Source organism: Cyclobacterium xiamenense, assembly GCF_042140265.1.
GTDB classification, from domain to species: Bacteria; Bacteroidota; Bacteroidia; order Cytophagales; family Cyclobacteriaceae; genus Cyclobacterium; species Cyclobacterium xiamenense_A.
This window is the reverse complement of record NZ_CP159481.1, coordinates 2,862,914-2,920,584: the sequence shown is the minus strand read 5'-3', so window position 1 is coordinate 2,920,584 and position 57,671 is coordinate 2,862,914. Positions and strand designations below refer to the sequence as shown.

At 48.8% G+C, this 57,671-nt stretch carries 32 protein-coding genes (2 of these 32 running past the window's edge); 7 read left to right on the top strand and 25 right to left on the bottom strand.

Annotated elements, in window-relative coordinates; translation table 11 throughout:
• From ABWH99_RS12100 to ABWH99_RS12090, 3 genes are all read right to left on the bottom strand, one after another.
• Nucleotides 1-474 carry the 5' portion of a TRAP transporter small permease gene (locus tag ABWH99_RS12100; protein WP_375582110.1) on the bottom strand. It extends 12 nt beyond the left edge of the window, so the window shows 474 of its 486 coding nt (coding positions 1-474); its start codon is at nucleotides 472-474; its stop codon lies beyond the left edge, outside the window.
• Between the two features lie 4 nt (nucleotides 475-478).
• Nucleotides 479-1,474 (bottom strand): TRAP transporter substrate-binding protein, encoded by a 996-nt coding sequence (locus tag ABWH99_RS12095; RefSeq protein ID WP_375582109.1) that lies wholly within the window; start codon nucleotides 1,472-1,474, stop codon nucleotides 479-481.
• Nucleotides 1,475-1,538: 64 nt separating this feature from the next.
• Nucleotides 1,539-2,534 carry a PfkB family carbohydrate kinase gene (locus ABWH99_RS12090; protein WP_375582108.1) on the bottom strand — a complete coding sequence of 332 codons (996 nt, stop codon included), beginning with the start codon at nucleotides 2,532-2,534 and terminating at the stop codon, nucleotides 1,539-1,541.
• A gap of 133 nt (nucleotides 2,535-2,667) precedes the next feature.
• Here ABWH99_RS12090 and ABWH99_RS12085 point away from each other — a divergent pair, with 133 nt between their 5' ends.
• The 4 genes from ABWH99_RS12085 to ABWH99_RS12070 are packed head-to-tail and all read left to right on the top strand — an operon-like array spanning nucleotide 2,668 to nucleotide 7,757.
• The gene (locus tag ABWH99_RS12085) at nucleotides 2,668-4,314 is read left to right on the top strand and encodes a UxaA family hydrolase (RefSeq protein WP_375582107.1); all 1,647 of its coding nucleotides are present in this window, start codon (nucleotides 2,668-2,670) and stop codon (nucleotides 4,312-4,314) included.
• Nucleotides 4,315-4,344: 30 nt separating this feature from the next.
• Nucleotides 4,345-5,160, top strand: coding sequence for an SDR family oxidoreductase (locus ABWH99_RS12080; RefSeq protein ID WP_375582106.1), 816 nt, complete (start codon nucleotides 4,345-4,347; stop codon nucleotides 5,158-5,160).
• Between the two features lie 23 nt (nucleotides 5,161-5,183).
• Entirely contained in the window at nucleotides 5,184-6,350 is a 1,167-nt protein-coding gene (uxuA, locus tag ABWH99_RS12075) for a mannonate dehydratase (RefSeq protein WP_375582105.1), read from the top strand.
• A gap of 48 nt (nucleotides 6,351-6,398) precedes the next feature.
• A complete protein-coding gene (locus tag ABWH99_RS12070) occupies nucleotides 6,399-7,757 on the top strand; it encodes a Gfo/Idh/MocA family protein (RefSeq protein ID WP_375582104.1) in 1,359 nt (452 codons plus the stop codon).
• Nucleotides 7,758-7,990: 233 nt separating this feature from the next.
• Here ABWH99_RS12070 and ABWH99_RS12065 read toward each other — a convergent pair whose 3' ends face one another.
• The gene (locus ABWH99_RS12065; protein ID WP_375582103.1) at nucleotides 7,991-9,190 is read right to left on the bottom strand and encodes a hypothetical protein; all 1,200 of its coding nucleotides are present in this window, start codon (nucleotides 9,188-9,190) and stop codon (nucleotides 7,991-7,993) included.
• A 173-nt stretch (nucleotides 9,191-9,363) separates the two neighbouring features.
• Nucleotides 9,364-10,773: an NAD-dependent epimerase/dehydratase family protein gene (locus ABWH99_RS12060; protein WP_375582102.1), complete on the bottom strand. Its 1,410-nt coding sequence runs from the start codon at nucleotides 10,771-10,773 to the stop codon at nucleotides 9,364-9,366.
• Nucleotides 10,774-11,188: 415 nt separating this feature from the next.
• Between ABWH99_RS12060 and ABWH99_RS12055 the strand changes: the two genes are divergently transcribed.
• Nucleotides 11,189-14,473: an amidohydrolase family protein gene (locus tag ABWH99_RS12055; RefSeq protein ID WP_375582101.1), complete on the top strand. Its 3,285-nt coding sequence runs from the start codon at nucleotides 11,189-11,191 to the stop codon at nucleotides 14,471-14,473.
• On the opposite strand, the gene ABWH99_RS12050 is transcribed toward ABWH99_RS12055, so the two are convergent.
• From ABWH99_RS12050 to ABWH99_RS12040, 3 genes are all read right to left on the bottom strand, one after another.
• Nucleotides 14,470-15,225 carry an AAC(3) family N-acetyltransferase gene (locus ABWH99_RS12050; RefSeq protein WP_375582100.1) on the bottom strand — a complete coding sequence of 252 codons (756 nt, stop codon included), beginning with the start codon at nucleotides 15,223-15,225 and terminating at the stop codon, nucleotides 14,470-14,472. The two genes, ABWH99_RS12055 and ABWH99_RS12050, sit on opposite strands and share 4 nt — an antisense overlap.
• Before the next feature lie 19 nt (nucleotides 15,226-15,244).
• Complete coding sequence (locus ABWH99_RS12045; protein ID WP_375582099.1) at nucleotides 15,245-16,108, bottom strand: phosphoenolpyruvate hydrolase family protein; 864 nt, start codon at nucleotides 16,106-16,108, stop codon at nucleotides 15,245-15,247.
• A gap of 80 nt (nucleotides 16,109-16,188) precedes the next feature.
• Nucleotides 16,189-17,439 carry a Tm-1-like ATP-binding domain-containing protein gene (locus ABWH99_RS12040; RefSeq protein WP_375582098.1) on the bottom strand — a complete coding sequence of 417 codons (1,251 nt, stop codon included), beginning with the start codon at nucleotides 17,437-17,439 and terminating at the stop codon, nucleotides 16,189-16,191.
• A gap of 177 nt (nucleotides 17,440-17,616) precedes the next feature.
• Between ABWH99_RS12040 and ABWH99_RS12035 the strand changes: the two genes are divergently transcribed.
• Nucleotides 17,617-20,292: a phosphoenolpyruvate carboxylase gene (locus tag ABWH99_RS12035; RefSeq protein WP_375586520.1), complete on the top strand. Its 2,676-nt coding sequence runs from the start codon at nucleotides 17,617-17,619 to the stop codon at nucleotides 20,290-20,292.
• 54 nt (nucleotides 20,293-20,346) lie between these two features.
• Here ABWH99_RS12035 and ABWH99_RS12030 read toward each other — a convergent pair whose 3' ends face one another.
• The 16 genes from ABWH99_RS12030 to ABWH99_RS11955 all read right to left on the bottom strand — a co-directional run bounded on the left by ABWH99_RS12030 (nucleotide 20,347) and on the right by ABWH99_RS11955 (nucleotide 54,849).
• The gene (locus ABWH99_RS12030; RefSeq protein ID WP_375586519.1) at nucleotides 20,347-21,579 is read right to left on the bottom strand and encodes an alginate lyase family protein; all 1,233 of its coding nucleotides are present in this window, start codon (nucleotides 21,577-21,579) and stop codon (nucleotides 20,347-20,349) included.
• 419 nt (nucleotides 21,580-21,998) lie between these two features.
• Nucleotides 21,999-24,302 (bottom strand): discoidin domain-containing protein, encoded by a 2,304-nt coding sequence (locus tag ABWH99_RS12025; RefSeq protein ID WP_375586518.1) that lies wholly within the window; start codon nucleotides 24,300-24,302, stop codon nucleotides 21,999-22,001.
• An 11-nt stretch (nucleotides 24,303-24,313) separates the two neighbouring features.
• Complete coding sequence (locus ABWH99_RS12020; protein ID WP_375586517.1) at nucleotides 24,314-26,593, bottom strand: FAD-dependent oxidoreductase; 2,280 nt, start codon at nucleotides 26,591-26,593, stop codon at nucleotides 24,314-24,316.
• A gap of 4 nt (nucleotides 26,594-26,597) precedes the next feature.
• Complete coding sequence (locus ABWH99_RS12015; RefSeq protein ID WP_375586516.1) at nucleotides 26,598-28,289, bottom strand: sodium:solute symporter family protein; 1,692 nt, start codon at nucleotides 28,287-28,289, stop codon at nucleotides 26,598-26,600.
• A 4-nt stretch (nucleotides 28,290-28,293) separates the two neighbouring features.
• Nucleotides 28,294-30,117, bottom strand: coding sequence for an FAD-dependent oxidoreductase (locus tag ABWH99_RS12010; RefSeq protein WP_375586515.1), 1,824 nt, complete (start codon nucleotides 30,115-30,117; stop codon nucleotides 28,294-28,296).
• The gene (locus tag ABWH99_RS12005) at nucleotides 30,114-31,247 is read right to left on the bottom strand and encodes a hypothetical protein (protein WP_375586514.1); all 1,134 of its coding nucleotides are present in this window, start codon (nucleotides 31,245-31,247) and stop codon (nucleotides 30,114-30,116) included. The genes ABWH99_RS12010 and ABWH99_RS12005 overlap by 4 nt, the downstream gene beginning before the upstream one ends.
• Before the next feature lie 26 nt (nucleotides 31,248-31,273).
• Nucleotides 31,274-33,688, bottom strand: coding sequence for a hypothetical protein (locus tag ABWH99_RS12000; protein WP_375586513.1), 2,415 nt, complete (start codon nucleotides 33,686-33,688; stop codon nucleotides 31,274-31,276).
• Nucleotides 33,689-33,792: 104 nt separating this feature from the next.
• Nucleotides 33,793-36,612: a glycoside hydrolase family 2 TIM barrel-domain containing protein gene (locus tag ABWH99_RS11995; RefSeq protein WP_375586512.1), complete on the bottom strand. Its 2,820-nt coding sequence runs from the start codon at nucleotides 36,610-36,612 to the stop codon at nucleotides 33,793-33,795.
• A complete protein-coding gene (locus ABWH99_RS11990; protein WP_375586511.1) occupies nucleotides 36,613-37,422 on the bottom strand; it encodes a phytanoyl-CoA dioxygenase family protein in 810 nt (269 codons plus the stop codon).
• Between the two features lie 16 nt (nucleotides 37,423-37,438).
• Entirely contained in the window at nucleotides 37,439-40,318 is a 2,880-nt protein-coding gene (locus tag ABWH99_RS11985) for a hypothetical protein (protein ID WP_375586510.1), read from the bottom strand.
• Between the two features lie 50 nt (nucleotides 40,319-40,368).
• On the bottom strand, nucleotides 40,369-41,931 hold the full coding sequence (locus tag ABWH99_RS11980; RefSeq protein WP_375586509.1) for an arylsulfatase: 1,563 nt from the start codon (nucleotides 41,929-41,931) through the stop codon (nucleotides 40,369-40,371).
• A 144-nt stretch (nucleotides 41,932-42,075) separates the two neighbouring features.
• Nucleotides 42,076-43,800 (bottom strand): RagB/SusD family nutrient uptake outer membrane protein, encoded by a 1,725-nt coding sequence (locus tag ABWH99_RS11975; protein ID WP_375586508.1) that lies wholly within the window; start codon nucleotides 43,798-43,800, stop codon nucleotides 42,076-42,078.
• A 12-nt stretch (nucleotides 43,801-43,812) separates the two neighbouring features.
• Nucleotides 43,813-46,833, bottom strand: coding sequence for a SusC/RagA family TonB-linked outer membrane protein (locus ABWH99_RS11970; protein ID WP_375586507.1), 3,021 nt, complete (start codon nucleotides 46,831-46,833; stop codon nucleotides 43,813-43,815).
• 378 nt (nucleotides 46,834-47,211) lie between these two features.
• A complete protein-coding gene (locus tag ABWH99_RS11965) occupies nucleotides 47,212-49,857 on the bottom strand; it encodes a hypothetical protein (RefSeq protein ID WP_375586506.1) in 2,646 nt (881 codons plus the stop codon).
• A 287-nt stretch (nucleotides 49,858-50,144) separates the two neighbouring features.
• Nucleotides 50,145-51,593: a DUF1501 domain-containing protein gene (locus ABWH99_RS11960; protein ID WP_375586505.1), complete on the bottom strand. Its 1,449-nt coding sequence runs from the start codon at nucleotides 51,591-51,593 to the stop codon at nucleotides 50,145-50,147.
• Between the two features lie 4 nt (nucleotides 51,594-51,597).
• Nucleotides 51,598-54,849, bottom strand: a complete 3,252-nt coding sequence (locus ABWH99_RS11955; protein WP_375586504.1) for a DUF1553 domain-containing protein — start codon at nucleotides 54,847-54,849, stop codon at nucleotides 51,598-51,600.
• Between the two features lie 394 nt (nucleotides 54,850-55,243).
• Between ABWH99_RS11955 and ABWH99_RS11950 the strand changes: the two genes are divergently transcribed.
• Nucleotides 55,244-56,257 (top strand): LacI family DNA-binding transcriptional regulator, encoded by a 1,014-nt coding sequence (locus tag ABWH99_RS11950; RefSeq protein WP_375586503.1) that lies wholly within the window; start codon nucleotides 55,244-55,246, stop codon nucleotides 56,255-56,257.
• A 36-nt stretch (nucleotides 56,258-56,293) separates the two neighbouring features.
• On the opposite strand, the gene ABWH99_RS11945 is transcribed toward ABWH99_RS11950, so the two are convergent.
• A protein-coding gene (locus ABWH99_RS11945; protein WP_375586502.1) for an FAD-dependent oxidoreductase crosses the window boundary here: on the bottom strand, nucleotides 56,294-57,671 show its 3' portion. The gene runs 908 nt beyond the window's last position; 1,378 of the gene's 2,286 nt are visible here — the last part of the coding sequence; its start codon lies off the right edge, out of view; it ends in the stop codon at nucleotides 56,294-56,296.

Below are 57,671 nucleotides of genomic sequence, written 5' to 3'. Positions count from 1 at the left end.
TTCTTGTTTGGTCAGCAATGATTTTAGGTTGACGAATTGGTAAAAAAGCACCAGCAAACCACTAAACGGTATCATCAGGTACACATAAGCCAGGGGAAGCTGGAGCGTAGCCGATTTTTGCTCCAGGGTATAGGTAATGTATACCAGGTTAATCCCACCCATGATCATCACCGGTATAACAAACAGCACAATGACCACACTGATAAGGATCAACAATTTTCGTTTTGCCTCGCCTCGCAGCTTGGCGGGAAGAATATCGATGGCCAGGTGCTTGTCCTGTCCGGCAACATAGGCTGCCCCCAACATCCCCAACCATACCAAAAGGTAACGTGAAAGTTCGTCGGTAAAAGAGCTGGGCGATTGAATCACGTAGCGAGAAAAAACCTGCCAGCTAACATTCAGCACCATGATAGCCATGATGAGCATCAACATGACGCCGATTACTTTGTCCAATTTTACTTTTAATGCCTGCATTTCCCTAGTAGTTTCTGATTTCCTGAACCAGCGCATACATTTCCGGATCCGCTGTTTTCATCAATTCGTATACTTTTTCCGCTTCTTTACGAAAAGGTTCCTTGTCCGGGTAGGTTACCTGCACGCCGGCTTCGTCCAGGATGCGCATGGACTCCGCCACGGACTCTTCCCAGAGTTTGTACTGATACACGGCAGACTCGTCGGCTGCCTCTTGCAGCCAAACCCGCTCTTCATCGGAAAGGATGTCCCAAACCTTGGTACTTACAATCATCATATCCGGGATGGCGGTGTGCTCGTTCAGGGAATAGTACTTGCACACCTCGTAATGCCTGGACGTCACCAGACTGGGAGGATTGTTCTCTGCTCCGTCTACAATTCCCTGCTGCAAAGCGGTATAGAGTTCGCCAAAAGATACCGGGGTGGGCGAACCTCCAAAACTCTGAACCATGTTTACCGCAGTAGGACTTTCCATGACCCGAATTTTCAGACCTTGAATGTCTTCGGGTTTTTCCACCGGAGTATTTTTCGTGTAGAAACTCCGCTTGCCGGCATCGTAAAAACACAGGCCTTTCAGCCAGTACTTCTCCCCTGCCGCCAGCAGCTGCTCACCGATGGGGCCTTCCAGAACCCGGGCCTGATGCGCATCGTCCCGAAACAGATAGGGTTGGCCCAGGATTTTAATTTCCGGGGCAAAGCCTTCCATGGCTGCTGTGGAAACTTTGGTCATGGATAAGCTTCCAATTTGCAACAATTCCACTAATTCCCGCTCCGTACCCAATTGCTGGTTGGGATACACCTGAACAATCATTTTACCACCCAACTTTTCTTTGGCCTTCTTCGCGAGGAACAACATGGCCTCATGGACCGGATGGCTGGTATCCAGGCCATGGCCCAATTTCAGCACCCGCACCCCGCCGGGTGTCGAACAACTGATCAAGATGGCCGCTACCGACAGCAGGCCCAGGTAGTGTAAGGGTCTATTCCATTTCGCTTTCCACATACGTAGGTATTATTTTGGTTAAGTATTACGTGATATTTTCATGTCTTTTTAAAACCCTCCGGTTTTAACGTAGCAATCTGCCAATATTTTCTCCGGAAACCAACTGATTTACTTCTTCGACCAATACGTAATTGGCGTCTCCCGGCACCGAATGCTTGAGCACGGAAGCGGCTACCGCAAATTCCAGTGCCTCTCGATCGGTTTTGTGCAACAATCCATAGATCAAACCCGCCATGAACGCATCTCCTCCACCGATGCGGTCCACAATAGCCGGCATATCGTATACGTGCGAACGGAGCAGGGTGTCGCCGTTCCATAACATACCGCCAAGACGGTTGTGGGAAGCCGATACGGAATCCCGCTCGGTGGTGGCTACCACCTGAATGGACGGACACCGGGCTTTTGCCTTTTCGCAAGCCGCTACAAAATCGGCATCGTGAATGTCCAGGCAATTGGCAAAGTCTGTTAATCCGGCAATGACTACATGGCTGTGAGCAATCAATTCGGGAAGAATGTCCAGGGGAGACTTGCCGTAGCGCCACAGGTTGCGTCGGTAATTGATATCACCGCTGACCCGTACTCCGTGTTTCTTAGCCTCTTTCAGCACCCGAAGGCACAAATCCGCAGCCGGTGCCGACAGGGCCGGAGTAATGCCCGACCAATGAAACCAATCCACCTGGTGAAAGACCGCTGCCCAATCCAATTCCCGTCCCTCGTAAGCCGCAAAGGCGGAATCGAATCGATCGTAGATGATTTTAGACGGCCGCTGCATGGCTCCGTTTTCCAGGAAATAAAGGCCCATTCTCCCCGCTGTAGTCGCAATAAATGAAGTATCGATACCGCCGGTTTTCAGGTAACGCAAGGCAGCCTTTCCCAAATCGTTGGCAGGCAAGGCAGTCAAGAGGGCCACTTCCTGCTGCCAGAAGGCCAGCGAAATACCCACGTTCGCCTCCGATCCCCCGAAATCCGCATCGTAATTTCCGGCTTGTATAAACCGCTCGTATCCGGGGGTAGACAGGCGCATCATTACCTCGCCTAACGTGAGTATCCGTTTGTGCATGCGAATTTCTTAATTCCGTAAGTAACTTGCCAAAATTACGGGTCATTTAAAAAAAAAGAAGCCCGCTGGCTCTTTTCTTTCAATTTATTTCTAAATTGTGCAATCGATTGCTCAAGATAATCAAAAAGTTGACATGTTCCATAAAGTTTTACGAATTCATCCCGCTGATAATGTCCTGGTGGCCCTGAGTGACCTGAAAGCCGGAGAAAAGCTGGATTTTGAAGGAGAGGAAATCAGGGTAACCAATGCGGTACCTGCCAAGCATAAATTTACGCTAAAACCCTTGCAAGAAGGGGATACCATTCACATGTACGGCATTGTGGTGGGGAAAACTCTTAAACCCCTGGAAAAAGGCGCTGTCATCACCACAGAAAACATCGTCCATCAAACCGCACCTTATACTGGGAAACGTAAGCCATTCGTCTGGGTACCTCCGGTAGTTGACCGTTGGAAAAACCGAACTTTTGATGGTTTTCACCGAGCCGATGGGCAGGTGGGTACCTCCAACTACTGGCTGGTGGTACCACTCGTTTTTTGCGAAAACCGGAACGTAGACATCATGAAACAGGCCTTTGTGGAAGAGTTGGGTTTTGCCCGGCCAAACCCCTACAAATCGCTGGTCCGGGAAATGAAACAACGCTTCCTGGAAGGAGACAGCAAATCCCTGCAGCAGGTAGGGGTCGAAGTGCTGGAACAGGCCTCCGAAGAAAAAGTATTTAAAAACATAGATGGAATAAAATTTCTTACGCACAACGGCGGCTGCGGAGGCACCCGACAGGATTCCGAAGCCTTGTGTGCACTTATCGCCGGGTACATCAACAATCCCAATGTAGCCGGAGCAACGATCCTGAGCCTTGGATGCCAAAATGCACAACCGGCCATTTTGCGGGAAAAGCTGGCACAGCTGGATCCCGATTACAAAAAACCGGTAATTATTCTCGAACAACAGGTAGAGGGTACCGAAAACCAGCTATTGACCCGTGCCATTCAGGAAACTTTTCTGGCACTTACTGAAGCGGACCGGTTGCAACGCAAACCAGCACCGCTGAGCAAACTCACCATTGGTTTGGAATGCGGCGGGTCGGATGGGTTTTCAGGGATTTCCGCCAACCCCAGCCTGGGTCAGGTATCCGATACCATCGCTGCGCTGGGAGGCAAAACCATTCTTTCCGAATTCCCTGAACTATGTGGAGTGGAGCAGGAATTGATCAACCGCTGCACTACCGATGCCAATGCCGAAAAATTTGTGCGGCTGATGCGGGCCTATGCAGCATCCGCCGAAGCCGTTGGTTCAGGGTTTGACATGAATCCCAGTCCCGGCAATATCAAGGATGGGCTGATCACCGATGCGATCAAATCCGCGGGTGCGGCCAAAAAAGGAGGCACCTCCCCCATCGTGGATATCCTCGACTATACCGAAATCGCTACAAAACCCGGCCTGAGCCTGCTTTGTTCTCCGGGTAACGACGTGGAAAGTACCACCGCCATGGCGGGATCGGGCGCCAATATCATCCTGTTTACCACCGGTTTGGGTACCCCGACAGGCAATCCTGTAACGCCGGTAATCAAGGTGGCTTCCAATCACCGACTGGCGGAACGGATGCCCGATATCATCGATGTAGATACGGGTGGCATCATATCCGGGGAGAAATCCATCGAAGAAATGGGAGATGAATTGCTGGAATATATCCTGCAGGTGGCAAGTGGAAAAATCAAAGCCAAGGCGGACCTACTCAATCAGGATGATTTTATTCCATGGAAGCGGGGAGTTTCCCTTTAATTGACACCAAAAAAAAAACGGTTTTTATTTATGTCTCAATTATTTTCAGTTAAAAACAAAATTATCATCATCAGTGGTGGAACGGGAGTGTTGGGAAAAGCCATGGCCCGGCATCTGGCAAAAGAAGGCGCACAGATGATCATCCTCGGCCGGAATTCCCAGAAAGTGGAAGACCTGGTACAAGAGATCAAGGACGAGGGAGGATTTGCTTTTCCAGCAGTGGCAGATGTAACGAAGGAGGAGGAAATCATCGCCGTAAAGAAGGAATTGGAAAAATCATTCGAACAAATCGATGGGCTGATCAATGCGGCAGGTGGAAACATGCCCGGTGCGACGGTCATGCCGGACCAAATGGTCACCGATCTGTCCTCAGAGGCCGTCAAAACGATCATGGACCTGAACTACATGGGTACTTTTTTGCCCACGAAAGTTTTTCTGCCGCTCCTGACAACTAACAAAAAAGCCTCCATCATTAATATTTCCTCGATGGCCGCCAGCAGGCCCATGACCCGGGTGATGGGCTACGCATCCGCGAAAGCGGCCATTGACAATATGACCAAATGGCTTTCTGTGGAATTTGCCAGGAAATACGGAGAAGAAATCCGGGTAAATGCAGTCGCTCCGGGCTTTTTTCTTACGGCCCAGAACGAACGCCTGCTTACTAAGGAAGACGGCAGCTTGACGGAAAGAGGCAAGCTCATCGTAGACCACACGCCCATGGGAAGGTTTGGAACTCCCGAAGAGCTATTTGGCGCCGTGCAGTGGCTCTGCAGCGACGCATCAAAATTTGTTACAGGAACCATTATCGAAGTAGACGGAGGCTTCAGTGCATTTTCAGGCGTATGAGTACGAATAATAAAACCTTCTTTATGGAACAGACCATGCGTTGGTATGGTCCCAATGACCCGGTAAGCCTCACCGATATCCGGCAATCCGGTGCGACGGGTATCGTAACTGCCCTGCATCAGGTCCCCAACGGACACGTATGGTCACGGGAAGCAATACGGGAACGAAAAAATACGATTGAGCAGGCTGGACTAACCTGGTCGGTCGTGGAAAGTGTCCCCGTACACGAAAGCATCAAGACCCGCTCGGGAGAATTTCAGACCTATATCCGAAATTATCAGCAAAGTATTCGCAACCTGGCGGCAGAAGGCATCCACACCATATGTTACAATTTTATGCCCATTCTGGACTGGACCCGTACCAATTTGGGCTATACCCTTTCCAACGGTGCCAAAGCGCTTCGCTTTGAAATGAAAGCCATCGCGGCCTTTGACCTGTACCTGCTGAAGCGGCCAGGGGCGGAAAAAGACTATTCGAAAGAAATGATGCAATTGGCCAAAACCCACCTTGACGGCCTCTCCGATGAGGGAAAGGAACAATTGGTGAACACGATCATTGCCGGCTTACCCGGAGCGGAAGAGGGGTATACCGTTGCGGACTTTCAGCAGGCCCTGGATACGTATGCAGGAATCGATGCCGGGAAACTAGGAGAACACCTCAATTTGTTTTTGGATGCCGTCGTTCCGGTAGCGGAGGAAAACAAGGTATTTCTTTGCATCCATCCGGATGACCCACCCTTTCAAATATTTGGCCTGCCGCGGGTTGTTAGTACGGCGTCGGACTACGACCGTATTCTTAGGGGAAACAGCAGCCCCTTCAATGGTTTTACCTTTTGTACCGGTTCGCTGGGGGTGCGGGCAGACAATGATTTACCAGCCATGGCTGCTACCTACGGGGACCATATTCACTTCATCCACCTGCGCAGTACCCAGCGGGATGCGGATGGGAACTTCTACGAAGCCAACCACCTGGAAGGCGACGTCCCCATGGCTGACGTGGTAGAGGCACTGATGCGGGTACAGCAGCGACGCGGCAAATCCCTTCCCATGCGTCCGGACCACGGTCACCAAATGTTGGACGACCTGGGGAAAGTAACCAATCCCGGCTATTCTGCGATCGGCCGCCTAAAAGGCCTGGCAGAACTGAGGGGTTTGGAAATGGGTATTGCACGAAGTATTTTTGATAAGTAAGAAACGTAAAAAAAGTCACATACTGTATTAACTAAGCCGAGAATAATTATGAGTAACGAACAAGCAGGCAGAAGGGAATTTCTAAAAAAGTCCGCGCTAACCACTATGGGCATCTCCGCGTTGGGGGCAGTAGGGTTTTCTGCGAAGAGTTATGGGAAAATCCTGGGAGCAAACGATCGATTAAACATCGCCATCGCCGGATTGGGAAGAAGACTGGGTGCATTTTATAGTCCGATCGGATTAAAATCCAGCAATGTCAACCTGATGTACCTCTGCGATGTGATGCAATCTCAACGAGAACGAGCAGCTAAAAATTTTCAAAAACACATCGATTACCAACCCAAACTGGAAAACAGTATCCTGAAAGTATTGGAAGATTCGGAAGTGGATGCCTTGATCAATGCCACCCCGGACCACTGGCATGCACCGGGCACCTGGCTGGCCCTGGAAGCGGGTAAGCACGTGTACGTAGAAAAACCATGTAGCCACAATCCTTACGAAGGTGAGCTTCTGGTGGCCTACCAAAAACAATACGGGAAGGTCGTTCAAATGGGGAACCAGCAACGATCTGCTCCTGAAAGCATCGAAATCATCAAAGCCATCCATGACGGAGCCATCGGCCAGGTATACAAGGCCACTGCATTTTACAATTCCGCCCGGGGCGAAGTACCCAATCAGAAAAAAGCCGCTCCGCCGCAGGGCTTGGATTGGGAACTGTTCCAGGGTCCCGCACCCAGACGGGAATATACCGACGACACCTGGAATTACAACTGGCACTGGTACGGCTGGGACTACGGTACGGCCGAATCCGGCAACAACGCCACCCACGAAATAGATGTAGCCCGGTGGGCCTTGCAGGTTGATTTCCCGGAAAAGGTGATGGTCGATTCCGGAAAATACCATTGGCCAAACGATGGCTGGGAAATGTACGATACCATGGATGCCGTGTTTAAATTTTCGGGCAATCGCACCATTCAATGGGACGGAAAAAGCCGAAACGGACACAATACCTACGGTCCGGGCCGCGGTACAATCATCTACGGAACCGATGGCTCCGTTTATGTGGACCGCGGGGGCTACAAGCAATTTGACCGAAATGGGAAGGTGGTCAAAACCAACGAGTCCGGAGGTAGCGAAGCTGGCACGGCGCTAGGTGGCGGAGGCGACATGTCCACCCTGCATGTGGTCAATTTCTTTGAAGCTATTCGGGGAAAACAAACACTAAACAGTCCCATCGATGAAGGCGCAAAATCCGTTTTGCTTTGTCACCTGGCAAACATCGCCTCCCGAACCGGCGAAGTCCTGGAGTGTGATCCCTCGAACGGGCATATCAAAAATAGCAAACAAGCCAGTAAGCTCTGGAAACGAGAATACGAAAAAGGCTGGGAACCTAAACTCAAGGTCTAGACCCCACCTCTTCTTACCTAATAAAAACCACCAATCATCCCCGGCTTTGCCGGGGATTTTTTTTCGACCGTAACCGACGAAACCAAGTCTCCGTTTGCCGAGGAACGTTGAGTTTTTCCCAAACCTGCTACCGCACGCCCCAACTTACCTACGCAGCGATTCATTCATCCGAAAATCCCCTGGTAAAAAACAACCCGCAGGTCGCCAAACAGCAAGCCTGCGGGAATAAAAAATCAGAAACCAAGGCCAAAAGCCTTTGCCAAAGGGCGGCTTCCCGCAAGCTCTCCCAACGGATGCATGCGCTCCAGATCAAAAACCTGAACGGTTGATGCCTCCGATGGTAGGATGTAAAGCAATTCTTCGGAGGCAACCATGCCGAACGCTTCTGCTGAAATGGAAGCTTGCTCCACAAGTAATAGACCCGTAGGTGCGTCGTAAACAAGCAGTTTTCCGTCGGTTGTTTGAATCAGCAGAAATTTACCGCTAGGGTTAATGGCAAACTCCTGTATATCTGCACCTTCGTAGACGGCAACCATGGATTTCGCCTGTGGGTCAATGCGGTACACGCCTTTGTTTCGGGACCGCCCATAAAATACCTGCAGGCGATCGTTCCCTTTTATGGTGCCCAACCAGTTCCCGGATTCCGAATTGAGGGATGCATCGTTTGGTAGTAGCGAAATGCTACCCTGACTATCGGCCACCACCACGCCGTCGGTAGAGCCAAACAAGGCATAATCCCCATTGGATGCATCTCCATGGATACCACCCACTTGCAAGTCAGGATTTTCATGTACAATTTCTCCATCTTCATTCATTAGCTTGACCTGCTGTGGGAGCGGACCCGGCACCCCCGCTACCTTGAAGCTCACGGCCAGCAAATTGGACTTCAGCCAGGTGGCAGCACCGTGATGCGCGGTCATGTTTTCGGGCATGATCATCGTTGCGGCATTGGTCGGATTGGCCAGCGAGGCTTCCCGAATCCACAAAATGGAACCATCCCCGTCATTAAAAATAATGATTTGCCCGTTTGTGGAAGAAAAATGCGTAGGTAAAGGTGCTTCAAAGGTATGGTTCAGCCAACGGGCCGGATAGGCATGACCGTGATCTCCGTGGTCTTCCATTCCGGAATCCAGAATTCGAACCTTACCGTCTGCCCGTTCCACGGAAACCAGGTAGCGCATGGACGAACTGATGTAATTGTTGCTCTCAAGAAGCACGGGGGCCAAATCCAGCGCTTCTTTTTCTTCCTCGGATGGGGAGACCTCAAATACTTGCCCGGTATCGTCCCAGCCTATAACCCGAAAGTAGGGACTTTCACGTTCGGAAAAGGAAAGCTCCGGTTCGCTCACCTCCAGTGGATCGTTATCGCAGGAATAGAAGCAGACCGATGCAGAAAGAAAAATCAGTGTTTGAAGGGTTCTTACGTGTTGCATGGTTTTTTTTCTTGCAAAGTAAAAAACCATTCTTTTTATATGCAACATTATTGCATTTTATTTGCATCATTGTTGCATAAATACAACGAATCGGTGTAAAATCACGCAAGGGGGGCACCGCAACAAAATGGCCGGAAAATATCCAGGTTCCATGGATTTTACAACGCCAGCTTTTAACGTAAGGGTACAGAATGGGATCCGAGTGTTTGCAGGTAACGACCGTACCGGTTCATTACCCAAAGGTGCAGCCGGGCCTGCGTGATGACATACAGGTACCAGGGAATTCTGGGAACAAATTCATGAATGGCGGTGATGATGTATTTCCCTTCCAATACTTCCCGAAACTCCAGCCAGCCATAATCCGGGCGACCCACCAGCCAGCCCCCACTGATGAAGAACAATTGCCGCCTTTTATCGCTTCGGTCCCTCACCCAACTTAGTTGCAGCATAGGCCTGGGTAGCAGGAATAGGTAAAAACTTACCACTCCATCTCGATTTTCCCGAGCGTTGATAATCGATTTGAAAAACATGGGTAACCATACTTTGTAGCGATTGGCGGCCCAATAGGCACTTTTGCCAAAGCTATTGGAAAGCCGCTGTATGCTTCTAACGGTATTTTTTCGACGGCCCAAGGGCCTGAAGGTTGGCAAAAGCGGCTCCTGTGACGAGTGCAATGCGGTCTTCACCGACTCTTCGTATGACTGGTACGAGATGGGAAATTCGCGAAAGGCCAATTCGTTCGAAACGGTCATGGTATGCCTGAGGCTTTCGACCAGCGGGGACACCAACTGCGCCGGACTCTCACCAAAATAGCCTACCCAGAGTTTGGATAGACTCGGGGAAAAAAACGGTACCGAAAAAATATAGCGTTTTTTGCCCATTACTGCCGCGGTTTTCAGCATCATCTCCTGATAGGACATGATTTCCGGAGAACCAATTTCAATGGCTTTTCCAAATACATTGGGATTCCCCAGACAGCCATCAATGATGGTTAGTGTATCCTTGAGTGAGATGGGCTGGGTTTCGGATTCCGTCCACTTCGGACAAATCATCACCGGTAATTTTTTGACCAGATTTTTGATCATTTGAAAGGACGATCCCCCCGGCCCTACGATGATGCTCGCCCGCAAGGCCGTAAGGGCAGCAGTGCCGGAAGCCAGGGTTTTTTCCACCTCCAGCCGACTGCGAAGGTGCCTGGACCAGCTGCCTTCCATTTCATTTTTTGGCAAAATACCTCCCAAATACACCAACTGCCCGACTCGATTGGCAGAGGCCGCCCGGGCAAAATTATCGGCCAGCAACAGGTCCGTATCTTCGAAACTACCCTGATTTAAACGGGTCGACGCATTCATGGAATGAACCAGATACAGGGCATAATCGACCCCTTCCAGGGCTTTTTGTGTAGAACTGATCGAGTACAATTCCACCTGCCTCCATTCGATTTCCGGATGGGGATTGTGTTGCACTTCCCTCCTACTCAACCCGATGATGTGGTACTTGTCTTTAAACCGCTCCATAAACCAACGCCCGATGTACCCCGTTGCACCGGCAATGGCCAGCACTTTTTTTTCCCTGTTTTCCATGGACTACTTAACTGGCCTTCGTTCAAATTGTTGATGAAGAAATCAGGTATTGCGGTAAAAGGATTTTTACTGCTGCCGGAATTTATCTACCCTAAATTTAAGGGTGCCCCTCTGAAAACGTATCCGGTACTTAAAAAATACCTCCCGATTCAACTCGTTTGGTCAGGGCATTAAAAAAGATGAATAAAACCGTCTTTAAAAGATTCAGAAATGAATGAGCAATGAATGGGAAAAGAATAATTCCAGCCATAAACCGTCGGACGGGATAAAGCCGGCAGTATAGGTACGAAATTGATTCACCACGGCGTACCGTGGTGTTCTACCACCATTTTCAGTTTCTGCAAGTTTACCAAAAAGATCGCAGACCAGTATTTTCTCCTTATCTTTACCCTACACACCAATTAGCCGGAATTTCATGAGTCGTCCCCTGTTCAAAAAAATTCTTATACTCCTGTTCATCAGCTCCCCTATCCTGGCCCAGGAAGAAACCGACTGGAAGGTAGCCGCCCCCGAAGGCGACTGGGAATTTAAAAACGTGACCTTTACCACCGATGAAGGCACCTGGATGAACCTGGATGTCAGCCCCGATGGAAAGACCATTGTTTTCGACCTGTTGGGAGACATCTACTCCATGCCGATCTCCGGAGGAACCGCAACGGTTCTGAGATCCGGTTTGCCGTTTGAAGTGCAGCCGCGCTTCAGCCCAGACGGCAAATGGATTTCCTTCACCTCTGATGCCGGTGGCGGTGACAACATCTGGGTCATGAAGCCCGATGGCAGCGATGCCCGTCAGGTAACCAAAGAATCCTTCCGCTTACTCAATAATGCCGTATGGATGCCGGATGGCAACTACCTGGTGGCCCGAAAGCACTTTACTTCCGGCCGGTCCCTGGGTGCCGGAGAAATGTGGCAGTACCACCTTTCCGGAGGAGAGGGATTGCAACTAACCCAACGGAAAAACGATCAGCAAGACGTCAACGAACCCAGTGTATCCCCCGATGGCAGGTACCTGTATTTTAGTGAAGACATGGCCCCCGGGGGCGGTTTCGAGTACAACCGGGATCCCAATGGGCAAATTTACGTCATCAAACGCTACGATTTTGAAACAGGCGAGACCGAAACCCTCACCGGTGGACCCGGAGGTGCGGCGCGGCCCCAGGTGTCTCCCGATGGAAAAAAGCTGGCCTTTATAAAGCGAGTAAGAACCAAATCGGTGCTCTACATCCACGACCTGGAAACGGGCGAAGAATGGCCGGTCTATGATGGACTGAATAAAGATCAACAGACCGCCTGGGCAATTTTTGGGGTATACCCCGGATTCGCCTGGATGCCCGACAATCGGCAGATTCTTATCTGGGCCAAAGGGAAAATTCAACAAATCGATACCGAAAGCCTGGACCAGCGCAGTATTTCTTTTAGGGTAGAAGTGGATATTCCGGTAGCCAAACGGGTCCATTTCAGTCACCCCATTGCTCGAGAGACCTTCACCTCCCGCATGATCCGAGATGCGGTCACTTCTCCGGATGGCCGGAAATTGGTATTCCGGGCATTGGGCTATCTCTGGATCAAAGACTTGCCTCAGGGAAAACCGAGAAGAATTACGGAAGGTGTAGACTTTGAAGCAGAACCCGCCTTTTCCCCAACTGGAGACAAACTCCTTTTTGTTACCTGGAATGACCAGCACAAAGGAGCCATTAAAGAAGTGAATTTGCTCAATAATAAGGTTTCAACCCTCAGTCAGGAAAAAGGCATCTATAGAAACCCCTCTTATGGTCCGGATGGAAAGCAAGTCGTGTACCGAAAAGAAGGAGGCAATCTGGATCAGGGACGTACGTTTACCAAAAATCCTGGTATTTACCTGTTGGATCGTCAATCCCAAGCGGTAAAAAAACTGACGGAAACTGGCGATTTCCCGGTATTTACCCAGGACGGAAACCGGGTATTCTTTCAGACGGGAGGAAAATTCTTCGGAAACCTGACGAAAAGCCTGAAATCCGTTGACCTCAATGGACAGGACGAACGTACGCATATTGAATCCAAATACGCCAATCGACTGGTGCCGAGCCCGGACAACCAGTGGGTGGCTTTTATCCACCTCCACAAAGCCTACGTAGCCCCGCTGGTGCTCAATGGTCGGACGGTGGATCTGGATGATAAAACCAAATCCGTTCCCCTGGCCCAACTATCTGAGGATGCGGGCTTGAACCTGCATTGGGCTCCGAACAGTAAGACCATTTTTTGGACGCTGGGAGATGCCTACTACAGCAAGGGACTGGCCGAAAACTTTGACTTCCTTCGCCAATCGGGTTCGGAAGATGAGAAAACTGAAAACGAACCGATAAAAATCGAATTGGAAGCTGCGGTCGATCGGCCGGAAGGAATCATTGCGTTTACCGGTGCCACCGTTATCACCATGGAAGGAGATGAAGTAATCGAAAACGGGACCGTAATCGTGGAAGGCTCCGTCATCAAGGCTGTAGGTGCCTCCGCTGCCGTGCCCATCCCCCGGGGAGCACGGGTGTACGACATGGCCGGGAAAACCATCATGCCCGGCATCGTGGATGCACATGCCCATATCGGGGCATTCCGAGATGGCCTTACCGTCCAGCAAAACTGGCAGTTGTACGCCAACCTGGCTTACGGCGTGACCACCGCCCACGACCCTTCGGCGAATACCGAAACGGTCTTTACCCTTTCCGAAATGGTCCAAAGCGGCGCACTGGTAGGGCCCCGGATTTTCAGCACGGGCTTTATTCTCTATGGCGCCGATGGCGACTTTAAAGCGGTTATCAACAAACTCGAAGATGCCCGATTTTCGGTACGCCGGACAAAGGCCTTCGGTGCCACGGCCGTAAAATCCTATAACCAGCCCCGCCGGGACCAGCGGCAACAGGTTTTACAGGCTGCCCGGGAACTCGGGGTAAACGTGGTACCGGAGGGCGGCTCCACCTTTTTCCATAACCTTTCCATGATTCAGGACGGGCACACAGGGATCGAACACAACATCCCCATCGCACCTGTGTACAACGATGTATTGGAGCTCTGGGGTCAAACGGAGGTAGGTTACACCCCCACACTCATTGTAAATTACGGTGGCATCAACGCAGAGTATTACTGGTATCAGAAAACGAATGTTTGGGAAAACGAAAAATTGCTGCGTTTCAGTCCCCGTGGCATGATCGATGCACGGTCCCGTCACCGTACCATGGTCCCGGAGGAAACCTACGAAAACGGTCACATCCTTACTTCCCGGCAGGTCACCGATCTGGCCAATAAGGGAGTCACCGTCAATCTGGGTGGTCACGGACAATTGCAAGGTCTGGGTGCCCACTGGGAATTATGGAGCCTTGCGCAGGGAGGGATGTCCAATCACGAAGCGTTAAAAGCAGCGACCATCAACGGCGCCCGTTACATCGGAATGGACAAAGACCTGGGGTCCCTGAAAGAAGGAAAATTAGCCGATCTGATCGTTCTGGAAAAAAATCCGCTATCGGATATACGCCACTCGGAAAGCATCACCCACACCATGATCAACGGAAGGTTATACGAAACGGAAAATATGAACGAAATCGGCCACCGTAACCGGGAGCGGCCTCCATTTTATTGGGAAAACCGATCGTTCCAGGAAGCCTTTCCCTGGCACGAGAGCATACAGACGTACATGCACAGTGGCTGTGGCTGTGGCGTTGGCAGACACTAAGGCTCCTTTCGGTCTACAAAAAACAGGGGATCACTAGCTAATTGCCGGGTTCCTGCTTCCCAAAGACTTCTGGCATCCATCAGCACCGAATCGGCCTGCAACACCTTGCCTCGGCGAAATCCCAAGGGGTGCATGCACTTGAGGACCCTTTCGTAACGCTGCGCCATACCGGAAAAACCGTGGGTTAGGTATTTCTTTTCCTGTACCACTCCTTCCCGATCTCTGAGCGAATAGGTAACAGCCTGCCCGAAAAGATAGGGAGGTACCGTTTTTTCTTCCACGGCATGCATGGAGGTATTGGGCCGGGTCCCGCAACCCAGGAACAAAATCTTTCCGTGTACTTCAGGAAGCTTGGCGAAAGGAGAATGCATTCCACAGGGCGTATCGTCCAGCAGGTGTTCGGAGAGAAAGTAGTTGCTTAATTTTCCGATCGCACAAACCGAGTGTGTGGGGTGCATGCTTCTTTGTACGCCTGGAAAAGTCCGGAAAAATTCCGGCAGGCCACCCACACAAACGGGTGTTTTGGCCAGATCAAAAATGGGATTTTCAGGCGTAACTGTTTGGTAAGACAGCGCAGGAAGCAGCAAGGTTCCCCGAGAACCAAGAACCTCCAAAAGGGCAGATACAACGGTTGCTGCCCTGTCTGGAAAGCTTCCCAGAGATCTTAGCGAAGCATGTACCAGCAAATGGTCCCCTTCAACGAGGCCCAGATTTCGCAAATCATCCTGCAGGTTGGTCTTCCATTTTCTCATACCAAAAACCTTCCGGAGGTCAGTTCTTTAGCGTTAACTGTTTGAAAGAACGCGTAAGATCCTGCAGGGATTTTTCCACGCCCATGCGCTCCAGGGAGGAGGCGCCCACAAACCCGTGTACCTGCGTAGCTTCCAGCACCTGCCGCACGTCCTCGGGTGTATTGATCGGGCCGCCATGGGTCAGGAAAAACAAATCCGGATTAATGGATTGACAGGAAGCCATGATTGCACGGGTTTTTTCGATCGCCTCCTCCAAGGTACAGGAGGCACCGGTAACCCCCACGGAGCCTCCAACGGTGGTCCCTACATGGGCAATGATGGCATCCGCTCCGGCTTCCGCCATTTTGATTGCCTCCTCTGGTTTGGCGACGTATACGATGGAAAACAAATCCATTTTATCGGCAATTCGCACCATTTCCACCTCTTTATCAAAGCTCATCCCCGTCTCCTCCAAAATCTGACGGAAATTCCCATCCACGATGCAATGCGTAGGGAAATTATTGATTCCCGAGAAGCCCATGTCCTTCACCTTGAGTAAGTGATGCCAGATCCTCCTTCTGGGATCCGATCCGTGGACCCCGCAGATTACCGGTACCTCTTCCACCACCGGCAGGACCTCAAATTCACCGATTTCCATGGCTATCGCATTCGCATCTCCATAGGCCATCAGGCCAGCCGTAGAGCCGTGACCGGACATCCGAAAACGGCCCGAATTGTAAATGATAATCAGGTCTGCTCCCCCTTTCTCGATAAATTTAGCACTGATTCCCGTCCCCGCACCGGCTGCGATGATCGCCTGCCGCTGTGCGATGGTTTTGCGTAAGCGATCCCGAACTTCCTGCCGGGTGTATGGGTTTCCTTTTCCTGTCCACGGATTGGGCATATCTTCTGATTTAGTGTTTAGGCCTGCAAGATATTTCAAAACCGGCAGCGAATCAACTTTCCAGAAAAAACCGCCCGAAGCTACCTTACCTGTCGCGACCTTTTTCTTTCCAACAGAACCAGGAGCAGGTCTACTGCTACTTCTGCAAATTCCTTATCGTTAATATGTGCCTGCACAGAAATCTGTTCGATGCCCGGTTCCAGATGCGTTCCCAAGGCCCGGCTCAGTGCTACCGTACATTTTTTATTATAAAAGTCGTTTCCTACCGCATCCAGTTGCGAAAAGCCCAGCAGGGGTACCAATACGCCGGTTTCGGCTTTTTCCCGGCTTTTGTTTAGCTTTTCCGCAATCTGCTTTCCCAATTCAAAATTTTCATTTTCATTGGTGCGCATCAAGGTCACATCCGGGGCCCATTGGTAGAAAAGCCGGTCCTCGTAGCTTTCCGGTACGGAGTCCGGCGGCCCAAAATTGACCATATCCAGGCAGCCGGGAGCCAGCAGGCAGGGAATACCCCGGTCAATCGCTGCCGTCAATCTATCCGGACCTGCACTCAGTATTCCGCCGCATAGCTCGTCTGCCAGTTCGGTGGTCGTCAAATCCATCACGGCATCAAATGCGCCTTCACGAATCAAGGCTTCCATGGCTTTGCCACCGACGCCATTGGCGTGGAAGGCCATCACTTCGTACCCCTTCTGCTGCAACAAACGGGTGCAAGCATTTACACAACGGGTGGTATTGCCAAACATGCTGATGGCCACCACCCCCTTCGCGCGATCGGTTTGCTGTTCGGGAACTTTCGTCATGGCAACAATAGCCGCGGCTGCCTGATCGATGAGTGGCCGAATGATGGCGTTGAGTCCGGCCACATCAACTACCGAGGGAATCAAAACCACATCCTTGACACCAACTAAATGCGATACATCCCGGGTCGCCAGGGTGGATAGACAGACCTTGGGTAGCCCCAAAGGCAGTACCTGCATGGCTTTTAGGATCAGGTAGGTCCCGCCTCCCCCTCCCATGCCGATGACTCCGCTAATTTTCCCCTGTGCATAAAGGGTTCGCAACAATTCGGCAGCGCCCTGAGCCATCTGTTCCAGCGCATGACCCCGATTATTTTTTTTTCGCAGAAAATCCAAAGAGGTTCCTGCCAGGGAAGCCAGGTACTCGGCTTCCACGTCAACTGGAAAACAGGCGGTACTTCCAAAAATCCCGGCGTTGATGCCGATCACCTGTGCGCCATTTACCAAAAGCTGCTCCCGCAATCGGACAAAGACTTCCGCCTTGGTATCGAAACAACCTAACATCGCGATAGTGGGAGAAAATTGATCCATTGCCTGCTTGTACCAGGCCTGAATGTACGGATAAAATCACTTTTCCAAAAATGCATGGGGGAAACGAAGCAAATTCGCACCTCCTCCGTTTTCCCATAGACCCCACCGGGAAACTTTCATTCCACCGCCTTATCTCGTATATTTAACTATTATTGAAACCGCTACAAATAAAAACGCATGAGTACAAGCGACCTTCTTTTTAAAAAAACCAGAAAAGATCTGGAATTTCTGACCGATTGTTTTCAAAAAGTACTGCACCAGTTGGGTGAACAGGAACTAGAGAAAATCCTGGCTCAAAAATCCAATCCCCAAGACATAGACTGGGAAGCCGCCGAATTGGAGGAGAAGCACATTCAGGTACTGAGCATCTTCCTTCAACTAATGAATCTGGTCGAGGAAAATGCAGCCGTACAGGGTAGAAGACAGTTAGTTAACGAAAAGGGATTGGCTGCTATTCGCGGTTCATGGGGTGAAACCCTAACCCGATGGAAAAACCAGGGGTTGACCCCTTCGGAGATGCTGGACTGTATCAAACGTACCCAGGTTTATCCTGTTTTAACGGCCCATCCCACGGAAGCCAAGCGAAAATCCATACTGGATTTGCACCGGGAGATTTACCTAAATCTCGTCAAACTGGAAAACAATGCGTATTCTCGCCTGGAAAAACAGGCCCTGCAACGGGAAATAATCGGATTGCTCGAACGGTGGTGGCGCTCGGGTGAAGTGTACCTGGAAAAGCCCACCCTGGAAATGGAACGCAACAACGTGCTACATTACTTTTCCAAGGTATTTCCCAAAGCCTTGCAATATGCGGACCAGCAACTGATCGAAAGCTGGATAGCAATGGGCTTTGACCCGGAAAAATTCACCGATGCGAGTGATTTCCCGGATTTTCAATTGGGCAGCTGGGTAGGCGGTGACCGGGACGGACATCCCTACGTAACGGCCGATTTTACTCGTGAAACCTTGCTGGAACACCGGCGCATGGCCCTTTCGTTAATCAAGGAAAAACTACAGGTCCTGGGGGCTCAGATGAGTTTTTCAGATATACGAAACCCCGTCCCCAATGGTTTTCGGGAAAAAATCCGGGAAAAAGCCGAATACATCGGTGCCGATAGCGCACTGGCTTTGCAACGAAATCCCCGTGAACCCTGGCGGCAATTCATCAACCTGATGCTGATACAGGTGGAAAATACCCTGGACGAACGCAGACAGCCCATCTATTCCCGCTCGGCGGAATTGATGGAAGACTTGAAGGTGATCCGACAGAGTTTGCATGAGATCAATGCCTGGAGCATGGTACGGCAGTTTTTATTGCCCGTAGAAAGACATGTCTCCTGTTTCGGTTTTCACCTGGCTCGGCTGGACATCCGGCAAAACAGCGCGTATCACGAAAAAGCCATGGATCAGATTTTTGCCAAAACCTTCCCAGGGTCGACGCCTTACTCTTCCTGGTCCGAGGAAGAACGGGTACATTTTATCAGCGAAGAACTTAAAAGTAATCGTCCCTTTGCCTTTTATGGGCAATCGTTTGGGCCGGAAGCAGACAAAGTATTGGGTAGTTTTCAAAGCATCAAATCGCATATTGACCGGTACGGGGACGAGGGTATCGGCTCGTTTATAATCAGTATGACGCGAAGTCTGAGCGACTTGCTCGTGGTTTACCTTTTTTTGCGGGAAGCAGGATTGGATCGCACCCGGTATCAGGTGGTCCCGCTGTTTGAAACCATCGATGACCTGCAGCAATCAGAGCATATCCTTCAGGCTTTTCTATCGCACGAAGCCTATCCCGATCGCGATTCCATTCAGGAGGTGATGCTGGGCTACAGCGACAGCAATAAGGACGGAGGAATCACGGCAAGCCGCTGGAATATTTACCAGGCAGAACAAAAGCTCACCAATGTAGCCAGCTCTTTTGGCAAGCGCTTGCGCTTTTTCCATGGAATAGGCGGAACCATCAGTCGAGGCGGAGGAAAATACCACCGATTCCTCGAAAGCATGCCGCAGGGCAGCTTGCAGGGATCCATTAAAATTACCGTACAGGGAGAAACCATCTCCCAGCAATTCGCCAACCTGCTCACCGCTGGGTACAACCTGGAAATGCTCTTTTCCGGTACTGCCCTGCAAACGGCACCTTCTCTTTTTCCGGGTAAAAACCCTAGCTTCCCTACCGAGGCACTGCATACCCTTTCCGAATTCGCGCAGCATCACTACCAAGAATTGATTCGCCACCCCAAATTTCTGACGTTTTACGGGGAAGCAACCCCGATCGATGTACTGGAACTTAGTAAAATCGGCTCAAGACCGGCACGAAGAACCGGAAAACGATCTCTGGAAGACCTTCGGGCCATCCCCTGGGTATTTAGCTGGAGCCAGTCCCGGTTCAATCTGACAGGCTGGTACGGAATCGGAACCGGATTCCAGAGACTCCGGGAAAGCCACCCTGACCTGTACCAGGACCTACAAAATCACGCCCAATCCTGGCCTCTTCTCCGATACATCTTGATTCAGGTAGAAACCAACCTGCTCAATGCCGACCAGGAAATCATGAACCAATATGCCCGGTTGGTCACCGACCGAGAGACCGGCATCACCTTCACAAAATGGATCATGGACGAACACGGGCGAAGCCTGGAAGAGATCGGCGTACTGCTGGGAAAAGAGCGGGAAATCCGAAGATTGGGTTTGCTAGACAGCATCAACCGACGAAAAAACGCCTTACACGGACTTCACCAGCTGCAGCTTAAAAACCTGAAACGGTGGCGCGCGTCAAAGGAGCCCGACTCGCCCCTGGTAACACGACTGCTGAAAATCACCACGGCCCTGGCAAGCGGATTAAAAAACACGGGTTGAGAAAGGCGAAACCTGCCAAAAAAAACTTGCAATCAACCCGATTAAGGGTTCGGCTTACTTCCGCAGGTCCCGGTAATCCAGTAGGTCCCAGTAAAGGAAACCATCCCCCTCTACGGCGATTTTCTCAGACAATTGCTTGTAGGGTTTGTACCGATACACGCGGGCTGCAATGGCCAGGGGTTCAACCAGACGTTCGTTCCGTTTTTCCTGAATCTGCGTGTAGGGCCAATCCTTTTTCTCGCTTAAATAAGGCACCATAAATTCGAGCGCTTTTCGGATGCTTCCTCCCTTGGGATTTTCATAGTTCCAAAGGTCCCTGCCGGATTGCGCGGCAGCTTGGGCATAGCTCATGATTCCCAGGAGGTTCATGGCACTGTAGTCCCAGGAACGGGTTCGATCCAGTTCTTTTGGCTGCGATCCATCTCCCTCGATCATTTCATCCAGGATTAAGGGAAGCCCCACCCTTACCAAGCTATCGGCACGTTCATACTGATCTAGATAAAGTGCCAGCGGGATCGTTTGCGCAAAATACCAGGTGGTATGGTTGTTTCCATGTACCGCTTCGTCTTTTCCATGTGTGCTATTGATCAACCAATCCAGGTAGAGGCGGATCCAATCGCGCATGCCATTTTCTACGGCGCCATCCCAATGGTCGGAGCCGGAAAGAATGTAAAGTATATCCGGGATTTCAGAAAAGGAGCGGGTATCGATGATGCCAATCCCTCTTCCCTCTGTCCTGCCTGGGATTCGCTGGGCATAATTAAGATTGGGATTCATTTTCGTTTCCGGATCTAAAAACCAGATCCGGATCAGGTTGATCGCCTGGGCAGCATACGCTTCGTTTTCAGAAAAATAATGGGCCTGGCTAAGTACCCGCAAGGCAGCCATCAACTTGCCCAGCTCTTCTTTGTCTTTGTAATCGTAGTACTCCGGATTGACTTCCCCATCCCTTCGTATATACGGAAGTCCATCTGCCTTTTTCGGGTCTGGCCACCAGTAGGGACCCATACTGGTATAATCGTGGACATCGCCGCTGGGGGGCAATTGTTTCTTATGCGTGACCGAAAAGGGGCCTTCCTGAAGCTTCTGGTCGGCCTCCCTGAGAAGTGCCTGCACCGCAGGAAGTAAGGGTTGACGCGTACCGAAAGAAATCCGTTCTCTGGCCTTCTCCATGAGTGTCCCGTCCAACAGAATAAAACCCATTCCCTCCGATTCCCCAACCTGAGGAAACGCGAAAAAAGGAATAGCTACCAAAAAGAAAAGAATGCTTAACGCTAATTTTTTCATGGCACTTCGTTTGGAGGATCATGCATCCGGTTCTATTTAGAAAAATACTACTTTATACGAATCCAACCAAATACAGATCTCGCGAAGAACCTGATTCAAATTGGAAAACGACTGGTCAAAATCGTGGCAGCATGCGGGAACATTCCCGAAGGCAATGAGGTCTTCATAGGCGAAAAGCCGGGAAAGTACGCGCCTTAGCTAACAAGTTCATCCCTGGGGATTATGCACTATTTACCCGAGATTCCGTTCCTCCTGGCTTTTACTTCTTTTGGTTTCTTTCGAAAAAAAAACCGCCGCGGGACGACCTGGCGATAGCTACCGTATGCGTAAAACGACCGCCTGATTTGTCACTTGACCTGCATCGGTTTCATTGGTGCTGTACCGGGAAAAAACTATTCAGGGAAAATGCTTACCATCGATTATTTTACAGGGATCCAAATACACTTTTCGAAAAACCCATGCCCGTAACTTAGCTTTACCTGCGACTGCCCATCCAGTGGAAGTACCTGATCTCCCGAGACGAGTACCGATGCTTTCTTTTCCAGCGTACCTTCGAGGGCCAGAGAAAAAGGCGAACTTTCCTGCAGGGAGACCGCTATGTTTTCCCCTGACGGTAAGGAAAGCTGTACGGTTACCGGCTCTTTTAGATCGGGGTAGAAATTTAGGGGGGCCTCCAGACGTATCAATAAATCACCCGATTCGTTTGTGCTGTAGGCAAGGTGGGTATAGTAGTTGGCCAGATAGGCCATGCTTGTATTAAAAGCGGTATTGAATTGAACCCAGCCTTCCGTCCAGCCCAGGTCCCCTGCTTCGGGCTGATTGGGATAATGGAAATTTTTCGGGGAGCCGTCAAATACGAAAGGGAGTTCCTCCAGGAGCCCAATCCCTCCTTTGTGCCGGCTGTACCATCCCAGGTCCACACCCTCTACTTCCTCCGGTCCCTTAAAGGAAAAATGCCTTCCCGTGGGGTTTCTCCCAAAGGCATTTTCAAAATGCGCCCAGGCAATTTCCTCTAGCCGGGAAGCAAGTCTATGATCCCTCCCCAAAATGGTATTGGCCGCGAAGATGGCAGCCGGGAATCCCAGAATATTTCCTGTTTCGTTCCACCCCGGGGGTGTCCATTCGTCATCCGCATACTTTCGGAAATCCCAAAGATTATTGGATCTTTCGACCATCCATGCTGCCCATTCTTCCACTTTTCCGTTCAACCCAGGGGGGTGCCGGTCCGGGTATTGCTGGCCAAAAAAAGCAAAGGCCCGCAGCGTAAGGTGCTCCGACATGCGCTGACCCTTGGTCGTCATCGGGTCCTCCCAATCCAAATGGGCGATCATCCACTCCATTTGCCGGTACGCGGCAGTAAAATAAACTTCTGCCTCGGGATCTCCCTCCCGCTTTGCGACTTCATACATCATCAAATTTGGTATCACCGAAAAGCCCGGCGGCATTTCCCCTTTGGTACTACCTAACCGGGTCTTAAGTGCCAACAAGTCGTGTTCGGGACTTAAGTCGTACTGGGAGGTTGCGTGAGAAGATACGCTTTCTTTCGTCCACACGGACCGTGTGTAAGCATATACCCGGTCGAAGTTTTGGCGGGGAAGCCAACGGGACAAAAAGGGCCAGGCATACAGGAAATGTGCAAGTTCGGCTTTTTGCATTTCGTGGTCCAGTTGCTGGGACACCTTTACATCCGCATCCCAATGAATCAATTGCACAATGTCTGGTGTATCGTCGGAAAAGGGTTCCAACGCTCCCCACAAACCCCGGTAATCTTCCGGAAAAGAGTCGTTTGCCCGGTAGGTTCCGGTGATCTCCATACGCTCAAAAGCGGCTGGATTCGCCGCATACAGAGCGACCAAACTCTGCATGGACCAGTTGAAAAAATCTCCGTCCCGCCAGGCGAAGGACAAAACCCGTTTCTCGGATACATTCCCCACGTAATGCCGCGCCCCCATCATAAAATCCAGCATGCCCCGGTAACTCACCCGCTCCAACCAATAAGGGCCAATGCGAAATGGAAAGGAAGTCTTATTCCCGGAGACGACCAAAAACTCCTGATTTGACTCTGGGTTGAAGGGGGTGAAATCTCCTTTTTCCCCGAAAATACTACCTGAGAAAACTTCCTTGCCGCTTTTCTTTTCCAAAATTGCAAAGGGGCTGCCATCTGCCACACCCGGAGCAGTAAAGCGCTTTGGACGGTTGAGGTTGTATCCACTTTGATTCACCAGTAGGGGCATAACCTCTCCCGCACCTTCGTCCACGTATTGCTGGCCCCAAAGGGCCAACTCGGTAATGCGAAGGGACCGGCTTTCACTCGCGAGGAGTCGCACCCGATCGGTAAGCAACTCTTTCTCAAAACTGACGGCTACCTCTGCCGCCTCGTTACCGGTGGTTTGGTGAAAAGTCCGCCATTCCCCATTGAGCAAGTACTGGAACTCAACCCCCCCGGCAGGCTTTCCGCCTGGATAAAAATTGAGCGTAAATCCGGTGATTTCCGTTGCGCCTGGCAACCGAATCGCAATCCAGGGAGCTTCACCCGATTCACTTTCCCAATAGGTTTCCGGATTGTTGTCAAGCGCCAGCGCTGCGCCCTGATTCGGTCTTTCCGAGCTGCTGGAAACCCGGCCGCTAAGTGAAAGATTTCGCTGCGCCAATACAGGAGATATCGATGCCACCAAACACAGAAGCAGTCCAAGTAAGAAGGGGTGGGAATTGGATGGTTTCATTATCTAGTTTCTTAATAACAGAGGATGCCGAACAAAGCAGCGGGTGTGGCGGCAGACGGATGCTCTAACGAAATTTTCAAATAGTTGGTGGTAAGCGGGGCATCAAAACGAAGCGAAAAACAGGACTGATGATTGTCACACACCTGAATCAACCGGTTTCCCTGTTTGTCCCAAATGGAAAAACGCTGCACACAAAAAGGGACCACGCGTTCGGGATGGCCCATCAGGGTAGACTCCAACGCATGGTCATAATCCGTATCAAAGTACAACTTTATTTCCCTGATTTTCTGTTCACTATCCCATTTTAATTCAACAGAAGGTTGCGGATCATCCAAAGAAGCAGCCCAGGCGTTGCTCTGTCCGATCGGGCGAAAAATACCATTGCGTAAATATAGTACGTCATACAGCGACAAGGGCTGGTCCAGGTCAAATCCCAGATTGCGTCCCTCAGGTCGTCGTTCTGGCAACCAAAAGTCAAAGGCCTCGATGCCGATGCCTTCTGGAGGCTCCTGTCTACTGCTGGAGGCAACCGCTTTGTTAAACTTTTGAAACACGGTCAAAACACCGGTCAGACGAGTCTCAGAGGTCCTGAGTTGCACATTTTCGTTGGCAGAAAAAGTGACAAAATAATATTCTGAATTTTTTATATAATACTGAAAATCAATTGTTAAAAATGATTCACCGGAAGCTATTTCGAATTCATTTTCAGCCAATACTAGCTCGGGTGTATAATTCCCCTTCCGCTTGCTTCCCATCAGTGACACCCTAAGTTGCGTAGCTTTCGAGGCTTTCACCTGTACGCGAATGCCCGGGACTTTCCCTTCGGCGAGGGGTAACACCTGCGCCGCTGCAAACTCCAGGGACTTCCAGGGCCCATCCATGGGAAGGCCTTGCAACCGATAGGTAGACGAGGGTCGCAGCGTTGCCAATTGTACCAGTTCTCCCTCATCTGACAAGCGGAGTCCGGGAATGTATTGCCCGGACCGAATCAACCGGTTTTGCAGCTCCTTCATTCGTGAAGGCTCAAGCAGTTCCGCGGGCAAAAGATTCTTTTCACGGCACAATACAGCGGCGATCGCCACGGCCTGCGCGTTGTGAGCGCCAGTAGCCATCACCCGGGTGGAACCGAAAGCCACGTGACTGCTGCTGACGATTCTCCCTGCAAGAAAAAGGTTTTTTAGATTTCGGCTGTACATGATGCGATACGGAATCTGGTACACTCCCTTGGTGTGCCATTGGGTGCAGCCTGGCAGGTCGCCGTAGACCCCATCCGCCGGATGCAGGTCCAGGGCCCAGCCTCCAAAAGAAACGGCATCATCAAATTGGCGCTGCTGCACCAGGTCCTTTTGTGACAACATGAAGTCCCCTTCAAAGCGGCGACTTTCACGTTTTCCCGGGATGGTTCCCACCCATTCCAGGGTATGGTTATTCATTTCCGGAAATTCTCCTGAGTTTTTAAGGTGATCCCAAATACCATAAATCACGCGCCAAAGCTCCCATTTGATCGATTCGGATTCGTGAACGGTATCTTTTCTTCCTCCATATTCCACCCACCATAGGCGGCAACCATGGTCCTTGAGGTTAAAGGATTTGAAGCGAGGCAGTTTACTGATTTCCCGATTAGCAAAGGAAGGAGCGATAAAGCGTACCGGTTTGCCGGTATCTTTGCTGTAAAAATACAGGCTATGTCCCAGCAATTCCCCATAGGTATCATCCGGCGCAAACGGCTCATCAAATTCATCCGCCGATTCCGCCCCTATCCGGAAGGCCGCTCCGGCCAAAAAGGCCAGGGAGCCGTCACCGGATGCATCCACAAAAAGAGGGGCTTTTAACAAGTATTCCGTGGCATTTTGGCTGCAAAAAGCCAAGGCAGCCTCGACGGTATCGGGACTGCTTTTTTGCAGGTCGTGCATGCACGTATTCAATAACAGTCGTATACCCGGTTCATTGCTTACCATTTCCAATAAAATGGTATCGAGAATCAAGGGATTGCCTTCGGGATTTCTGTACAAATTTTCCAGTAAGATCTCATCGATGACGCCTCCTTCCCTGGCCCAGCGGTTGTTATTTCCCATGTGGGATGTTGCGCCCAGGACCCAAAGCCGGATCTCTGAGGAGGCGTTTCCACCCAGAACCGGTCGGTCCTGTACCAGCACTACCTGCATGCCCTGCCTGGCTGCGGTGATGGCACAGCAGGTACCGGCCATACCACCCCCAACGATTACCAGATCGGCAAGACATTCCTCCCGTTTAAACCTTCGCTTTGTGCTACTAAATACTTCTTTTTTCATTGGTCTATTTATCGACAACTAATGAATGATTTATTTTCTTTCTTTTTTTGGACAAACGAATCAGTCCAACTCCCAAGAGGACCATCAAGGTTCCAAGAAAAAACAAATACCAGCGAGCGGACCCGGCCAGCGTTCCCAGGGAAACGAATAACACGCCCATGCTTATAAATGCCCAGCCCAATACCTGAAACCCGTAGGTGTTTTGCCGCTGACTCGAGGCAGCCAATAGCACCTGTTGCTCCTCGGTAAGCATCGATTTTTCCCCCACCTCCACTTCTGTATGGGTACTCCCGGTAGACCGGCGTACGTACGTTTCCGCGATACCCAGCAGTACCAGAGGCAGAAAGACACCTACCAACATTTCGCTGCTGCGGTCCAGAGAAAAAGAAAACAACTCCGGTGAAATAAATTTAAAATATACATTGATCAGCAGGCTGATCCCTGTAACAAATAAAATGTGCCTGCCCGCTAGCTTCTTGGAAAACAAGCCCCATATGGCAGGGGCATACAAGGCCCCACCAGTGATGGCACCTATGCTCAGCACTACCTCTACAATCCCTCCAGCCATAGGAACCATAAAGGCCACTGCAATGGTACCCAACCCAAACAACAAGGTAGCGATCCTCGCTACCTGCATCAACCGCCGGTTGCCGGCGGCCGGGAACAAGGGCCGGTAGACATCGTTGGTCAAGACCGCTGCAGCCAGATTTAGGGAAGTATTGACCGAACTGGCGGTCGCAAAAATCATCCCTCCCAGCATCAAGCCCAGCATTCCCGCAGGTAACACGTTCATGCACATCATCAGGTAGGCTCCTTCCGTCTCCAAACCTGTCAGTCCAGGATTGATCACCCGGTAAATCATGGGAGGTAGCATCCAAATAAGCGGACTGATCAGGTAAAGACCTCCAAACAGGAATCCGACCTTTTTCGCAGCAGTACTGTCCTTGACAGTCGTATACCGCTGTACGTATGCCCAATTTCCCCCGATGAAAATCGTATTGTAGCCAATAAATGCGAGAATAAATCCAGGGGTATACGTATCGTTGAAAAGCCGAAAGAAATCTTCGGGTGCCTCCTGTATAAACCGACTCCAGCCCCCTACCGTATCCAGGGACAAAGGCAACACGATCAGCACCGCCGCCGTCAACACTACAAATTGCAACACATCGGTGACCACCACCGCCCATAACCCTCCGACCGCAGTGTACACCATGATTAAGCCCCCAAGTAGCAGAATGGAGTAATATATATTGAAACTGGTGACCACGTTCAGAATTTTTGCTACCGGATACAGAAAAGCCCCCGTATACCCCAGTGATAGTACCAAAAACAAAAAGGTATAGTAGCGTTGGGTAGTTTTGCCAAACCGTTGGGTCAGATAGGCCGCCACGGTTAGTGCATTCGTGCGTTTCCACCGGGCAGCCAGAAACGTACCAATCAAAAAGCCGCTGATGCACATGGCCATCTGTATGGTGATGGCCACCCAACCCCATTCGTACGCGATGGAGCCCCAAACCACAAAGGTGCCAGCGGAGAAAAAGCTCATAAAGAGAGACAGTCCACTGATGGACCAGGGAACTGCCCCTCCCGCTGCAAAAAAAGATTTCATGTCACCGCCCTTCTTTCCAAAGGATAAACCGGCAACCAGTATAATTCCCGTAAAAACACCGATTGTCAAAAAGTCGAGTAGTACCATGCGATCAATTTTGGGGCAAGGTCGGTAAGTTGTAAATAGTCACCGGCGACTCGATGATATCCATAAATTCGTTCAGGTGCATGGTGTATACTTCTCTTGGACTGGCGTTGTTTTTTCTAGCCACAAACGCCGCATAGCCCACAGCTTCTCCCATCATTCCACAGGTACGCATTACCCGGGTACTGCCGAAAGCCACGTGGGTAGTGCTGATATTCCTGCCTGCCATGTACAAATTGTCGATGTTTCTCGAATACAGGCAGCGGTAGGGAATGGTGTAGGGCTGCACTTTGATGTGTTTGGTCGCGGCAAAAAACTCTTCTCCCTTGAAATACTGGGAGTTTTTGGCATCCGGAAAATGGAGATCAATCGTCCAGGTAGCGGTTACGCTCCCATCGGGATACATAATCCCGTCCTGAATATCCATCTGAGTCAATACATGGTCGCCCATCAATCGCCGGGATTCCCGCTTCCCTCCAATATAAGCCACCCAGGCCAATTCGTGATGGCTGTATTTGTCGGCTTTCTCGTTTTTCAGGTAGGACCAGTTGCCGTAAATCGCCCGCAAATTATGATCTCGGATCTGCTCGGCTTCATAAATGGTATGGAAATTTCCAAAGCCGGTCTCCCACTGCCAATCGGCCTTGTGATCGTCTATGTGGTACTCGTCGGAAAACTGGATGGCCCAGGGTGTTTCGGGGAACTCTGAAGGCTCCTCGCGCTCCAGAGAAGCCCAAAGGTTAGAAGTACCCAGGGTGAAGTCATCCGGGTTTTCCGGGGCCAGAGACTCACCCGTTTGGGCCTGGCTTTCCCGACCCATTCGGTACTCCGCTCCGGCCAAAAAACCAAGGGTGCCATCTCCGGTGCAGTCCGAAAAGTAGACTCCTTCAAAACGGTATTCCTGATTGGTGGCGATATCTCTTCCGATCACGGCCTTGATGGTATTGCCGTCCATTTCCACATCGTACACGTGGGTGTTTAAATGTAGTGAAATATTGGGTTCGGACCGCACAATTTGCAACTTGCGCTCGTCTCCGTACCGATCGGCATCCGGATTTCCGTTTCCAGGATCACCGTTATCCAGTTCCCGAACGATCCTTCCAAGCTTGGGGTAGTGGTTTTGATCCACCCGGCCCATCAGGTGCACGCGAATTTCGGAACTGTTGTTACCTCCCAATACGGGACGGTTTTGGATCAATGCTACTTTCAAGCCCATGCGGGCACCGGAGATGGCCGCACAAGTACCGGCCATGCCTCCGCCTACCACTACCAAATCAAACTTCCCCTGGTCTTCCGGACCGTCAGTGAGGTGCAGTAGCTCCTTTCGAAAGGCAAGGAGGGCTTCGTTATCATTGGTTGGGATGTCGTCCTTATCGGTGGAAAAATATATGGCATCAAAACGGCCATTGAATCCGGTGAGGTCTTCGGCCTCCAGGCTGTTTTGTCCGGCATTCATGCGAACGGTTCCTCCATAATACCAATCCCATTCACCAATGCCGCTTACTCCGAAAGTAGTTTGCAAGGGAGTACCATTGACGGAGAGTTTAAATTCTCCCGGCCCCGTAGGAAAAGGCGCCCAATCTTTTGTACGAATCCAGACATGGTAATCACCCCCACTGCTGAAATCAACCGTGGTGCGCGCATTCTCCACGGGCCTTCCCATGCCGTGAGCCATCAGGTAGGAGGAGTACAGGACGTCAAAGGACTGTTGGTCGATCACCCAACCGCCAATATCCTCAAAAGACTCAGCCTCTACCAGTACCCGGTTTTGTGCCTGTGTAAACAGCGCCAGCCCGACTAGCAGCGCGAGGGTTAAATACATTCGCTTCATGGTTTGGTTATTTTTTGGTTTGTTACGGTATATTTCTTCAATGTTTTCCTTGTCACGGCTCCGGGATTGGATTGATTTGCCAATAGCCGCAGCAACGGCTCCTCCCATTTCCCCTGCTGCAGGTAGGACACTGCCAAGCCCTGTTGTTCCTTGCTTAATGCGGCTTGCTTTTCCAGTACGGAGAGAATTGCCTGCTGCTGTGCAGGGTTACTTGCTTCCAGTTGTTTCAGCAACTGCGTCACCAATGGGGAATGCAGGGGCAGTGAGTGAAGCCGGTCCAGGATGTCCATTTGCATCCGATAAGGGCTTTGCAGATAGGTTTCCCAGAGCCATCGCTGTCTCGCCTCACTGGCAAACACTGTTTCCGGCAGCGCCTCTATCAAATGGCTGGCGAGGAAAATATTTTTGCCACGCAGCAATTCCAGCAGGGCAGCTACGAAGGGTGGCTCGTTTTCTTTCCCTTGGGCTTGAATGCGTTCCAACGCCCAGTATTGGTAGGGATAGTGGTCGCTCTGTAAAAACCGAACCAGGGTTTGCTCGGTATGGTTGGCCACAGTATGCGCTTTCGTTTCTTCTGTCAAGGGTCCATGTGCCAGGTGCCAGAGGGTGTAGCAGGAATACACAGCACCCGATATGACTTCGCTTTGGATGGTTTTGGAGGTAGCTCCCGTGACTGCGTCCACCCCGTTATTGCTGTCTACCGTCTCTGTACTCACTACCAAATCCGTGATGGAATAATTCCCCAGAATGGAGCGCTCGTTGCTTAGGATTCCCTGTAGTTTTTGGTAATCCTTGTCATCAAAGGGAACGTGGTCCAGCTTGGTCAATATTTCGCCCTCCGGCATCTCAAAACGATCAAAATTCCCCAACAGATCCCAGAAAAGATTGATGTACACGGGATAACACTTATTGGTATGGCATACGGGTGTGAATAGCTCGGCCACGTATTCCTGTGATATCCCATTGCTGTCTTCAATCACATACAGTTCGTAGCGGATCGAATCGGTATCTACCTGCCCGATCAGGCGACGCGTAGGGTCACCCGAGTCAGCCGGAAGGGGCAACACTGCTCCCAGACAAATCAGCAGTACCACACCAGCGATCATTATTTTTGAATAGCATGCACTCATCGGTTTGGTGATTGGTTTCCTATCATTTATTCGTAGCTAAGCTGGGCAGTGGCCCGGCAGTTTTTGTTCGCCACCAAGCGAATCCAACGGGCTTCCAGTTCGTCCGGAAAGGTTTCCCGATAGGTCTCTCCAGGCGAAACCTGCACCTCCTTCCAATCCATACAGGGGCCGTGACCAATGGGTTCAAATTGGATGGTAAAGGTAACTTCCTCTCCGGCATCATGCTGAAGTGTCAATTGCCTCTGGTCATAAAAGCCAAACAAATAGGGATCAGAGGCCAGGCCCGCTTCCACAGCAGTATTAGCCCAGGGGCCTCCCTTCCCAACTGGCTTTCCCAATTTCCAGAGATCATCGATCACCCCGGCCCAAACGGCAAGTTCACCGTCCTCGGAAAGAATAATGTGTTCGTTGGATTCGGCTGCCTCCGTATTTACGCCGGTGAGCAACAACATGCCCCTATAGGAAGCATAATCGTTGATACGAAGCTTATGGGAGGATACAGGCCTGATTTTGGCAAAGCCATCGGCATTCTCTGCGGGCAATTCGTAGAACGTCCCGTGGCAATTGAACAGGTCCCGTTCGGTAGCCACTTCCCGGGCAATCCGAAGTTTTCCTCGCAGGGAGGGCTCGGTAAAGGCTTCGTCTCCTTTCGGTAGCCGCCACCTTCTGCCCCGATCATCGGTGACCAGCACGGATGCTTCATCTACCTCAAATACATTTTCGGGAATGGCAAAGCCCTCGTTTATAAAAGCTTCCGTTTCAGGGTCATCAACTTTTACCAGCCGCAGCTTTTCATCCATTTCATAATAACCGGCATTTTCAACACTCCCCCCCTGATAATGTTTGGCGGCTATGCCTAGCTTCCTGCGATTATCTCCCAAGCCATATAACAATCCACCTGTATAAGCATCTTCCTGAATGGGGTGAATACCCTGGAAAATATCTTTTTGATAAGCAGATCGCTGCTCGGGATTGGAAAAAGACACATGCACCGTGGCCCTTGTTGCTCCATCACTTTTTACCCGGATCCATTCTCCTTTCGTATCCTGATCGAAGGAAAGCCAGCTACTTTCATTTCCGGCGAGGGAAACCTGTTCGAGCAGCTCCCAATGACCGGTACCATCTGTATCAATTTCAAGGGTGAAATTCACCTTCTTTTCACCCTGATTTTGCAGCCATACATTTTTCTCTTGCCAACCGGAAAACAGCATGGGTTCTGAGGTTTTATTGGCAGCTATTTGCTCCTCCAACCACAGGGCACCATTGGCAGTGACCGGGCCCAATTTATCCGGCATGTCCCTATCGGTAAACCAGAGATTAGAATTAGATTGCCCCGGCCCTTCGATATTTCCTTTTGCACTTCGTTTGTTTAGAAATTCCCGCTTTGCCGAATCATCGCAGCCAAAAACCAATCCATCCTGCCAGCGGGTAAAATCTCCGATGACCTTCAGGTAAGCCGATCGGGGCCTGATACCGGCAGTTTGCCCTTTTTGGAACGATTCGGGAAATTTCCAAAACATACCGTGCAAGGTCATCAGGTAATCCGGCGCTTCCTCCGTACCCACATCCCGGATACGGGGCCATTCGGTATTCCAGCCATGAGCACCATCGTAACTGTGGCTGGCTTTGGGCAAGCGGTAAAAGTCCCAACCCTCCGCCGGGTCGCGAACCCCCAGGATCAGGGATTTATGGTCCCAGCCGGTGGCCCAGATGGGGTCAGTTGCCGGATTGGGATTGCCATAAATGCCTCCCGGGCCTGTCACCTCGACAAACTGATTTCTTCTGACCAGGTGCCATTCTTCTCCGTCCCACTCATACAGGGCTCCTGCTTCTATGGAAAAATCCTCCAGGGCTTTCTGTCCGGTTTCCCCATTGTTGGAATAGACCAGTACCCCCTGTCCCGAATAGAGCCCTTTTCCATGTGCCCCCAACAGCAACTCCGCTTCCTGGGCCATTTCTCCTTCCTTGCGAATCACGTTGCCGTCTACGTATAAGGTAGTGGTTTCCAGGGTATGCACATCCACTTCATAAAAGCCCTCTTCCATGGTACCATAATAGATCTTATGGGCCGGATCGGTCAGGTGCCTGGCATTTCCCGTATGCCTTCCGGGCATGGTTTCGTAAGAAACGGTCCGAACCTTTCCTGTCCGGTCAATGGCATAGGGACCGATAAACAATTGCTCGCTTTCTTTATGAATCATCCGGTTGGCGGGGGTACCCCCTATACTTTCTTCGCGGATGGTAAAGGACAAATCCGGATTGATTTCATACAATTTATCGGAAGAACCGAAAGGAAAATGGGGTCCGTAGGTAACCACCCAGAGCTTATCTGCCCAGGGCACTACGGCACCCGTACCACATTCCCCTTCCTCGTTGTAATAGGCCAGGTGGGGGTAAATGCCGCTGATGGAGGGGTATACTTCTTCCTCCGATGCAGACATTTCAGGCCTATTACAGCCAACTGAAAAAAGGCATATAAGTACAATTAGGCCTATTAATTCGGTCAATCCGGCATCTGCAAGAACGAAATATTTTACCATCAATCTCATATACCTATCACCTTGGTAAAATCGGATTTTCCATTTTCATTGATGGTTGCCATCCTGAATTCATAGCTACGGTTAGGTTTAAGGCTGTTAATGTGACCGAAATACACCTCTGTTCGGTTCAGGTAAACTGCGTTCCAATTGTCCTCACTAGTCCCCGATTCCCTGTATTGGATTTCGTACGCTATGGCCTTGCCTACAGGAAGAAAGGACACTACCACCTCTTTACCGTTTCTGAAAGCTCCTTTCAAAGTTGGCGGAGCCGGCTTTTGATTTCCATCAGGTATGACTGTATAGGTCTTTCCCCAAAGGCTGCTTGAATTGTTGTTCATCACCCGCTGCACTTCGAAGGAATAGGGCTTTCCGTTTGTAAGGCCTCTGACCGCCATCAGTCCCGGAGTTCGGGATTGGATGATTTTTTCATCCCCATGTTCATCCCGGTACCGGGTTCTGTATAGAAAATCCATTTCGTCAGAAGCGTATCCCACAAAAAAACCTTCGTTGGTAGCCTCTACATGGCGAACACCGGGAGGTAAGAATTGGCGGGAATTTATGTTCACTGCCATTGGCTCGGAAAGAGATTCCCCAAGGGCATTAATGGCTACCACCTGTACCATGTATGTTTGGTCAACATCAAGACTATCAATGTCCAAAAACACCTCTATGCTGGGAACGGTTTCCTGGTCCAGCTGATTTTTTCCATACTTCACTTTATAGTGGGTGGCATGTGGGATTTTTTTATAAAAAACACGTATTCCTCCCGTTTTTGGGGCTATCATGTTGTGCAGGGTCCTTCCGCCATAGGCGTTGAACTGTATTTTTTGGACAGGTTTTCGGAAATAAATTACTGTATCCAAGACAGTATCCATTTGTGGTGTCAACAAGGAAACTTTCAATGCGTGAGCACCCTCCGCTTCCCAATCAATTTTAAAACTCAGCGGGTTATCCCCGGGGAGGATGGTAGGAAGGTTTTCAATACCACCTACTGTTGGGTTTTCATCAGCATCCAAGAGTTGGTAGACGATTTTATAAGCGCTGACGGGATGAGCGGGCAAATCCAACACCGTTCTCGGAAACACGGTAATGTTTGCCGTTTTGCCCAAGACGTCTACGACCATTTCGCGAACAGGGGCATGTTCCTTTTGGAGATCAAAAAAGGCTTGTTTTTTCCGCCTATAGACGTCCACTACCCCCCAAGGTCGGTTTTCAGAAAATTGCTGGGTATTATCATAACTGCTTCTATAGTCGTTATAGGTCCAAATGGAAGCACCTACCAGGTAGGGGAAATTTCTAATTGAGTCCAGCAGGGGATTGATCGCAAAGGTAGCGTCCAATCCTTCCCCAAACTGACCGATGCCGTACTCGCTGTAAAAGAGTACCTTGCCTGGGTGATTTGCATGCTGCAGGCGAGTCACAGGCGCTAAGTTTTTACCGTATTTGTTGATCAAGCCCATATCCGAATATTGAATATAATCATCCGCGCTATTAGCCATATGAGAAACCGCTGTAACCATTCGGGTACTATCCAGCGTTCGGGCATAAGCAATGCTTTTCTTCACATAAGCGTCCGCACTCGGATAATGACCTAACTCATTGCCTGTGCTCCAACCAACCACGGAAGGGTGATTGTATTGCCAATTCACCAGCCTGTCTAACCAATTGAAAGGAACATCATTGTCAGGATTTGCTAGGGAGTCAAATCCCCAAAGTGGAATTTCCGAAATGATAAGGATTCCCCGTTGATCCAGGTAATTGAGCATTTCCTCCGGCAAAGGCAAATGGGATAACCTGGCAAAATTGCCATTTAGGCTTTTAAGCAAATCCACATCCCTTTTGATCTGCCAAAGCGGCAAGGTGTTTCCGGTTGTTCGTGCATCCGGCACCAGATTAAGCCCCATTAATCGCACAGATTCGCCATTGAGCAAGAGTCTGTAATTGGCCGTGTCAAGCTCTACTTTCCGCAGCCCAAATGCATCGTTGACCGCCGGTTTCTGTTGGGTTTTAAGTATAATTGCCGACTCGTACAGAAAAGGATCGTCAAAATGCCACAGGCGAACATCTTTCTTTTTTATCGGGGTAGTGAGTACGATTTCTTTTTCTCCGTTTGCAGAAATCGATGTGGAAAATGGCAAAACCTGCCTGTATCCGTTACCAGCGCTAAGCAATACTTCCCCTTCGGCCACCGTCGATTCCGCGTTCAAATTTTCAAAGAAGATCCTGATCGCCACTTCCGCTTCTTTTTTACCTGCATCTACACGAGGAGTAATGTGTTGACGGATAATTCTGAGCCCATCAAAAGCAGTGAGTGTTACCGGTCTCCGTATACCTCCCCAATTCCAGATCGCTCCCCGTTTAAAGGTATTATCCGCACGAACGGTAAGGGTGTTTTCTTGATCGGGATATAAGAGATCTGTCACTTCAAATTCAAAAGGCAGAAAACCGGAGTTGTTATCTCCCAGCTTCTTGCCATTCAACCAAACGGTGCAATCGTGGTAAACCCCCTCAAAATTGATGATGACGGATTTGCCCTCCCAATCAGACGGCAGTGAAAACGTTTTGGTATACCATCCCTTGCCCACATAATGGGCATAGGCGTTGTACAGGTCCCAGTTTCCCGGCACCTCCATTTCCTCCCAACCGGAACGATCTACATAAGATAGAAACCACGCTTCCGTTTCTCCCAGATCATTCGGATCGGTTTTAAACTGCCAAGTGCCATTTAATGAAAATTCATCCTGGGCGAGCAAGGGAAAGCCGTTCCCAAAAAACAGGGATATACAAAAAACAAAAGCAGAAATCTTCAATCTTAAATCCATCATTTATTTAAGCGAAATATCACTTTTCTTTTGGTTAAAGGAAATCGTGTCAAAACCAGCCCTGGAAGCTTTTAAAATAGATCCTGCTGAAACCGTAGCCACTTCCTTGAAACAAGATGAAGGTTCCAAATAAGGGGTGTTTTGAAGGGTATTGTAACAGGAAATGATAGACCACCTCGGGTGATCGGATGTATTTGGATTAGAAGCATGTAGCAGGTTGCTGTGGAAAATCAAGGCATCGCCCGGAGCCAATTCGCAATACATAAGGTCAGTGAGCGCTTCATACCTCTCTACCCGATCGAGTGCCGCACCTACTTGTTCTCCTACCTTTCCATGCTCAATCCTTCCCATTTTGTGGGACTTGGGTAATACCATCAGACATCCATTCTCCTTGTTTGCCGGTGTAAGTGCAAACATCACACTTATCATTTCATCCGGAAACAAGAACCCATTCTTATACCAATATCCGTAATCCTGATGCCACTCCCAAGCGCCACCAACTTTCGGTACCTTTTGCATTACCTTGGAGTGAAAATGAGCAACGGGACCACCTATTAATTGGCCCACTGCTCCAACAACCCGCTCGTCCCTGGAAAGCATCCCGAAGGCATCCTCTCCGGGATCATTCCACAATGCCAGTCTCGATTCATTCCCGTTGGCATCCAATACCGCATAGGTATTCTCTGTCAAATGTGAATCCTCGGTGGACGCTTTGTAGAGAAATCCCACCTCATCTGAAGATAGAAATCCCCTTAGTATCACGTAACCTTCTTGATTAAATGCCTCGATTTGAGCTGATGATAATACGTTCATTTTCTTTTAGGTTTGATTAGTAAATTTCAACAAATTCCGACTGATGCGAATTTCCCTTAGCGTCTATGGCCTTCCATTTGAATGTTAGGGGAGAATCGCTTTTTTCCATCCTCAGACTGAATTCAAAAGGGTAGCTTTTATCCGTAACTTGTTGCCAGGCCTCATCCCCCATCTTATAGTCTAATTGTACGCTAGCAACGTGATCCTCGGTGGAGGTACTATACACGTAGAAATCGGTAATATGCTCCATACTTTTAAAACTCATTGCGGTAAGTGTTCCTATCGCAGACGAGGAGTATTCTTTTCTAAAATACTGTTGCTTTCGGGAGGCGGAAATCTCCTGCGAATTAAAATTGCCGGGAAAATACTGCGTTTGGCATAATCCTTTTATTTTGAACACGGCTATTCCACCAGCCGCGAGCTTAACCGGCAAGTTTCCATTTTTTAGGGTATGCTCGCCAATTAATTCATTCCTTGCCAAAACCTCAACGGAATATTCCCGGTCGGAATCCCATTTAAACACGTCCTGCCTGAGGTGAAAGGTTTCACTAATCGGATTCGGAGATGTGTTCATCAACACGATATAGGTATTTTCTCCATCCCTACCCAGTAAATGGTTAACTGATTTTTCACTGGTTTTAAAAGGGTTTTTGGGCAGCCAAAGGCTAACATTTTCATTGTCATAGATCTTTCCCGGCGCATGCCCGTAGACCTTATTGGAAAGAAAGGCATATCCCGGAGAAAACAAGGCGGGAAAATCTATTCCCCCCCCTGATCGGTAATAGGCATCACTTACCAGAAAATCCTGAATTAGAGCAACATGTGGCCAAAGGTGATTGTAAAAAACGGCGTTGTACTTTATCCCCAAATACGGATGCAGGGGATAATTGGTCTGCTGATAGACATTGGTATACAGCGAGGTGAAATAGTAGCCTGGGAAATTATTATACCTACCCAAAATGCCGTTATAGGCAATTTTTTTAAGTGTTTCATCCTGTTTCAAATACGCCAGCCGAAGCATCGCACCCGCCTGATGAAACAGCATAATGGGGCCATACACATAGGTACCCGGCTGCTCCGGAAGCAAGCCTACCAAAGAAGTATGCCACGCTGGAACAACCTGCTCCTGAATCTGCGTGGTCATGTCAAATTCCTGCCACTCATAGCTGTCTGCCTTAAATCTTCTACCGGGAAATATACCCTCTACCTTTCCTCCTTCGTTTACGGTGATGGATTTGTCCGGAGCAAATGGCGTTGACCTGGTCCAAAGTGAAAGCTGTTTAGCGCCTTCATAGGACGCATCCAGGTACTTCCGGTCTTGGGTAAGTTCATATAATTCCAACAACTCCTGCCACGTCGAGGAATAATCATTGACGAATGTGGCTTGGGCATCTCTAAGGCCGGCATTGGTAGAAAAGTCAGACGGGTATTGATAAAAGGTCAAATCCAAATATTCATCCGCCAATAGGATCGCCGAGTCCAAGTATTCCTGACCATGGTCTACCAAATACCTGGCGAGGTAGTCTTTCCAACTTGCCCCACTTACCTCTGTCTCTAGGTTTAACTGTCGGCTTTTGCCAAATAAGCGTTCAATTTCTTTCGGGAGTGCGGTGTTTTTTTCGCCAAGTAGGCGGTATATGCTTGCCATTTCCCACAATTCCATAGCGGGACCTTTCAGGAAGTGTGAGGGATTTTGAGTCTGCTTTTCAGGAAGTGCATTGATGGCATAAAGGTATTTTTCCCGTGACATCAGGTATTCCAACATCGGCAACCCCCTGCGATCGTAGATTTCTTGGTTGCCCGTGGTGAACGCCACGCTTAGCGGATGGATAGCTGATACATTTTTTACCGTATATGGCACATCAAACTTATAGTCGTACCCTTTGTATTCCTGCACCCAACCCGAATAAAAATCGTCCATGGCAAAATCGATCATATTGTGAAAGGTTTCGTTGAGCGAAACCATGGCATTTTGTCGTTCCAGCGGGTATTCGATGACGTGTTGGTACAGATAATCTGTGCCTTCCGTCCAGGTCCCCCCTGCCAAATAATACTGAATGGAAAATGTATGGCTGCCATCTGTTTCCAAATACGACTCCTGCCCGCCCAGGATTGGCGCCATTACCATGGGTTTGGCCATCCCTCCCTCTGTACGCAGCATCAAGCCAAACCTTGAGTTGCTTGCTGTTGCAAAGCGGAAAGGAATTTCGGAAGAAGGAATAGCCAATCCTTCTGTAAGCTTGTCCTGAGTTGTAAATACGGCAGGCGTAGTCGCATAGGACTCAGGAGTGAGTACAGCCTGTTCGGGAAAACGCTTCCAGGACCATATCAATGGCTGATAGAGGAAATCCAACTTTTCGGGGTCCCTCTCCTGCAGTCCAGTATAAGCAACCGCAAAATACCCCTTCGTTTTTGAGACTATATCCCAGGAAATAAGCGGTACGCCTGCTCCATCGGGTAATGAAAGGGACGCCGAAAAGCTGAAAAGCTCATTTTCAGCATAGGTGATTCGAATGGCGTTTCCATCCACCTCAAAACCCGTCGGCGATAATTCGATGGTTTGTGCGCTTTTCCAAACATTCATTTCTCCCTTTCTCCAGTTGGCAACGGGTGACCCACCGGTTGCTCGCGTACCAAAACCATAGTTGGGGTCTTCGCTTGAATGGAATACGGTAAAGGCGCTGGAAATCTCTGCACCAATCGCCGCATCATCTTTTCTTTGAACACTCCAGACTCCGCCTTTCGCGCCGTTTTTACTTCGGGATACGGCATACGCTTGGTTTTCAATCAAAATAACATCCCTTTCAACTCCTGAATGGGGGTCTCCATAGAAAACCGATCCATCTACCGGGATCACAAGTATCAATATTAATAAACTCGTAATCGAATTAAGCATTTGATATAACGGTTATGAAACGATTCCTTTACGTATTTTACGTCGATCAATCACTGACGTGTAGTTCTGACCGGCCATGCTTCAACTCCTGAATTGGAAGCCCATTGATTCCACTTATGCGTGAGGCTGTCTTTCACCGGTTGTGAATCGTTCAGCTCACTAGATTCATAAGGATCAGATTTTAAGTCATAAAGCTCCCAATCTTCTCCATGGATTTGTACAAGCTTATATCCGTTGTTCCAAACTGCCTTATTTCCTTCATGTTCCCAAAATAGGTCTGTATGAATGGTTTCAACAATCCCATTTATTATGCCCATAAAACTCAATCCGTCAAACTTCTGGTTTGGCAAGGAAATGTCAGCTATTTCTAATAAGGAAGGCATTATATCTATGATATGAATGGGTTCACGAATTATTTTCTCTTTGGCATTGGGATTATTCGGCCAAGAAAATATCAACGGCGTCCTTATTCCGCCTTCATACGTTTGCTTTTTATACGATCTGTAGGGCGTGTTACTTACATTTGCCCAGTGCCGCCCGTACGAAACGAAGGACTTTGGTGTCCCGATTTCAGCTCCGGGAGATCGATTCACCTCCTCCCTGGTGGCACCGTTGTCAGAAAGGAAAAGAATTATTGTATTTTCATATATACCTAAGTCTTTCAGCTCAGCGATCAACATTCCGATATTTTGGTCCAACCTATCGATCTGTGCAGCGTACACCTGCATTTTTTTAACTTCCTCTGTTTTATTTTCCACCTCCTCCCAAGATGGAAAATCATGCAAGCTTATTTCATCGTCGGAGGGAAGTATTCCCAGCTTCTTTTGCTTTTCAAACCGTTTCGTTCCAACTGACTCGTATCCCTGTTCATAGACCCCGGCATACTTTTCGATGTCTTCGGGCAATGCCTGCAGAGGAAAGTGGGGAGCTATATAGGCTATATAGGCAAAAAATGGCTTTTCCTCTTCCACTGCCTCTTTAATAAAGGAGACGGCTTCTGTGGTGAAATTATTAGTTGAATAAAACGTGGAAGAGTCTGGGAAAACTTGTTCCTGATTTCTATAAATCGGTCTGTCCAAAAAATCAGACGGATAAAAATACAGTCCACCACCCGCAGGAATACCATAAAATCGATCAAAGCCTCGTTTGTCCGGCCAATGTTCCCGGTCATTTCCAACGTGCCATTTTCCGGTCATAATCGTTCGGTAGTCTTTTGTACGAAAAGCCTCGGCTAGTGTAGTGGTATTTCGGTGAATGAAGCCCTGATAAGATGAGACGCCAAAATTCTCATCCATGTGACCGATTCCTGCATTGTGGGCATATAGGCCAGTCAGCAAGCTTGCCCTTGAGGGGTTGCAACGCGGTGTATTATAGCAATTGGTAAATAAAATTCCATTGTTGGCCAACATATCCAAGTTGGGCGTGGAAATTTCAGAACCCGTTACGCCCAAATCAGCATATCCCATGTCATCGGCAAGAATGACGATAACGTTTGGCGGGGATTGAATCTCATTCGCTCTTTCACAGGATATTACAGGTACGCATGCAAGTAGAATAAATACCGTGCATCTCAGTACCACCATCTTCTGTTTTTGCCAACTCCTTTTATTCATTGTTCACGTAAGTGGATGTATGCTTTTCTTGCCCTATTAGTAGTAGGCAAGTTTGGTAAATACGTATCATGACATCACCAGCCTCGGTAAAGCGACCATTAATGTCATGATACGTTGTAAGCAGTGCAGTTGAATTAATCGGCTTTAATATCCTCCCGGGTTTTGGGTAATGGTAGCTCCATTTGCCCTATAGGTATCGATTTCTGCTTGGGGTATTGGTAAGAGGTAATCTCTTGGATTGGTAAATACCCGGATGGCATTTGGAAAGCGCGCATCTGTATTGCGATCGTATTGGGACTCGATTCCCGCATAGGAAACAAATCCATCTTCATCGATTGACGGAACGAATTGGGCATTTTCCTGATCCAGGATTCTCCCGTACAACGTTACAGGCACCACCTTCTCCGCGATATTCCATCTTCGGATATCGAACAGACGAAAACCCTCATTCGCAAATTCCACTTTTCTTTCCCTTTTGATTAGGGTACGAAGAAACGCCTGGTCCATCGAAGTAACCGCGGGATAACTTCCCGTGTCGCCTGCAGGTACGCCGTAAGCCCTGGCCCTAACCCTATTCAAGGCCTCATGAACAGAAGCGTCAATTTCATTCAATTCAATCTTCGCCTCTGCATAATTTAACAATGCCTCTGCATACCTCATTATCGTGAAATCTGTCTCACTCCAAAACCGATTTTGAAGTTGCGATTCTACGTTGGTATATTTCTTCCAAAGATAACCGCAAAAAGCAGCCGGCCAGATTACTTTCCTGGAATCATTGTTACGACCTCTGATAGTTCCATCTACATTTCGTACCTCCAAACTATCCGGATGGCTTTCAAAAATGATTCCTCCCCATTCACTTTGCGGTGTAATGATGGACGCTTTTAGTCTAGGGTCCCTATTGTCAAAAGGCCTGGTTGGATCGTATACGCTGGACTCGTCGATGGGCAAGCCGTCGGTTGCTTCGTAACTGTCTATCATGGATTGGGTAGGCACAACGACACTGTATCCGCCGAAATTACGCGAGCCTTGAGCCACTGCGAAATTCGGAACAGTGCCAAAACCATCCATAAATGGCATTACCAAAATAGCTTCAGCCGACCCTTCTCCTTGGGGAGTAAACAACTCTTCGTAATCCGGATGTAGGGTGATATTGCCTCCATCAATTACCGCTTTTGAGGATGTTGCGGCCTCGCTAAACCTCCCCGCATAAAGCGCAATCCTCGAGTGCAAGGTTAGTGCAACATCTCTGAAAACTCGATTTTTTTCTCCTGCTGTGGCCGGTAAATTCTGGGCAGCTTCCTGAAGGTCAGCTAATAAGCTATCTATGATCTCGTCTTTGTCTACCCTTGGTAAAAGTGCATCCAATGGATTTGCGATTAGATCCTCGGTATAAGGAACATCTCCGAATAAAAACACCAGATAATGATAATAATAGGCACGCAGGACCATTGCTTCGTACTTGATCTGATTCAACCTTTCGGCGGGGACTACATCGGCTGCCCTATCCAAATTGTTGATCAGGTTATTGGCCCTACCAATACCTCTATACATGTGCGTGTAAACGTTGAGAAACCCTCCGCTATTGGCACTATGGGAGCCAGCGCCTAATTCGTCAAAACTACTAAACCCTCCTCTAACCAGTCCAATATCGGTGGCTCCATTGTCCATGTTAACCTGAACAGGAAGGTTATACCCCCCCAACCAAATCAACGAATTATAAACACCGGTGAGGGCAAGATCAAGTTCCTCCTCGTTGGAAAAGAAGGTGGCATCAGTCGGTTCTGTCAGCGATTCCAAATCCAACAAGTCGGAATCACATGCTGAAATCATAAACAATGCTGCTATAAAATAGGTGAATTTTTTCATGGTGTTTTCTGGTTAAAAGGTTAGACTGGCTCCGAAAGTATAAGCTCTGGCAATTGGGAAAAATGCCCCGGAACTACCGTTTGGAGTTAGTGGGTTGGTTCCTTTAGGAAGCCTGTTAAAATTGGCCAGATTTTGGATCGAGGTGTACACCCGTAAACTCCTTGCTTTTAATCTATCCTTGAAGGTGGGGAAGTTATACCCCAAACTTACATTTCGAATGGCAAGGTAGGATGCATCAAATACCCACACATCGGAAGCTCTCGCATCATTGCTACCAGAGCTTGTAGGCGCAAGTACCGGAATCCTGGCATTTGGCCTCTCAGGAGTCCAGGATTCTTCGACATGCCATTCTTGCACCTTCCCTGCATTCCACAAGGGCATGATCGCATCACCTTGCAATAACAAATCCCTTTTTCCTACTCCTTGAAACATCACCGCAAAATCAAAACCTTTGTAATCCGCCGTCAGGTTTAACGCATAACTGTACCTGGGAAAAGGATCCCCGATGATTACCCGGTCATCGGGGTTAATGACCTCGTCCGGGGAATCATTTATTCCGTCCCCATTCGTATCCAAGGTAGGTTGATCCACGTATCTGATGTTGCCTGGAATAAGGGCTCCAAATTGATTGGGAGCATTGTCGATTTCTTCCTGATTCTGAAAATACCCCATGGATTGGTACCCGAATATCGAACCAATAGGGCTTCCTGTGGTGGTAATCGAGTTTCCACTGATTATCTGTCCCAGGCCACCCAGATTAGTCACCTCATTTTTCACGTCGGAAAAGTTGAAGTTCGCACTGTAATTAAATTTCCCAATTGCATCCCTCCAATTGATATTGAAATCAATCCCTCTATTTTCGACAGATCCTACGTTTTGAAGGGGGGCACTCAAGCCTACTACTCTGGGTACAGGTAATGCCAATAAAATATCGTTAGTCGTCCGGACATAGTATTCAACCGTAAAGGTCAACTGGTTATTGATCAGGCCCGCATCCAATCCGATATTTGCTGTTTCCGCTGACTCCCATCGAATTCCGCGGTTGGCCAATACATTTTGTGCAGCACCTGTTGCGACGTTGTCACCGAAAATAAAATTCGATGCCCCCAGAAGAATGTTGGAGGTATACGGGAAATCACTACCAATTTGCTGGTTCCCCAGCCTTCCCCAGGAAGCTCTAAACTTGAACTCTGAAAAGAAATCCAAGGGGCTGAAAAATGCTTCTTCAGTCAAACGCCAGCCTGCAGAAAATGACGGGAATATGGATACGCGGTTTTCTGGTGCAAATCTTGAGGATGCATCCCTTCGTACGTTTGCCTCAAAAAGGTACTTATCCAGGTAGGAGTAGTTAAATCGAGAGAAATAGGAAACCAAACTGGAATGCGTCGCACTTCCACTATTTCTCATGTTGGTCTCTGCACCCGCATTCAACTGTTCAAACCGATCAATGATAAAATCCGTTCTCGAAGCACCAAATTGCGTCCAATTGGTCTTGATCATTTCGTAACCGCCAAGTATCGTAAATTGGTGATCGGTGATGGCTTTGCTGTAGGAGATTAGACCGATGAGGTTGTCTTCGAATATTCTGGTATTGGTATTGCTCAGTGAATTTCTATCGGGCACATTACGCGTTGACTTTGAATCCCAGTCCAGAATCGTTGTATACATTTTGTCAAAGTTACGATCGAAAAGATCTCGGTATTCCGGAGAATACGTTAAACTTATATTAAGATCTTTCACCGGGGAATAATTTACCCGCATCAGACCCCGGAAGTAATTATTCTCATTGCGATTGAGTCCCCCGTCTGTGGCGTGCGCGATGGGGTTTTGACCACTCCAACCATCTCCCCAGGATCCATCGGTGTGGATGGCCACTTGTGTGGGGTCAATTCTAAAGGCGTCTAGGAAAACGCGATTCAAACCCGAATTGGGCTGGGTAGTCAACTCCTGACTAAAATTCAAATCAAACGTGAGGTCGAATTTATCGTTGATCTTGATATCCGAATTGAATCGGCCATTGTATCGCTTGAAATTGTAATTCTTTACATTGGCCCCCTGATCCGTATAGGAGATGGATCCCATCAGCTGAACGTTTTCCGTTCCACCATTTACAGTGAGGTTATGGTATTGCTGGAATCCATTTTCTGAAAACAGCAAATCCATCCAATCGGTATCCGGGTAGATATCAGGATTTGACTCCCTATTTTGCTGGTAATTGGCAATGGCGGCTTCGTCTACATTCGTCGCCCGCAAGAAATCAATAGCTCCCAGATAAGAGGGCAAGGTCTGAGGTTCCTGCCAACCGGCATAGGTATTATAGGAAACCGTCATCGCTCCCGCTTTCCCCCGCTTCGTGGTCACAAGTATGACTCCGTTGGATCCCCTGGAACCATAAATTGCCGACGCAGCAGCGTCCTTCAACACCGAAATACTCTCGATATCCGAAGGATCAATGTTATTTATATCTCCTTGAATCCCATCTACAAGTACTAAAGGATCATTGGACGCACCAAGAGACCCAATACCCCTTACCCGTAAAGTGGCACCATCCGCTCCCGGACGGCTGCTGGACTGGATAGCGGTCAATCCCGGTGTCATACCAACCAAAGCCTGAGAGGCCTGGAATACCGGTTGACGCGAAATTGCAGCCCCATCGATAGATTCAACAGAGCCTGTTAGATTTATCCTCCGCTGGTCTCCGTATCCAACTACTACCACTTCACTGAGATCACTCATGTCCGGTTGCAAACTAACGTCGATGGAACGTTGGTTCCCTACCGTAATCTCTTGCTTAAAATACCCCAAAAAGGAATACACCAACACCGAATTACTCCCCGGCACTTCGATTTGATACCTTCCATCCAAATCCGTTACCGTACCTGAAGTCGAATTCTTTATCAAAATGCTGACCCCGGGCAAGGGAGTCTCATTTTCGTCGAACACAGTACCGCTGACCGTGATCGATTGGGCCAGGGAAATGGTCGCGACTACCATTAGGACCAATACAAATAAACTTGGTAAAATTTTTTTCATTGTTACGGTTATTTTGGCAAAACATTGTTACTCTTTCTGCATATACAGAATATCTATCAATACTATATATAAAAACCGTAATAAAAAAGGTATTATTCATAAAAATAAGGAATTTTATTCCGTAATCGTTACCGATAACGTTTTCATTTTAATATTCAATAACGAATCAATATTATTTTTAACAATTTGATAATACTGGAAGGTGATAAAAACTCAATCAGAAAATGGCTATACCGTCTGATTTTCGGTACCGGTGAAATGGTACCGAAAATCAGGTAAAAAAAGTACCGAACGAATGGACGAATCAAGGTGAACTCACTTCCAACAACGGCAAATTAGTAGGGCTTTTTTAAAAAAAATGCTTTGAACGATCGTATATCAAAGGTTAAATTTTTCACTTTTTTCGATCCTTCCTTCCGTATTGCTGGCGGAGAACCAACATGAAATCTCTCCTTCCGTTCCCTTCAAAGGAATCGTAAATTCAAAGGGATAGTGTTCATCAGTCAGATTTTTGATGGTACCCTCCCCATCCTCGTAATACAACGTCACGCTGGAATAGTGTGCATCGTCCTCCTCTAGATAAACATACCCTCTGCGGTCGTAAGCTCCCAGATTGATAACCATGGCACGGGCCTTTCCAAAATCAATTTCTTTCAACCTATCCAGGGAATCGGAACCTTTCGTGAACAAGCGTTGCCGAAAAGCCATCATTGGTGTTAGCCCTTCTACCCGGATCGCCGTAATGCCCTGCCCAGCAACCTCCACCTCAAAGGAGGAAGCACCCAGGGTAGCAGCCTTTCCATCATCCGATAGCACCGTTATATCTTCGATGGTGCCAAGTGCACATTCTGAATTGATTCGTACAGTGGAGGTCGCCGCCTGTTCGGATTGGTTCATAAAAGCCATAAAAAGTCCGGATGCATCATACCCCGATACGTAGTTCAATTCCGAATGAGAAACAGTCAATAGACTGTTTGGCATCCACAGGTGTACACTGTCTTCTTCATAAAACGTTCCGGGTTTGCTGCCGTAAAACTTATTTTGCAAATAAGCATAGCCTTCGATGTATTCCGATGGAAAATCAATCTCACCTTCTGACCGGACAAAGGCATCGGTAACCAGGTAATCCAGCAGCATGCTGGCCATGGGAAGGATGTGGTTGTAGTGAAAAGAATTTACGCTAAGAGCTTTGTGTTCACGTAGCGGGTAATCGGGTTTCTCATAGGCCGTAGTACGCGCGGTATTGATGTGGTAACCGGGAAAATTTTGGTAGCGGCCAATAATGGCCGATTTGGCCACTTCCATTAGAAAGGGGTCTTGTGCGTAATACCCTAACCGCAACATCCACGGTGCATAATTTGCCATGAAAATCGCCCGGTGACCCTGGCTGGTACCCGAGGACTCGGGCGTAAGCCCGATTTCAGAGAGTCTCCAGGCCTCCACGTTTTCTTCCGGAAAATACATCTGCTCATGGCCTTTGGATTTCAGGTACCAGTACAGCGGCGCTTTGCCGCCCTCATTTACCAAAAGGCTGGTATCCGGAATAGCAGGTGACATCCAGGTAAACATCGTATAGCGCCTGGCCCCGTCATGGGCTGCCTCTAAGTACTTTTTGTTTTGTGTAATTTCATATAATTCAGTCAAATCGACCCATCTGGAGGTAAACGCATTCCAGAAAAATAATCCTGGAAAATAAGGATCCGCAAAATTAGTCTGCTTGACTTCAACCCTCTTTCGAATGTATTCGTCCGCACCTGAAATGGCCAGGTCAAGGTATTTTTTATCCCCGGAGGCCTTGTACAAATGCATGGCATTGATCCAGGAATCTCCCTTTTCGGCGACATCCAGGTTTCGAATACGGCTGCCGGCGAACTCCCTTTCTGCCAATTCCAAAAAAAACGCATTGGATGGGCCGAAAATGTTGTACAAGGAGGTGAGCTCAGAAACAGGGGCTATGGGCCCCATCATGCTCCTAGATGGATGCTGGATTTTTTGTTCGGGGTCAAGCGAAAAAAGAAATTTCTCCCTAGACAACATATACTCCAAGGTCGGGTAAGCTCTTTGTTCGAACATCACCGTATCGTCCATTACGATTGCCAGTTCCAAGGGACTTAAACTAGAAACGTTTTTCACTGCACCCGGCACATCGGTAGAATAGGCAAAACCTTTCAGCGAGTCAATATACCAGGCATATTCCGACTTGGAATAGTCGACGATATTTTCGAGGGTTCGATTGAGCGACAGCGCCTCATTTTTCCGGTAGTTTTTGAATCCGAAATCCTTTCTGGCGATGGTTTCGTAGGCTTCATGGATTTTTCCGGGTTCAACTATCAGGTAGGATTTAAATTGAAATACCTCGCCCACTTTCATTGAGGAACCTTCGCCTCCGGGCACCGGTGCTAGCAGTTGAGGTTGGGCATTTCCTTCCTCGTTCCTGACCAGCACCCCAAACCGGCTGTTTTCCGCCACCGGCAAGGGATCAAATGGGTATTCCTCCGATGCAGCCATTACTCCAAGCGAATGGATGCCGTCGTTGACAAGCGCGGTAGGGATCGGACAGCGAAAAGCCAGCGTCATGACGGGACTTTCAGGAAACCGCTTTTCCTGCCAAATCAATGGTTGCCAGATTTCAGATACCTGAGAAAGTGGAAAATTCGGAGCGCCGGTATAAGCAACTGAGAAAAAACCGTCCTTTTTGGGTTTAATCGCAAAGGTAAGGGATGGATTTCTCCCCGCTAAATCAGACAGCTCCGCTGAAAAATGAAACCACTCGTGCTCATTGAAAATGAGCTGGATACTCCCTTCTTTCTCTTCCATGGCAGATGCGCGGATGGTCGTGACGGTACCCGCATGGTAGGGATTGGAACTCCTGGCTGCTGCCTCTCCTTCCAAAATACGGTCGTCAAAGCCATCTCCAACAGAACTATCATTCCGTTCGACCTTGCCAAGGTCGGCGTTCTTTTCCTGGTAGGCCATCCAGGTAATAATATTGTAAGGTACTCCCTCGATGCCAGCTGGCCGCATTGCCATTTTCGGGTCTTCCTCGCTAAATATAACGGAAAATTTCGGTTGAAAACGATACGACTTCCCGTTCTTCAACAGGGCTATTTGGTCCGCTTCTATAAAAACCTCAACTCGATTGGAACTACATCCAACCAGTGTATAAAGGCAAAGAAAGAAAGATATTTTTGACAAACTATTCATACGTGAAAGGAGTGGATTGATTAAGAAATAAGACAGATAGGCTACTTGTCGCGATTATCTTTCTTTAGAAAATCGTTTAGAAATTACAGGCAGAACCACCCAAGATTTCAACTCAATAGCGATTTTACTACCGTTCCGTGAACGTCGGTGAGGCGATACCTCCTACCCTGGTGTTTAAAATTTAATCGCTCGTGATCTACACCCATCAAATGCAACAGGGTGGCCTGAAAATCATGTACGTGTACCGGGTTCTTAACAATATTGTATCCCAGTTCATCTGTCTTTCCGTAGGAATATCCTTTTTTCACGCCTGCCCCAGCCATCCACATCGAAAAGCACCTCGGATGGTGATCCCGGCCGTACATAGTCTTGGTTATCTGACCTTGAGAATAACTGGTTCTCCCAAATTCACCTCCCCATATAACCAGCGTATCGTCCAAAAGCCCCCGTTGTTTCAAATCCCGAATCAGTCCTGCTGTGGGTTGATCCGTACTTCTTGCCATGGTTTGAATATCGTTCGGAAGGTTTCCATGCTGATCCCATCCCTTGTGGTACAATTGAATAAATTTTACATTTTTTTCTGCCAATCTTCTGGCCAGAAGGCAATTGGCTGCGTAGGTACCCGGAATATGCACGTCGGGCCCGTATAGATCCAGCACATGGTCTGGTTCTCCGGAAATATCCATGGTTTCTGGAACCGATGTTTGCATGCGATAAGCCATTTCGTATTGAGCTATTTTGGAATTGATTTCCTCGTCGGGATCGGATTGAAACGCGTGTTCATAAAGGGCTTTCAAATGACCCATATACCTGGAACGTTGATCTCTTCCCACACCCGATGGATCATTCAGGTAAAGTACTGGGTCTTTACCTGAACGGAACTGCACCCCTTGAAACTGAGAAGGCAAAAAGCCATTTCCCCATAGCCTTCCATAAACGGGTTGGGCACCTGACCTTCCGGTGGATACCAAAACACAAAATCCGGGTAAATTCTCATTTTCGCTCCCCAGTCCATAGCTTACCCAGGACCCTATAGAAGGTCTTCCTGCCTGTTGGGAACCTGTCTGGAAAAAGGTGATGGCGGGATCGTGGTTGATGGCCTCCGTATGCATGGATTTGACGACACATATCTCATCAGCTAGGGAGGCGATATGGGGTAAAAGCTCGCTGACGTACAAGCCTGATTTACCCCGTCTTTCAAAACCAAACCGTGAACCAATCATGGGAAGGGATTGTTGCCCCGCCGACATGCCGGTTAATCGTTGCCCCTGCCTAACCGAATCGGGAAGCTGTTCCCCTGTCCGCTTGACTAGCTCGGGTTTATAGTCAAACAATTCAAACTGGGAAGGCCCCCCACTTTGAAATAAATAAATGACCCTTTTGGCTTTGGGTGGAAAGTGAGTGCCGCCCAAAATCCCAACTCCCGGATTCGTATAGGCCTGGGAAGAAAAGGGGTTGACCAAAGTGGACAAGGCCATTCCTCCAATTCCCAGTCCGGCTTTAGTTAGAAATTCCCTCCTGGAATAATGGTTCACATGTGAACATAATGTCGACATACGGCTATTGTTTCGTGTAAAAATCGAAATGATTAAACATTAAATTCGCCACCATCGTCAAGGCCGCTGTTTTTTCCCCGGATAGGGTCCGATCTACCTTCGAGGAGCCAACGGTTAATAATGCCTTTCGCTCTCGTTTATTCTGGTTGAAGTAACCTAGTTCTTCAAAATACATTTTTTGGAAAATATGCATTTCTTCTGGCTCTGGCATTCTTCCCAGCACCCTTCGGAATCCATAGGTTAATTGATCTTCCAGGCTATTTCCACCTTCTTTTTGCATTTTCTCAGCAAGCAAGCGGGAAGCCTCGATGATCTGTGGGTCGTTCATCAAAACCAGGGACTGCAATGGAGTATTGGTTTCTTGTCTCTCCACGATGCAATCCTCTCTTCCTCGGACATCGAAGGCAGTCATGGCCGGAGGCGGTGAGGTTCTCCGGATAAAAGTATACATGCTCCTGCGGTACAGGTCTTTCCCTTTGTCGGGAATATAGGTAAGTAAAAAATTGGAAAACTCTCCTTTTTCCTTCCATAATCCTTCTGGCTGATAGGGCTTGACACTCGGTCCGCCTACTTCATCCACTAATAAGCCACTGGCATGCAGGTAACTGTCACGTATAAACTCTCCCAGCAGCCGATGTCGTGGACCCCTCGCTAAATAGACATTATCCGGATCTACCTCAGCCAATTCCTCGTTTGCCAGGGACTGTTGTTTGTAGGTAGCAGACAATACCATTTTCTTTACCAGGGCTTTTACATCCCAGCCGGATTCTATAAAATCCACCGCCAACCAATCCAATAATAAAGGATGAGAAGGCAATTCGCCCTGACTGCCAAAGTCACCGACGGAAGCGACGATGCCTCTTCCGAAAAATTGATTCCAATACCTGTTTACCGCTACCCTGCTTACCAATGGATGATCCGAATGCGTGAGCCACTTCGCCAATCCCAGCCGGTTTCGAGGCCATTCGTTCGCCAAAGGTGGTAATACACCTGGAACAGCTACTGTCACTTCCTTCGTAGGCAAATTGTAATCTCCGCGATCCAGCATGTATGTTTTACGGGGTTGGGCTCTTTCCTTCATGACCATCACTTCCGGCTTGTTCTCCAGCATCTCAAGTTGCTCGTTCCTTGCCGCGTGCAACAATTCACGAATTTCCCGGGCCTCCCTATTTGTATGAAAGTCCAGGTGCTCCAACATAAAAGGACGCTTATGTTGCCTCACCGGAGAAAAATCCTTGTAACAAAATAGCTGGATAATTTCAAGCTCGGTCAATGCCCTGTTATAGATGTACAATTCGTCCAATGCACCCGTAAAAATACCGTTGTCTCCACCGAATGCACGATAACTTCTTGCAAGTCGTAAGGGCCTTTTTACGGAAATTCCCCGACTATCTCCCACCGGTAAGATACTCTTGTAAAGGTTATCCACGAGAACATCGGAAGCGGATGGTTTTCCATTGATGTATAGCCGAGTACCGGAAGCCGAAGCAGAACCGTCGTAGGTAAGGGCAATGTGACTCCAATCATTCCCAACAATTGGATACCTGGAAGCTATGTGGATACAATTATGGGGTAACGCGTGGATAAGCCGCACATGCAACCGATTAATGCTATCCATGTACACCTCATATCCTCTGAAAAAATTATTTTTATTGCCCGAATTAGCCAGCAGCGAACGATACGGTTCCTGACTTTCTGGCTTCGCCCAAAACGAAAAGGAAAACGAAGAAGTCATTTCAAATAGCCCCTGCCCGGGAATTTCCAAAAAGTCCGACTCGTTCTTAAAAAGCATCCCGGTGCCCGCCGGAGAAGAGATAAATTCCGGACTACCTTTCACATTTGCCAAAATCTTTCCAGATCTGTCAGGACTAACGCCCTCGTCAACGGTATCGAAACCGAAATGCGCAACCAATCCCATTTTTAGCGTTTTTTCGGGTGACCATTGTTCGGGCAGGCTACGGATCTCCTGCTGCTGCCGAAAATTTTCATGGGCTTTTTCCTTTTCAATTTCCAAAGATTGGATGTTCGCTTTCAACTTTTTCAGCTCCAATTCCTCCGCGTCTTCCAGGTACAGCATCAAAGGTCCCGAATTTCCATCATTCCCAGTCATGCCCAATTCGTCCATGTTGTTGAAAAAAGCTGCCATGCTGAAGTAGTCCTTTTGCGACAGTGGGTCAAATTTATGGTCATGGCATCGGGCACAATCCAACGTCAAGCCTAAAAATGCTTTTCCTATTGTCTCCGAACGGTCGAATACGTATTCCAAACGGTATTCTTCATCAATTATTCCGGCTTCCGAATTCGTCTGGTTATTCCGATTGAATGCTGTAGCCAAAACCTGCTTTTTGGAAGGATTTGGCATCAAGTCGCCCGCTACCTGCCACTCAATAAAACGATCGTAGGGCATGTTTTCATTGAAAGCCTCGATGACCCAATCTCTCCAGGGCCACATCAGCCGGTAGCCATCCGCATGCAAGCCATTGGAATCTGCATACCTTGCGACATCGAGCCAGTCCAGCGCCATCCTCTCTGCATAAGCAACTGTTGCCAATAAGCTGTCTACCACCTTTTCATAGGCATTGGAAGATGTATCGGCTAAAAAACGATCAACCAGCTCCAAATCAGGGGGCAATCCGGTCAAATCCAAACTGACTCTTCTAATTAGTCGTTCTTTCTCTGCCATAGGGCTGGGAAACAAGCCAACTTGATCCATTTTTGCCAGTACAAAATAATCTATTTCGTTATAGGGCCAGGTGGTATCAGAAACTGGAGGTAACATTCCTTTTTCTGGTTTGGTGTACGCCCAATGCGCCTTGTACTGCGCCCCCTGCTCTATCCATCGAATGATGATGCCCTTTTCTCGTGGAGTAAGGCTTAAATTCGATTGAGGAGGGGGCATCATTCGTTCCGGATCTTCCGAAATCAATCGTTCGTAAACTTCGCTGCGACGAAGATTCCCGGGTGAAATAGCTTGTTTATCCGGATCATTTGCCAAACGTCCATAGGCCGCTTCCGCATGATCTAGCCGTAAACCCGCTTCTCGGGTATTGGGGTCCGGGCCATGACACGAAAAACAGCGATCGGACAAGATTGGCTTTACGTGGATGTTGTAATCAATTTCTTCCGGTAAGGAATTTTCTACCCGAAGTATTTCGGTAGGTTTTTCAACGCCGCAAGAAGCCCCTACGGCTAAAACAAGCCAAAAAACTATTCCTTGTGATTTCAAAGAAAACCTGGATAAACTTGCTCTATTCATAACCCCGACGTAGTTTGTGGGAAATAGATACCCCTGGTTTTGTCAACGCTTTACAGGCACCGTTCACTCGCATCGTGAAACAGCTAATTGAGAAAACGTTGAACGCATTTCTTTTCAATGGTATAGGATAATGAATTCACTATTAAAATTATATTCTAAATTACTGTTATATTGCAACACAAAAAACGATCGCTCTATTTATTTTTGTTCTTTTATACCGAAAACGTTATCGGAAACGTTTACATTTAAAAAATCCTCAACGAAGTTCGGTTGTTTTACAAAATAGGCAAACAGCCGTCGGGGTATTTAACATGGGACTATTTAGTAAATGGATAACAAATGGTTTAATTTACAGACAATACCAGCAACAATATCGAGTAAACCAAACCTAACTTTGAAAAAACCAACTACCATAAAAGACATTGCCGAAAAACTCCAGGTTTCCATTGCCACTGTTTCCAGAGCTTTGAGAGGTTCCACTGAAATTAAAAAGGAGACAAAAAATGCCGTGTTGGAGATGGCCAGGCAAATGGATTACCACCCCAACCTGCTGGCTAGTAGCCTGAGCAGTAAAAAATCCAAAATCATCGGCGTGGTCGTTCCCACCATAAACCGTTACTTCTGGTCCAATTCCATCGCCGGTATCGAAAATATGGCCTACCAGGAAGGCTATAAAGTGATGATTTTCCAGTCCGGTGAATCTTTCAATAAGGAAGTTGAAATTGTGGAAACCCTGGCCAATAGTAAAGTGGATGGCATTATTATCGCCTTTTCAAAAGAGACCTGGACTTTTGATCATGTGCAACATGTGATTGATAGGGATGTTCCCGTGGTGCTTTATGAAAGGGCCTGTGCCAATCTGGGAACCTCAAAGATCAAAACAGACGATAAAAACGGAGCCTTTGTTTTGACCAACCATTTGATAGCGAGAGGAAGAAAAAATATCGCTTATATCGGTGGCCCGCTTGCCCTAGGGGTATGCAAGGATAGATTGGAAGGCTTTCATATGGCCCTACAGGCGGCAGGCTTACAGGTGAAGCAGCAGCTAATCATTACCCTTGAGGATTTTACTTTTGATCTTGCCGGGGAAGCTCTCCAAAAATTATGGGCCAATCCTGACAAGCCGGATGGACTCATTTGCTTTGCGGATATCCTGGCAATAGGGGCCATGCACGCTGCCCACCAATTGGGCATTCAAGTTCCGGAGCAATTGTCTATCGCCGGTTTCGGGAATGATGAAACGAGTCGCTTCATCAGTCCCCCCATCACCACCATGGCGCAACCTTCTTTTGAAATGGGGGAAATGGCTGCCCGGGTACTGCTTGACGAGATTGCCTATTCCGGGGAAGCTTCTGAGAAAAGGCATGAGGTCATCAAATCCAGGCTGATCATCCGGGAAAGTACCTGAAGCAATCGCCCGAAAACACCTGGACCGTAAAGGGTCTCAGCTTTCGTATACACCAATGCCAAACAATCCCGCTGGTACGTTCTTTCCCGGGTGTTGGAGCTGAAGAACCAGTTTTTTTATTGTAACCGTCGAACCAAACACTATCTCATACCTGCTTTGGTGATTATCTGCTTCCTGGTAAAGAAGCGTCCCTATTTCATCAAAGAGCCGAAATTCCCGCACACAAAAAGGCATCACCCGCTCATCGTGGCCCCGCAGCGTGGATTCCAGGGGATGGTCAAAATCGGTATCGAACCAAAGGACAATTTTCCTGATTTTCTGCTGTTCCGGCCAGGAAAAAGTAAGCGTCGGTTCCGGGTCCTTTGGATCCGTCACCCAGGCATTGGTTTGGGTGGTTGGCCGAAAGGTACCATTGAAAAGGTTTTCAGGACGGTATACCTGCACCTGGGGATTACAGGCGATGGCCAGGTTTTGCCCTCCCGGCCGCCTTTCCGGCAACCAAAAGTCAAAGGTATCTACACCCAGGCCTTCCGGCGGTTCCTGCCGGCTACCTTTGGCAACGTCCAGGTTGACCCGGTTAAAAACCGTCAGCAAACCGGATAGCCTAAGCTGGCTGATGCCCAGCTTTACCAGGGGATTTGCTTCAAAGGCTATAAAATAGTAAGCTGATGCATCCAAAAGTAGCCCAAAATCCACAGTCAGTTCCTGTTCCCCTTTGGAAACCGGAAACTCCTTTTCCGCCAACTGCCTGTCCGGGGTAAAGTTTCCCGGCAGACTACTGTGCAATAAGCGGACAACCAGCCTGCTTGCTTTTTTTGCCTTCACCACAAATGTAAAAACCGGAATCCTGCCCTTTTCCAATGGAAGCAGTTGCGCCATGCTGCTGTCCAGGGCTTTCCATCCGGCATCTGCCGGTAACTGCTGCAAACTAAAAGTAGAGGAAACAGATACCGAAGCCGTTTTGGCCAGGTTATCGGTATCCCGCAGCGGCATACCGGGCAGGTATTGGCCCATGCCCATCAGGCGCTGCTGGAGCTTCTCCATCAGCTCCTCTTCCAGAAGATCCCGGGGCAAAAGGTGCCGTTCTTTGCAAAGGGCGGCAGCCATTCCCACGGCCTGGGCATTGTGGGCACAGGTGGCCATCACCCTGGAGGAACCAAAAGCTACATGGCTGGCGCTGATGATCCTGCCTGCCAGAAAGAGGTTTTCAATGTTTCTGCTGTACAAACAGCGAAAAGGAATGCCATACACCCCTTTGGCATGCCATTGGGTGCAGCCGGGAAGCTCCCCATAGATGCCGTCTGCCGGATGCAGGTCCAGGGCCCAGCCCCCATAGGAAACCCTATCCGGATGGGTGCGCTGCTCCACCACATCCCGTTGCGAAAGCATGTAATCCCCCTCAAAACGCCGGCTT

Bases quoted from the DNA above. Each gene is read 5' to 3' on its own strand.
- ABWH99_RS12095 (WP_375582109.1), bottom strand. From the start codon at position 1,474: ATGTGGAAAGCGAAATGGAATAGACCCTTACACTACCTGGGCCTGCTG.
- ABWH99_RS12090 (WP_375582108.1), bottom strand. From the start codon at position 2,534: ATGCACAAACGGATACTCACGTTAGGCGAGGTAATGATGCGCCTGTCT.
- ABWH99_RS12085 (WP_375582107.1), top strand. From the start codon at position 2,668: ATGTTCCATAAAGTTTTACGAATTCATCCCGCTGATAATGTCCTGGTG.
- ABWH99_RS12080 (WP_375582106.1), top strand. From the start codon at position 4,345: ATGTCTCAATTATTTTCAGTTAAAAACAAAATTATCATCATCAGTGGT.
- uxuA (WP_375582105.1), top strand. From the start codon at position 5,184: ATGGAACAGACCATGCGTTGGTATGGTCCCAATGACCCGGTAAGCCTC.
- ABWH99_RS12070 (WP_375582104.1), top strand. From the start codon at position 6,399: ATGAGTAACGAACAAGCAGGCAGAAGGGAATTTCTAAAAAAGTCCGCG.
- ABWH99_RS12065 (WP_375582103.1), bottom strand. From the start codon at position 9,190: ATGCAACACGTAAGAACCCTTCAAACACTGATTTTTCTTTCTGCATCG.
- ABWH99_RS12060 (WP_375582102.1), bottom strand. From the start codon at position 10,773: ATGGAAAACAGGGAAAAAAAAGTGCTGGCCATTGCCGGTGCAACGGGG.
- ABWH99_RS12055 (WP_375582101.1), top strand. From the start codon at position 11,189: ATGAGTCGTCCCCTGTTCAAAAAAATTCTTATACTCCTGTTCATCAGC.
- ABWH99_RS12050 (WP_375582100.1), bottom strand. From the start codon at position 15,225: ATGAGAAAATGGAAGACCAACCTGCAGGATGATTTGCGAAATCTGGGC.
- ABWH99_RS12045 (WP_375582099.1), bottom strand. From the start codon at position 16,108: ATGCCCAATCCGTGGACAGGAAAAGGAAACCCATACACCCGGCAGGAA.
- ABWH99_RS12040 (WP_375582098.1), bottom strand. From the start codon at position 17,439: ATGGATCAATTTTCTCCCACTATCGCGATGTTAGGTTGTTTCGATACC.
- ABWH99_RS12035 (WP_375586520.1), top strand. From the start codon at position 17,617: ATGAGTACAAGCGACCTTCTTTTTAAAAAAACCAGAAAAGATCTGGAA.
- ABWH99_RS12030 (WP_375586519.1), bottom strand. From the start codon at position 21,579: ATGAAAAAATTAGCGTTAAGCATTCTTTTCTTTTTGGTAGCTATTCCT.
- ABWH99_RS12025 (WP_375586518.1), bottom strand. From the start codon at position 24,302: ATGAAACCATCCAATTCCCACCCCTTCTTACTTGGACTGCTTCTGTGT.
- ABWH99_RS12020 (WP_375586517.1), bottom strand. From the start codon at position 26,593: ATGAAAAAAGAAGTATTTAGTAGCACAAAGCGAAGGTTTAAACGGGAG.
- ABWH99_RS12015 (WP_375586516.1), bottom strand. From the start codon at position 28,289: ATGGTACTACTCGACTTTTTGACAATCGGTGTTTTTACGGGAATTATA.
- ABWH99_RS12010 (WP_375586515.1), bottom strand. From the start codon at position 30,117: ATGAAGCGAATGTATTTAACCCTCGCGCTGCTAGTCGGGCTGGCGCTG.
- ABWH99_RS12005 (WP_375586514.1), bottom strand. From the start codon at position 31,247: ATGAGTGCATGCTATTCAAAAATAATGATCGCTGGTGTGGTACTGCTG.
- ABWH99_RS12000 (WP_375586513.1), bottom strand. From the start codon at position 33,688: ATGTCTGCATCGGAGGAAGAAGTATACCCCTCCATCAGCGGCATTTAC.
- ABWH99_RS11995 (WP_375586512.1), bottom strand. From the start codon at position 36,612: ATGATGGATTTAAGATTGAAGATTTCTGCTTTTGTTTTTTGTATATCC.
- ABWH99_RS11990 (WP_375586511.1), bottom strand. From the start codon at position 37,422: ATGAACGTATTATCATCAGCTCAAATCGAGGCATTTAATCAAGAAGGT.
- ABWH99_RS11985 (WP_375586510.1), bottom strand. From the start codon at position 40,318: ATGCTTAATTCGATTACGAGTTTATTAATATTGATACTTGTGATCCCG.
- ABWH99_RS11980 (WP_375586509.1), bottom strand. From the start codon at position 41,931: ATGAATAAAAGGAGTTGGCAAAAACAGAAGATGGTGGTACTGAGATGC.
- ABWH99_RS11975 (WP_375586508.1), bottom strand. From the start codon at position 43,800: ATGAAAAAATTCACCTATTTTATAGCAGCATTGTTTATGATTTCAGCA.
- ABWH99_RS11970 (WP_375586507.1), bottom strand. From the start codon at position 46,833: ATGAAAAAAATTTTACCAAGTTTATTTGTATTGGTCCTAATGGTAGTC.
- ABWH99_RS11965 (WP_375586506.1), bottom strand. From the start codon at position 49,857: ATGCGGCCAGCTGGCATCGAGGGAGTACCTTACAATATTATTACCTGG.
- ABWH99_RS11960 (WP_375586505.1), bottom strand. From the start codon at position 51,593: ATGTCGACATTATGTTCACATGTGAACCATTATTCCAGGAGGGAATTT.
- ABWH99_RS11955 (WP_375586504.1), bottom strand. From the start codon at position 54,849: ATGAATAGAGCAAGTTTATCCAGGTTTTCTTTGAAATCACAAGGAATA.